Genomic DNA, 55,577 nt, shown 5'->3' with positions numbered 1-55,577 from the left:
GACGATGCCGCCGAGGCGTCGTCCGAGCAGGCGCTGATCAGCGGCGCCAGCGCCAGCGAGCCCGCGCCGTAGGCCAGCATGCGCAGGAATTCGCGCCGTTTGGGCGTCCACGCCGCCAGGTCCTGCGCCTGCGGTGGCATCGCGACCGCCGCTCTCTGCGTTTGCTTCAGCTCGTCCATGGTGTTCTCCCGTTGTGTCCCACGATCGGCGCATCGGCGCGTTGGCGACGCTGCATGCCTGGCGCCCCTTCCCGAAAAAAGTCTACGCAAACAACGGCGGCGACAGCAGCACGACTTTCCCCTACGCAGTAATACAGAGAGCGCATTGCGCGCTGCCATGATGGTGCGCAACGCCGCCCTGCCCCGGTGCCACCGCACCAGGCATGGACATGCCGCACGCACATGGGGCAAGCAGAAATCAGCGCTCAGCAGTCCGCGGCCAGCGCCGCGTCGGCCAGCTGGATCGCGTGCAGGTCGGAGAAGTGCACCGCGTACTTGACCAGCTCGGCGCGGCCGCCGACCCGGAGCTTGCGGCGCAGGTGCAGCCGGTGGGTTTCGACGGTGCGCACCGAGGTGCCGAGCCGCTCGGCGATCTCCTTGTTGGAGCGGCCCTCGGCCAGCAGTTTCAGCACCGTGGCTTCCTTCGGCGTCAGCGCGCGGCGTGAAGACGGCAACGGCTCGTCGGTTTGCAGGAAGGCCTGCAGTTCGGCGTTGAGGTAGGTACCGCCGGCCGCGACGGTGCGGATCGCGGTCACCAGCTCGTGCGCGGGCGCTTCCTTGAGGACGTAGGCGGCGACGCCGAGCGCAAAGGCGCGGCGCACGTATTCCGGGTCCTTGTGCATCGACAGCGCGATCACGCGCACGTCGGGGAAGCGTTCGGCAAAGCGTGCGGCAAGCTGCAGGCCGTTGGCATCGGGCATGTGGATGTCCGAGACCACCAGCTCCGGCGCATGCTGTTCGGCCAGCATGATGGCTTCTTCCACGCTCGCCGCCTGCCCCACCACGGTCATTTCCCCGGTGGCCTCCAGGCGCAGGCGCACGCCGTCCAGCACGAAGGGATGGTCGTCGACCAGCAGCACACGCAGGTTCGGGGTCATGCAGCGGGTCTCCTTGCGGGGGGATGATGGCCCAGGCGCCGTCCGGGCCGGGCCTTTGCCTGCGTTTCAGGCTCTGGCGGCGACAGGCGCAGCCGGGCTTCGACGCGGGTGCCGCCGGAGCCGGTATGCACGGTGAAGCGGCTGCCTTCCAGGCTTTCGATGCGTTCGCGCATATTGCGCAGGCCGATGCCGCCCTTGCCGTCGGCGCGGACCTTGTTCAGGTCGAAGCCATGGCCGTTGTCCTCGATCACCAGCGCGACGTGCTGGCCGCCGCCGGCCAGCGTGACCTGGACCCAGCCGGCCTGCGCGTGCGTGAGGGCGTTGTTCAATGCCTCCTGCGCAACGCGGAACAGCGCGGTGCGCTGCGCCTGCGACAGCGCCGGGATCGCGCCCCGCTCGGTGAAGCGCAGTTCGACGGCGCGCTGCGGGCGCAATTGCTCGACCAGCATGCGCAGCGCGGCGGCCAGGCCCAGGTCGGTCAGCAGGGCCGGATGCAGGCCGTGCGAGACCCGGCGGATCTCGACCAGGGCCTCCTGCAGGCGGCCCAGCCCCTGCGCCAGCAGCGCCTGCGGCGCGTGGCGGCGCGCCGGCGGCAGGTCCTGCGCCGGGCCTTTGTCCGGCTTGTGTTCTGTGTCCTGTTCCAGATGAACCTGGGCCGTCTCGAGCAGATACTTGGACGACACCAGCACCTGCACCACGCCGTCATGCAGCTCGCGCGCCACGCGGGCGCGTTCCTCTTCCTGCGAACTCACCACGCGCCGCGCCAGGCGCCGCAGCTTCTCGCCGGAGATGCGGGAATTGCGCAGGTTCCACGCCAGGCCGGCAAGGCTGATCAGCATCACCGAGCCGATCGCGAACGCCGTCAGCCGTATCTGCGTATCGCGCAGCGTGCGCGCGGCGTTGGCATCGAAGGCGGCCAGCTCGCGCTCGATGTCGTCCATGTACAGGCCGGCGCCGATGATCCAGCCCCAATGGTCGGCGGTCTTCACATACGACATCTTCGGCGCCTCGGCCCGCGACGACGGTTTGATCCAGTTGTATCGGACAATGCCGCCGCCGGCGTGGGCCTGGTTGATCAGCATCCTGGCCTGCTCGCTGCCGGTATCGGCCGGGTCGCAGAAATCCACGCCGTCGATGCCCATGCTGCCCGGGTTCAGCAGCACGTTGCCGAAGCGGTCGTAGACGAAGAAGTAGCCGTCATTGCCGAAATGCATGCGCGACAGCGCGGCAAGCCCCTGCTGCTGCAGTGCGGCTTCGTCGCCGTTGCCCTGCGCGATGCGGGCCAGCGTGGCGTGGCCGAGTTCGACGTAGTGGCGCAGCTCTTTTTCCTTGCTGGCCACGTAGACCGCCTGGACCTGTTTGCGGTCCTGCCGGGAATGGCTGACCATCTGGTACGAAACCGCCCAGGTCACCAACAGGAAGACCACCAGCATAAACGCCGCCGACAGGGCGACCGTCCTCATGCGGATCGTCATGCTTTGCACGCGCGGGGGCAAATGGATCATCGGGGGCCCAGGGGGAGCCGGTCATACTCGGGCTGGCAGGCCGACTGCGACGCTGCCGACGAAACACCGGGCGGCGTTGGCGTGAATGCCGGCGCCGCCACGACACATCGATTCCTCCAGGTTCTGTTTATCGAAACCGCTCCGAGCGCGCGTTCTGGTGCCGCGCTTTGCCAGATGGTTTCCCGACCCCTGATGCAACCGGCGAACGGGACGGGCTCGGTCGATATGCATGAGGAAACCTATGACGTTTTGTGGCAAAAAGCAAGCAACGTGCCGGAGCGTCCCGCACAGTTTGCAAGCGGAATCAAACGTCGATTGGGGCGATTACCGATAACAATGCAGACATGGATCGCAGGCGCGCCAGTCAATGCACCGGAAATATGCGCTGGCGTACAAAGCCGCGGCCGGAAAGCTGCCAAAGTCCATCTTGCGGATGTTTGCGCCCGCACGATTTTCCTTTGCTTCGCACAGAGACTCATGCCTGGGAAACGCTTGCCATCGCACCACATTGCCATGCGCCGGGCCGCGACCCTGACGCTGGCTGCCTGCGCCGTCGTGCTGGGCATGGCGGGCTGCGAGCGCGAGGCGGATCGCCGCACCGCAGCGCCGGTGCCGTCGGGCACTGCATCGGTGGCGGCGGCGACCAAGCCGGTGCCTACGCAATTGCCCACCGAACAGCCGGCACCGGCACCAGCGCCGGCAGCGCCGCCGCGCCCGTGGTTCAACGACATCGTCGATGCCGAAGGCAAGCTCGTGCGCGAAGCCTATCTGGCCATTGCCTCGGACTACAGCAGCGACGAGGCCATCGCCTATCGTTACGGCCCGGCCAATACCAAGCCGGTGGCGACGGCGCCAACCCACTGGCAGCCGGGCGACAAGACCTTCTATCCGCACGGCAACCCCTGCTACCAGAAGGAATTTCCCAAGGCCGAGCTGGATCACAACCTGAAGGTCATTTATCAGCTGGGCGAACTGGATTGCGCCCGCAACGATTACGGCAGCAACATGGGCGACGTGATCTATCGCGCCGATGCGGCGTCGGACCCTGGCGTCACGTCGCTGCTGACGCTGGCGCTGAGTGCCGGGACGGTTGCGCAGAAGCCGCAGCTGCCGTGGGTGTACGGGCATGTCGCGACCGACCCGCAGCTGAACAACCATATTGCGGCCAACGGCGGCGAATTGCCCAGGCGCCCGATCGCGATGGGCCGCTGCAGCGAACACGACTGCGCCCAGGCGTTGATTGCCTTCCAGAACGGCCTGATTGCTTCGGTCGGCAGCAATACCGCGTCGCACTCGGCGGCGGTGAAACTGCCCGCCGGCAAGGTGCCCACGGCGATTGCGATCACCACCAATTCGGAGTTCGCGCTGGTGACGGTATGGGATACCGTCAGCTTCAAGGGCCAGGTGGCGGTGCTGGCGCTGGGCAGCCTGGCCGACGGCAGCAAGGTGGGCGGACCCTATGATCCCAGCGCGGGCTCGTGGCCAGGCCTTTACCCCGGCCTGCGCAATATCTCCAACTTTGTCTTTATCAAGCTGCTGGGCTTTATCGACCTGCCCGGCATGGTGGCGCCCACCGACATTTCGGCGGTGACGGATTTCGGCGTGATGCAGGACAACAGCACGCAAGGCTGGCTGATCGACCCGGTGGGCCGCCGCGGCGCCAGCCGGACCATGACCGACGTGAACCCGGCCACCAGCAGCGTCAACCAGAAGAGCTTCACGCGCACCGGCATCAATGGCAAGCTGGTGTCGCGCGCGGGGGTGGCCGCGGTGATCTCGAAGTCCGAGAAAAAGGTGATCTTCCTGGACCTGAAGCCGCTGTTCGACAAGGTCAACCGGGCCTACTTCGAAAGCAGCCACGCGTCGCTGCAATCGACCCTGGCCAACACCGGCCTGGGCGATTCGCAGTGGCCGCCGGTATTCGCCGTCGACAACTACGCGCCGACCATCGTCAAGTCCGTCAGGCTGCCGCAGAAGCCCACCGCGGTCAGGATCTCGATCCTGCCGATCCCGGGCCGCGCCTGGGTGGCGACGGAAGAAGGCAAGATCCGCGCGTTCTCGGTGGCGGGGCTGCAGTCCGGCCGCAACCCGGACCCCAGGCTGATCGAGGAGATGCTGAGCGTGCAGGTCGGCAAGAACCCCACCAGCATGAAGCACCATGTCAACGTGGGACTGGGCAATTCCAACACAAAGCTATGGGTGGTATCGCGTGGCGCGCAGAAGGTCCAGCTGGTCGACATGGTGGGCCTGACCGTCGAGAAGACGCTGCAGGACTCGCGCATCGTCGACCCCATCACGGTGGACGAGACCCAGCAGAACCCGCTGCTGACCAGCGTGATCACGATTACCGACTACACCGGCAGGCAGGTGATGAACTACCGCTACGCGCCGATCGGCCTGCAAGGCGGGAATTCGCCGCTGCATATCGGCGTCGGCAAGTCGGGCAATGCGCCTTTCGAGTTCGGCGGCGCCTATGACGTGCCCGGCAAGCCGTTCGATTTCACCCAGAGCAATGTGCCGTGAGCACGCTGCGCCGTGCTGCCGCGCAGGTCGTGACCGTGGTCACGGCGCGCTGACCAGCACCGCGTTGGCCGGGTCCGGCGGCGCGGTGCCCTCCATCACCACCAGTTGCGACGGTGACGGCGCCTGCGGCGACAGCGCCGGCACTACCTCGCGCAACGGCCCGATCGCGGTGCCGTTGGCCATGCCAGCCGCGTTGGTCCTGAAGCTGGCCACCGGCGCCTTCTCCCCGCCCACATAGACGCTGTATTGCGTTTCCGGCTTCAGCTTGAACAGCGAGACCTCGAGTGCGTCGACCACGCCCAGGTTGCGCGCCACGACAAAGCCCTTGGCCTCGCCGCGCACCGGCCTGAGCGCAACGTTGACCGGCTCGCTGTTCGCTCTCGGCACCAGGTTGCCGGTGCCGGCGCCGGCGGGCACCGCATTGCTGACATAGACCAGCGCCTGCGGCGCCTGCCCCACCGGCACGCGCGCGATGACGCGGTTGTCGGCGGTATCGATCACGTCGACCGCATCGCCGTTTTCCAGGCCGACATAGATGCGCGAGCCATCGTCGGCGGCCCAGATCCCATGCGGCAGCGCGCCGACCGGAATGGTCGCGGCCAGCGTGGGCGTGTCGCCGGTGGTGAAGACCTTGACCACGTTCTCGCCGCCGACCGTGACGTAGGCGAGCGTGCCGCGCGCGGTGCGGGCAAAGGCCAGGTGGTTGGTGATGAAGCCGGTATCGAATACGCCCTTCACGGCCAGCGTCGCGGTATCGATGCGCGTGACCTTGCCCACGTCCTTGTGCGTCATCCAGACTTCCCTGAAGTCGGGCGTGAATTGCAGGAAGGGCGAGAACGGGCTGGCCACGTCGAGCCGCTTCACCACCTTGTGGGCCCGGACGTCGATCACGTCGACCACCGGGTTGAAGCTGGATACGACGAAAGCGAGCTTGCCCGCCGGGTGGAACAGCACCATGCCCGGCCCCGCGGTGGTCGGGATGCGCCGGGTCTCGCGGAACGTGGCGGGGTCGATGACCGAGATGTAGTCCTCGCCACGCACCACCACCCAGACCTCCTTCCCGTCCGCGGTAAAGAAGCCTTCATGCGGCGAGCGGCCGATATAGGCAATGCCCTTGACCCGGTTGGTGGCGGTATCGATGAACGCGACCGAGTTGGAACCGTTGGAGACCGCGATCAGCGTGCGGTGGTCCGGCGAGAACCCCAGGCCGTGTACGTTAAGTTCGCCCTTGTACAGCGGCGACAGCACGTCGGGCCGTGCATTGCCAAGCCGGATCTGGCCCAGCAGTTTGTTGCCGGCGGGATCGATCACCGACACGGTGTTGCTGTTCTGGTCCGCGGTGTAGACGCGGTCCTGCGGTTGCGGGGCGGCGCCGGCCAGCGGCGCGCCGAGGGCAATGGCCAGTGCGGCAAGTGTTGTCTTCTTCATGGCGGTAGCGGGGGGTGCGATAGGGATGAGGAGCGGACCAGGCACGGGCCGGTCAGCGCGGCGGCGTGGCTTGCGACTGCCCGGCCTGGTGGCGCTGCAGCCACGCCTGCATCAGGCGGATCTCGTTCTGCTGCTCGGTGATGATGCCCTGCGCCAGGTTGCGCAACGCCGGGTCCTTGCCATACAGCAGCAGCGCCTTGGCCATGTCGATCGCGCCCTGGTGGTGCGGGATCATCATGGCAACGAAGTCGTGGTCCGGGACGCCGTTGGTGGGGGCTTGCGTCATGCCGTGATGCATCACGCCCATGGCGTCATCGATCAGGCCCGCGTAGGGTTTCGCCGTGCTGGCGACAAAGGCCGGCGGTGCCGCCGCGTGGCCGGTGTGCTGGGGATGGCTTTGCGCCGGCGCCGCAAGGCTTGCGGCCGACAGGCACAGCGCTGCCATGGCGCGTGCTGCCGTGCAGGCGCCATGGCGTGGGGAACTCCGTTGCATCGCAGGGTCTCCGGTTGGCCCGGCCTGGCATGTGCCCGGCCCGGGAGGGTTACCTGCGTATACACGCGAGGCGCCGGGACTATTCCGTCACGGAAGAAAAAAATCTGGCCGCGGCCCGCCAGCGCCGTTGTTACGGCTTGCCGTCCCCCGCCGCCTGCCCGTCCAGGTACTTCAGCACCTGGAACGCCGCCTTTACCCGCTCGGCGACCGGGTAGTTCTTGTTCGCCAGCATCACGATGCCGATGCGCTGCGAGGGCACGTACGCGACATAGGCGCCGAAGCCATTGGTCGAGCCGGTCTTGTTGACCAGCATGCCGCTGCGCGCTGCCTGCGGCGGCTCCAGGCGCGTCACCGGGTTGGCCTCGAACACGACCTGCGGCGAGCTGCCGGCCAGCACGCTGTCGCGCGGCGCCGGCCAGTCGTACATTTCCCACGCCAGCCCTTGCACCATGTCGCCGACCTTGAAGTAGCCAGTGCGGGTGGTGGCCAGCGCGCGCCGCATCGTCTCGTCCTGCCCGGTGCTGTCGATGTTGGCCATGACGAAGCGCATCATGTCCGCCGACGTGGTCTTCACGCCGTAGGCCTCGGCATCGAGCACGCCGGGCGTCACGCGCACCGGCTTGCCGTCCCTGGCGTAGCCATAGGCATAGTCCGCCATGCGCGCCTTCGGCACCGTGATGTAGGTGCTGCGCAGGCCCAGCGCGGGGAACAGGGTCTGCTCCATCAGCACGTCGAACGGCTGGCCCATGCTGCGCGCGGCCAGGTAGCCGAACAGGCCGATGCTGGGATTCGAATATTGCCGGTGGGTGCCGGCGGCATGGCCGGGACGCCAGTTGCGGAAATAATCGACCATCGTGCCGGTATCGGTGACGGTCGCGGGAAACTGCAGCGGCAGCCCGCCGGCGGCATAGGTGCCGAGGTCAAGCAGGCTGGTCGCACCCACGCTGCTGCCGGCGAGCGCAGGCAGGTACTTCGCCGCTGGGTCGGCCAACGACAGCTTGCCGCGGGCCTGCGCGTAAGCGGCCAGCGTCGCGGTGAAGGTCTTGCTGACCGATCCGATCTCGAACAGCGTGTCGGCGTCGACCTTGCGCCCGCTGGCCCTGGCGGCGACACCGTAGTGGAAGGCGTACTGCTTGCCGCCGGCGGTGACGGCCACGGCCATGCCCGGCACGCCGTGTGCCTGCATCACCGGCTGGATCGCGGAATCGACGACACGTTCGAGCGCAGCGGCATCGACGGCAGCATGAGCGCTGGCGCAGCAAAGCAGCACCGCGGCGGCGGCGATGCCTTGCATCGCCCTTTCAAGAGGTTGGTTCATATCTGGCAGCAGGAGCGTGGTGTACCGGCGCAGCCGGTGCCGGGAATATACGAGACTTTACCGGCTTCCCCCGCCCCGGCCGGCGGAAAGCGGCGCACGACGCCCGCCCCGCATCGGTCCCGCAGTCATCGTTCTGTCATCCACCCCGGCCAGAATGCGCAGGTCATTCAAGTCAGGGGAGCCGACATGACGCATGCCATTGAAGTCCGCGGGCTGAGCAAATCGTTCCGTGCGGACCGCAAGGCGCTTGACGATGTCACGCTGCAGGTTGCGCCGGGCGAAATGGTCGCCCTGCTGGGCGCGTCCGGGTCCGGCAAGTCTACGCTGCTGCGCCACGTGGCCGGCTTCGTCGCCGGCGATGCCGGAGAGATCGTGGTCAACGGCCGCCACGTGCAGCGCAACGGCCGGCTCGCGGCCAACGTGCGCCAGGTGCGGCGCGAGATCGGTTTCGTGTTCCAGCAGTTCAACCTGGTGGGGCGCCTGCCGGTCATCACCAATGTGCTGGTCGGCATGCTAGCGCGCGTGCCCAAATGGCGCGGCCTGCTGCGCGTGTTCAGGGCCGATGAAATCCGCAGCGGACTCGATGCGCTTGCGCAGGTTGGTATAGACGACTATGCCTTTCAGCGCGCCTCGACGCTGTCGGGCGGGCAGCAGCAGCGCGCCGCGATTGCGCGCACGCTGGTGCAGAACGCCCGCGTGATCCTGGCCGACGAACCGATCGCCTCGCTCGATCCGGAATCCTCACGCCGCGTGATGGCGCTGCTCAGGCAGATCAACCGCACGCGCAAGGTGGCGGTGGTGGTGTCGCTGCACCAGGTCGATGTGGCGATGCGCTACTGCCCGCGGGTGGTGGCGCTGCGCCACGGCAAGGTGGTCTATGACGGCCCCTCGGCGGCGCTGACGCCGGCCATGCTGCGCGACCTTTACGGCACCGAAGCCGACGAACTGCTGCGCGATGCCGCGCCGGAAGACGACGCGTCGATCGCACCGATGCCGGCGCCGGCGCTGGTCACGATGCACCTGGCTGCCGCCTGAACGGCTGCCCGCCGCCCCGCTACCCCAACCGCATTCACCGGAGTTGCCCATGCTTCGCAGAACCTTTATCGCCTTCGCGGCCGCCGCCGCGGTCGCACTGCCCGCCCTGCCCGCTATTGCCCAGGAGGGCAAGACCCTGAACATCGGCTTTATCTCGACCGAATCGTCGTCGAACCTGAAGACCGCCTGGCAGCCACTGATCGAAGACCTGAGCAAGACCCTGGGCGTGCCGGTCAAGCCGTTCTTTGCCTCCGACTACGCCGGCATCATCGAGGGCATGCGTTTCAACAAGGTGCAGGTCGCGTGGTTCGGCAACAAGTCGGCGATGGAGGCGGTCGACCGCGCCAGCGGCGAGGTCTTTGCGTCGGTGATCGACAAGGACGGCAACCCGGGCTACTGGTCGGTGCTGGTGGTCAACAAGGACAGCGACCTGAAGAGCGTCGACGATGTCATCCGACGCGGCAAGGACCTGACCTACGGCGCCGGCGACCCCAACTCCACCTCCGGCACCGCGGTGCCGGGCTTCTACCTGTGGAGCGCCAACAAGGTCGATCCGAAGACGCTGTTCAAGGCCGTGCGCATCGGCAACCATGAAACCAACCTGCTGTCGGTGCTGAACAAGCAGGTCGACGTGGCCGTCAACAACACCGAGAACATGGAGCGCTACCGCATCAACACCGGCAAGAACGCCTATGACCAGGTGCGCGTGCTGTGGAAGTCGCCGCTGATCCCGGCCGACCCGATGGTCTACCGCAAGGACCTGGCCCCTGAGCTGAAGAAGAAGATCCAGGCCTTCTTCGTCAACTACGGCAAGGGCGCCGACGCGGCGCGCGAGAAGCAGGTGCTGGCCGCGCTGACGTACCAGGGCTTCCGCGCGTCGAGCGATGCGCAGCTGGTGCCGATCCGCCAGATCGAGCTGGCGCGCGAGAAGGCCAAGATCGAATCGGACACCACGCTGGCCGCTGCCGACAAGGAAAAGCGCCTGTCCGACGTGACCCGCCGCCTGGCGGAACTGGACAAGGCCGCCGGCAACGCCACCAGCACGCAGTAAGCCGCCCGCTGCCTGCACCCTGATCGCCCTGTCTCACCGAGGCCGGCGGCCCCGCGCCGCCCGCCTCGCACCAATTCCCTTCCCCCGTTGCATCCGGACCGCTCCATGACCGCCACCGCCACGCCCGGCCTGCCTCCCACGCCCCGAAGCCAGGTGCGCCCGCCGCGCACCTCCCTTGCCGTGCCGCTGACCTGGGCGGTGCTGCTGGCCATGCTGGCCCTGTCCTGGCAAGGCGCCGACATGCGCCCGCTGGACCTGCTGCGCGATTCCGACAATATGGCCAGGTTCGCGGCCGACTTCTTCCCGCCGGATTTCCGCGACTGGCGCCACTACCTGGACGAGATGCTGGTCACCGTGCAGATCGCGCTGTGGGGCACGGCGCTGGCGGTGGTGATGGCGGTACCGCTGGGGCTGCTGTGCTCGGCCAACATCGTGCCGGCGTGGGTCTACCAGCCCGCGCGCCGCATCATGGACGCGTGCCGCGCGATCAATGAAATGGTGTTCGCCATGCTGTTTATCGTCGCCGTCGGGCTGGGCCCGTTCGCCGGCGTGCTGGCGATCTGGATCCATACCACCGGCGTGCTGGCCAAGCTGTTCGCCGAAGCGGTCGAAGCCATCGACCCGCGCCCGGTGGAAGGCGTGCGCGCCACCGGCGCAGGCCCGGTCGCGGAGATCGTCTATGGCGTGATTCCGCAGGTGCTGCCGCTGTGGCTGTCGTTCGCGCTGTACCGGTTCGAGTCCAACGTGCGCTCGGCGTCGGTGGTAGGCATCGTCGGCGCCGGCGGCATCGGCACCGTGCTGTGGGAAATCATCCGCAGCTTCCAGTACGGGCAGACCTGTGCCGTGATGATCATCATCATCCTGTTCGTCTCGGCCATCGACATCCTGTCGGCGCAGATCCGCAAGGTGCTGGTCTGACCATCAGCTTCAGCGTCGGTCCCTGAAATCAGGCGCGCCGGGCCTCTGCAGTGGCCGGGCCAGGCCCGGCGCCGACCAGTTGTGCCAGTGCCGCCACCGCGCTCTCCAGCGCGCCGCTGTTGTCGATCTCGACCAGCCGGCATCCGGCCGGCACATCGAACGCCTGCCGCGCGCGGGCCAGCCGTTTCGCGATCGCGTCTTCCGCTTCGCGTCCGCGCTGGCGCAGGCGCGCGGCCAGCACTTCCGGCTGCACCCGCACGTGCACCGCGCACAGCCTGGGGTAGCGTGCCACCGCCTGCGGCAGGTACTCGCGCGAGCCGTTGACGATCACCGTCAGGCCGCGCGCCAGCCACTGCTCGATCTCGATGCCGATGCCGTAGTGCAGCCCGTGGCTGTGCCAGTGCAGCGCCAGGCAGCCCAGCGCGCGGCGGCGGTGGAATTCGTCGGGCGTCAGCGCCACCGAAGCCTCGTTGGCGTCGGCGGCGCGGGTGATGTAGCGATGCGCGATGACGATGCGGTGATCCGCCCGCAGGCGCTCGCGCAGCGCGCGCAGCAATGCGTCCTTGCCGCTGCCGGACGGGCCCATCAGGTAGAACAGGCCATGTCCGTCGGCCACGGTTGCCACGCTCATGCGCCCAGGTACGCCGCGCCGGCGCCATCGGTGGTACTGCCGTCGAAGCCGTAGTGCCGGGCGACGACAAAGTCCTCGCCCGGCGCCGGCTGCACGAACACGCTGATGCGGTCGACCTGCAACGGCGCCTGCAGCAGCTTGCCGCTGGCCGCTTCCAGCTGCGCCATCGCGGCGCGCTGGCTGGCGGCATCGAGCATGCCGGTCAGCGTGATATGAAAGACGAAGGTGCCGAACACATACGGATAGCCCCAGGCGTCGAGCATGCGGCGCTCTTCATCGCTCAGCTGGTCCGGCGCACGCCTGGCCAGCTCCTGCGCCGCGGGCGGCGCGCGCAAGGGATCGAAGGCCAGCACGCAGGCATCGGCCAGCGCCTGCATCGGCGCCGAGCCGCCATCGGCCAGCCCCCACGCGACGAAACCGCGCAGCGCGCGCAGCGCCAGCGGTGCGTCGAACGGCGCCTGCCGGCGCGCCAGCTCTCGGGCGGTGGCGTCGACGATCGCACCGCTGGCGCCGTCGGCAAGCCGGAACGGGGGCTTCAGCGTGGCGTGCAGGCCGTAGTGGGCCGGCGCCCTGACCCAGTCCGCCGGCGCGGCGGGCGTGTCGCCGGCCGGGGGCAGCGTGGCGCCGGTGTCGGCGTCGCGGCCCAGCCACTGGCTGCCGAAGGCGCGCAGCGGGCCGGATGGCGACAGGTAGATGGCGTAGCGGTACGCGGCTCGAGTCATGCGGCAAGGTTACCAGCGGCGTCCTGCGCGCGCAGGCGCAGACTGCCCCGGTTTGGTGGGGTTGACCGCAGACGGTAACGCAGGCAGATGACAGCCGGATGTCTAGACCAATCGCGCACGCCCGCGTCAGTCATCGTCGGTCACCGTCAGCTGCACCCAGTCGCCGGCGAAGCGCACCACGCTGTACTGCACCGGGTTGCCGTCGATATCGACGTTGAGCGCCTCGACCTGCAGCACCGGGCGCGTCTTGGGCTGGTTCAGCATCCGCGCCACCGGCGCGCTGGGCATCGCCGCGGTAATGCGCGACCACTTGCGCGTGTAGTCGGCAATGCCGAAATGCGCCAGCGCGCGCGAGACCGACTGTTTGGCGCGCAGCACCTCGTCGATGCCGGGAAAGCGCTTGACGTCGAAGTAGTGCTCGGCCACGTCGATGGTGCGTTCGTCGGCCTTGCCGATCATCTGCGCATGGAGCAGCTCGGCGGTGCGCGCCAGCCCCAGCTGCCTGGCCACCTCCGGCGCGCGCACCACCTGGCTGGCGACGATCTCGGTGTGGCCGCGCACGCCCTGCGCCGCCAGGTTTTGCGAAAAGCGCGTGCGGCGTCCGATGGCGTAGTCGATTGCGTGCTCTTGCACGAAGGTGCCGCGGCCCTGCTCGATCCGCACCAGCCCGCTCAGTTCCAGCTCGCCCATGGCGCGGCGGATGGTATGGCGGTTCACGGCGAAGCGGTTGGCCAGCTCGGGTTCCGGCGGCAGTTGTTCGCCGGGCAGGTACAGCTTCTTGCGGATGTCTTCCGCCAGTGCCTCGCCGATCTGGCGCCACACCGCGACGCCCGAGCCCCGTTCCACTTCTCGATCCGACATCTTGCGCTGTCCTCTTGTCATCAAGCGTTGACCCATGCCGTACGATTGTGCCTCAGTCATGCCGCGCTGGCAGCGTGCCCGAGCAATCCCCTGCCCCGTCATGAAAGCTTCATTTGCCTGTGGTCTAGTGGCTGCGTGTTCCGGCAACGACATCTAAACGTATAGACGTATAGGGGTGATGATGCAAAGCGAAACGGCACGGCCTGACGTGCCCGCAGCCCATGCGGCCCGCGCCGCGCGGCTGCGGATCCTGGCGATGGCGCCAACCGAAGCACTCGACGGCGCCTACCAGCGGCTTGCGCAGGCGCAGCCCCTGCCGGCCTACCGGCTGCTGCGCCAGCCGGAATCCGGCATGGCCATGGTGCGGGGCCGCGCGGGCGGCACGGGCGCCCAGTTCAACCTTGGCGAGATCACCGTGACGCGCTGCGCGGTCGTGCTGGAAGATGGCGCCGCCGACGCGCCCGCGGGTGTTGCCTATGTCCAGGGACGCAGCACGCGCCATGCCGAGCAGGCCGCCGTGCTGGACGCGCTGTTGCAGCGACCGGCCTGGCACCAGCGCGTGCAGGACCTGGTGCTCGCGCCGCTGGCCGACGCGCACGCCAGCCGCACCGCGCACGCCGCGGCCACGGCCGCGCAGACCCGCGTCGAATTCTTCACCATGGTCCGCGGAGAAGACTGACATGCACACCGCCCAACCGATGCTGTCCACGCCCGCCGCCGCGCTGCTGCCCGGCTTCAGCGACCCGGTCGACGACGCCCAGCAGGTGTTCCGCGCCGCGCTGGACGCGTTTGCCCACCCGGGCCGGCTGCAGACGCTGCCGGCGCGCAGCGGCTTGCCCGAGGGCCTGTCGCCGGCGCTGGCCGCGCTGCTGCTGACGCTGGCCGATGCCGATACGCCGGTCTGGCTGCCCGCCGGCGTGCCGGACGCGGCGCGGGCGTTCCTGCGCTTCCACTGCGGCTGCCGGCTCACGGATGCAGCCGGCGCCGCGGCCTTCGTCTGCGTGCCCGCCGGCCATGCCATGCCGGCGCTGGCGGACTGCGCGCAGGGCGACCCGGCCTTCCCCGACCGCTCGGCCACGCTGCTGGTGGAAGTGGCCTCGCTCGCCGACGGCGACACGCTGACGCTGCGCGGCCCCGGCATCGAGCACGCGCAAGCGCTGCGTGTCACCGGCCTGCCGGCGGGTTTTCGCGCGGCCTGGCGCGCCAACAACGCCGGCTTCCCGCTCGGCGTGGACCTGCTGCTGTGCAGCGGCGACCGGTTCTGCGCGCTGACACGCACCACCATCGTGGAGGACTGACATGTACGTAGCCGTCAAGGGGGGCGAACGCGCCATCCTCAATTCGTACCGGATGCTCGACGCCTATCGCCGCGGCGACACCGCGGTGCCGGAGCTGACGCTGGCGCAGATCCGCGAGCAGATGCCGCTGGCGGTGGCGCGCGTGATGGCCGAGGGCTCGCTGTACGACCCCCACCTGGCGGCGCTGGCGCTCAAGCAGGCCGCCGGCGACCAGATCGAGGCCGTCTTCCTGCTGCGCGCGTATCGCACCACGCTGGCGCGCTTCGGCCATACACAGCCGCTCGATACCGGCGCGATGCGGCTGCAGCGCCGGATCTCGTCGACCTTCAAGGACGTGCCGGGCGGCCAGGTGCTGGGGCCCACCTACGACTACACGCAGCGGCTGCTCGATTTCTCGCTCGAGAGCGGGCGCGAGCCGCAGGCGCTGCCCGCTGCGCAGGAACACGTCGCCGCCAGCATGCCGCGCGTGACCAGCCTGCTGGAAGCGGACGAACTGGTCGAAGCCGACCACGTTCCCCCAGGCGACCCCGCGCCGCCCGACCTGACGCGCGAGCCGCTGACCTTTCCTGCCGGGCGCGCGGCGCGCCTGCAGAACCTGGCGCGCGCCGACGAGGGCTTCCTGCTGTCGATGGGCTATTCCACCCAGCGCGGCTACGGCAACTCGCACCCGTTCGCGGCGGAGATCCGCTACGGCACCGCCGAGGTGGAACTGTTCGTCGAAGAGCTCGGCTTCGCCGTCACCATCGGCGCGATCGAGCTGACCGAATGCCAGATGGTGAGCCAGTTCGCCGGCAATGCCGGCGAGGCGCCGCGCTTTACGCGCGGCTATGGGCTGGTGTTCGGCTACAACGAGCGCAAGGCCATGTCGATGGCGCTGGCCGACCGCGCCATGCGTGCCGGCGAGCTCGGCGAGGCCGCCGACGCGCCGGCCAACGATATCGAGTTCGTGCTGTACCACAGCGACAACGTCGAGGCCTCGGGTTTCGTGCAGCACCTGAAGCTGCCGCATTACGTGGACTTCCAGGCCAACCTCGAGTTGCTGCGCCGGCTGCGCGCCGAGGGCGCTGCCCCGCCCGCGGGAACACCGCCGCTGCAAACCGAGCCGCAATCCCAGCCGCAAGAGGAGACGCTGGCATGACCGCCGCCGACACCACGCTGGCCGCCGGCATCGCCCGCGACGCGCACTACAACTTCGGCTACCTCGACGAATCGACCAAGCGCATGCTGCGCCGCGCGCTGCTGAAGGCGGTGGCGATCCCGGGCTACCAGGTCCCGTTCGGCAGCCGCGAGATGCCGCTCCCATACGGCTGGGGCACGGGCGGCATCCAGGTGACCGCCGCGATCATCGGCAAGGACGACGTGCTCAAGGTGATCGACCAGGGCTCGGACGACACCACCAACGCCATCAATATCCGCCGCTTCTTCGCCCGCGTCACCGGCGTGCCGACCACCGAGCGCACCGCCGAGGCCAGCATCATCCAGACCCGCCACCGGATTCCGGAAACCCCGCTGCGCGCGGGCCAGACCGTGGTGTTCCAGGTGCCGATTCCCGAGCCGCTGCGCTGGCTGGAGCCGAGCGAAGGCGAGACCCGCACCATGCATGCGCTGGCGGAATACGGCGCGATGCACGTCAAGCTGTACGAGGACATTGCCCTTCACGGCCACATCGCCACCACCTACGACTATCCCGTGATCGTCAACCAGCGCTACATGATGCGGCCGTCGCCGATCCCCAAGTTCGACAACCCCAAGCTGGACCGCAGCCCGGCGCTGATGCTGTTCGGCGCCGGACGGGAAAAGCGCGTCTATGCGGTGCCGCCGTACACCGCCGTCAAGAGCCTGGACTTTGCCGACCATCCGTTCACCGTGGAGTCGTGGTCCAACTGCTGCGCGCAGTGCGGGGCCACCGACAGCTACCTGGACGAGATCATCACCGACGACGCCGGCACGCGCCGCTTCGTGTGCTCGGATACCGAGTACTGCGCCGGCCGCCAGGCGGCGCAGGCCGTCGGCACCGCTGCCGGAGGTGCGCAATGACAGCCGCGCCGCTGCTGTCGGTGCGCAGCCTGACGCGCACCTGGGATGGCCTGCATGGCTGCCATGACGTCAGCTTCGACCTGTACCCGGGCGAAGTGCTGTGCGTGGTGGGCGAGTCGGGCTCCGGCAAGAGCACGCTGCTGCAGGCGCTGTCGATGCAGGCGCCGGCGCAGCGCGGCAGCGTCAGCTACGCCATGCGCGAATCCGGCCTGACCGACCTGGCCACCTTGTCCAGTGCGCGCCTGCGCCTGCTGGCGCGCACCGACTGGGGCTTCGTGCGCCAGCACGCGCGCGACGGCCTGCGCATGCAGGTCAGCGCCGGCGCCAATATCGCCGAACGGCTGATGGCCGTGGGCGAACGCCACTACGGCCACCTGCGCGAGGTCGCCGGCAACTGGCTGGAGAAGATGGAGATCGACCTGGCGCGGCTGGACGACGTGCCCGGCACGTTTTCCGGCGGCATGCAGCAGCGGCTGCAGATCGCGCGCAACCTGGTCACGCACCCGCGCCTGGTGTTCATGGACGAGCCCACCGCGTCGCTCGACGTGTCGGTGCAGGCGCGGCTGCTGGACCTGCTGCGCCAACTGGTGGCAGACCTGGGCCTGGCCGCGGTGCTGGTCACGCATGACCTGGCGGTGGCCCGGCTGCTGGCGCACCGCACGCTGGTGATGCAGGGCGGGCGCGTGGTCGAGCAGGGCCTGACCGACCAGATCCTCGACGATCCCCAGCACCCGTACACGCAGTTGCTGGTGTCTTCCATTTTGCAGGGCTGACCACGATGCACGCAGAACACCCACAGAAGCTGGTCGAGGTGCGCGGCCTCGGCAAGATGTTTACCTTGCACAACCAGGGCGGCATCCGCCTGCCGGTCTTGCGCGCGATCGATTTCGATGCGGCGCGCGGCGAATGCCTGGTGCTGTCCGGGCCGTCCGGCACCGGCAAGAGCACGCTGCTGCGCTGCCTGTACGGCAATTACCTGGCCACCGAAGGCAGCATCCGGCTGCGCGATACCAGCGCAGACGCCGCGCCGTGGGTCGAGCTGCGCGACGCCACCGAACAGCGCGTGCTGCAGCTGCGCCGCGACGTGATCGGCTATGTCAGCCAGTTCCTGCGCGCGATCCCGCGCGTGGGCGCACTCGACGTGGTGGCCGATCCGCTGCGGCAGCGCGGCGCCAGCCACGACCAGGCCCGCGCCCGCGCCGCCGAACTGCTGGCGCGGCTGAACCTGCCGCGCCGGCTGTGGGACCTGCCGCCGGCCACGTTTTCGGGCGGCGAGCAGCAGCGCGTCAATATCGCGCGCGGCCTGATCGGCGGCCATCCGGTGCTGCTGCTGGACGAGCCCACTGCATCGCTGGACCCCGACAACCGCGCCGTGGTGGTCGCGCTGATCCGCGAAGCGCTGGCCGAAGGCCGCGCGCTGATCGGCATTTTCCACGACGAAGCCGTGCGCGACGCCGTGGCCACGCGCCTGCTGCCGCTGCGCCCCGCCAGCGCCAGCGCCCTCGCCTGAACCGAACCGCCCAGAACGGAGCCAGAGATGCCCGCGACCTACCTGACCCACGCCACCCTGGTGCTGCCGGACCGCGTGCTGCACGACAGCGCGCTGCTGCTCGACGATGGCCGCATCGCCGCGATCGAGCCGGCGCCCGGGGCCGTGCCCGCGCATGCCGCCGTGGTCGACCTGCATGGCCACACCGTGATGCCGGGCCTGGTCGACGTGCATTGCGACGCCATCGAGAAAGAGGTGGAACCACGCGCCAGCGTGCTGTTCCCGCTGGACTTCGCCGTGGCGCAGGTCGACCGCCGCAACGCCGCGGCCGGCATCACCACGCCCTATCACGCGCTGTCGTTCGCCGGCAACCAGTTCGGCGTGCGCAACGTCGACACCGCGGCCACGGTGGCGCGCACGGTGGCCGCCTACCGGCAGCACAGCCTGGTCGACAACCGCATCCATTGCCGCTACGAGGTCACCGACGCCAGCGCCGTGCCGGTGCTGGAAGCGCTGATGGCCGAAGGCGTGGTCGACCTGCTCTCGGTGATGGACCACTCGCCCGGCCAGGGCCAGTTCAAGACCCTGGACGCCTACCTGGCCTACATGATGGGCAACCACGGCATGAGCCGCGACGCGGCCGCCGATGCCGCCCGCCAGAAGGCCGCCGCGCTGGAGGGCGCGCACGAGCGCGTCAACCGGCTCGTCTCCGCCGCGCACGCGCTGGGCATCCCCACCGCCAGCCACGACGACGATTCGCCGCAGCGCATCGCCGCGATGCACGCGCTGGGCGTGCGCATGAGCGAGTTCCCGATCAACCTGGAAACCGCGCAGGCCGCTTGCGCCCGCGCGCTGCCCACCATCCTGGGCGCGCCCAACGTGCTGCGCGGCAAGAGCCAGAGCGGCTCGATGCGCGCCATCGACGCGATCCGCGCGGGCGCCGGCACCATCCTGTGCTCGGACTACCAGCCCTCCACGCTGATTGCCGCCGCGTATGCCGCCGGACGCCAGGCCGGGCTGCCGCTGGACCAGGCGCTGGCGCTGGTCACCGCCCACCCCGCCGATGCCTGCCAACTGGCCGACCGCGGTCGCCTGGCGCCGGGGCTGCGCGCCGATGTGATCGCGGTGTCCGAGGTGGCGGGCCAGCCGATGGTCACGCACACGTGGTCGGGCGGGCGGCTGGTGTTCGCGGCTGGGTATCCGTCGCTGCGGCCCGCGGGGTGTGCGGCCATGCCGCGCACGGCGGCGCTGCGCGAGGTGGCGTGAGGTAGCGTGCCGGCGCCGGCCCGTGATGCGCTTGCCTCGTATTGTCACTACCCTTGCCGTGACCTGATGCGGCGGTCCCCTCAATCCTCCCATCCCGCCGCCTGGATGGCGCCGACGATAGCGCGCGCTGTCTTCACCAGCGCCGGCGCGAAGTCCTGGTGCAGCAAACCGCTGCGGCGGCCAACGTGAATGTCAGACGCGAGACCGTCGCGGACGGCAACCCGGTGCGACGCGCCAGTTCCTGGTGGGCCAGCCAGCGGTCCGTGGGGCGGAAGGATCGAAGCAATGCAAGCCCGCGTGCGAGTGCGGTAATGAAGCGTGGGTCCGCGGCGGGATCCATGGCGGTCACTGGATCGATTCGTCTGCGTCCCATGGTTCGTTCCAGACAATGATCTGTATGCGAATACCAGTGGTACTCGAGAAAGCGCAGGCCGTGCCCCGGGCTCCGTGCGGCGGCGCGTCCAGCGCCGCCGCGTCTCGCAAGATCAGGGGGCGAGCGGATGTCCGACCACCATTCCGTTGTCCGGTGCGATCCGGATCCATGTGCCTGCCAGCGGTTGTTCCTGCTCTCCCGGCTTGCTGTAGTCACACACCCCGTCGGCAAACACCGCGCGCAACGCCGCAAAATCGGCCTCTTGCTGAGAGCCGGTCCACGACGCATTGCGTTGTGCATAGCCCGCGTAGTCGCTGGCCGTCACGGCCTTGCGCTGGCATTGCATCGGCCGGGCATGGAGCGGCTCACCTGCCTCGAAGCGGGGATACGACGACGCCGGGAACATCGAATTGCAGCGCGACGGTGTATCGCTCACCTCGACGATTCCCGCCGGCGAATTGCTGCCGTTGCCGTTACGGAACACGGTGCTGAAGCCGCCGAACCGCTGCGGCTCCGCGATGAAGTCGTCCGCCGCGCCGGCTGTGGTGGCGCCGAAACATCCGTCGACGATGTCCGCCGGCTTGTTCCTTACAACCTTTGCCGCGCGCGATTCCGTGGTGGCGTCGCCGACCACCGCTGTGAGCCATCGGTCCATGCCGAAGAACGCTTTCTGCATGGCTGGCAGGGACCGCCCCGTATGAGCGGCGCGCGGCGCCTGAACGGGCATCGTATGGTGGGCGTTCGGATCGTGCGCGAAAGCGCTCACATTGGCCGTGCCAGTCCACATGACATGGTTGTCGAACTGGCCGGTGGCGGCGGCGATGCGGGCCCGGACAATGAAGTGGAAGAACTTCAGATGCATGTCGCCGCCGCCCGTAAACTCGTTATTGAGCCCATCGAGGTTCAGGATCGCGGTGCTGCGAAGCCCGGCGCCACCGTACATGATCATTCCCGTCTGATGGGCTCGCTTGAGCGCGTCCGAATCCGCGCGCATGCGTTCGGTGCGCAGATTGCCGTCAATGTCCTGTCCACCGATCTTTCGGTTGAGGTCAATGAACTGGGCCATGGTGATCAGGCCGTTGTTGAGCGCGTTGAGCCCGTACTGGACGCCGACATTGGCTGTGAACGAGCGCGCGAAACCAGTCGTGGGATCCACGCCAAGAATATTCTTGTTGTGATCGTTCACGTTCGGCCGCAGGCCGGCAGGGTTGGCTGGCAGCAGGCTGACCGGGGGCGCCGGGAGCACGCCCATGGGGGCGCTGGTCACCACATTGGCCGGGCTGTACTTCTCGGCATTGCCAATGACCGCATTGAACACGGAGCTGTTTCCGGTGCCCCCCATCACGTTATCTCGATCGCCCTGGTTCGCCGGCCTGAGCACCGAGTCGGTCCGCGCGGCCCAGAAACTGGCTTGCTGGCGAACGCTGTGGTAGGTCCCGTAGCCGGAGGCAGCCGCGATCTCCGCGTTGGTCCAGTTCAGGAGCGTCGGATCCGCAGACCTCGACGCGGCCGTGGCATTGTCGTAGGTGGGGTCATAAGGCGTGTTGGGAACCGGGGAGTAGGTACCGTTCTGCGTTGTTCCGCCCTTCGTATGATTGAGCTGGAAGTTGTAGAACAGACGTCCCTCCATGCTCTGGGGTCCCCCGTTATCCGGAAAGCCCGCCAGCATCACGATGCCGTCAAGCAGTCCTGGATAGGTGTCGGCGATCATGCTCTGCTGCATGGCCGATCCGGAGGAACCCCAACCCATCGTGTACAGCACCGGTCCGTTGGCCTCGATGAATCGCTCCTTGACCATCATCATGGTCTCCGCGGAGATGATGTGATTGCAGTTCTGTCCGAAATAATTCAGCGTGGAATTGGCGACCGCAAAACCCTTGCTGAGCGGCAAGTCGTTCAAGGCGTTGAAGTCGCCGGCAGTACCGTTGGCGGAGTTGCTCGAGCCGCCCACCGGCCCCATCGACCTGCCCTGCACATACCAGCCGCCGCCGCAACTCTGCCCGAAGGGATAGACCAGTCGTCCGTTGAAGTCGCCGGGCGGATTCACCGCGCTGGGATCCGGATTCTTCACGGGATCTCCCAGCACCGCGATCTGGTAGATGCCTCGATTGATGACGCCGGTTTCGAGCCGGACGATATAGGGCACCGACCGGCCATCGAGCAGCGTCGTGGTCTCCACATTGGCGGGTGGATTCGCCGGGTCATACCGCTGCCACACCGCGGTTCCGGACTTCGTCGCATCGTGATACACCCAGTCGACCCGGGTCGGGGCCGCACAGTCTGGATCGGTATTCGGTCCGGCGGTGAGCATCGGGCCGCCCGGATAGACGGCGAACGTGTCGGTCTGGCAATGGAAACTGCCTTCCCGAGGCGCGTAGAGAATCGGCCCCTGGACCGGATAGGCGGTCAGCGTCAAGGATCCGCGCATCTTCGCTTCGGCCGCCGCATCGACGACCTCGATCTTGTTCTCACCCGGCCTCAGCCCTGACACGAGCCCCAGCATCGACTTCCTTGCAGCATTGGGTTTGAAGCTGCCCGTAACATCGGCACCGTTCAGCTTGATCTTCGCGTCGGAGATCGTGCTGCCATTGGCCTGGGTCAGTTCGATCAGCGTGTCGTCGCCACTGACCATGCCCTCGGGCGATGACAGGCTCTTCACCGTGACCGCCGGCTTCAGGGGTTCGTCCCGGTCTTCTCCACATCCGGAAACCAACAGCACCAACGCCCCCAACGCGAGGACGCGAAATGGCACGGCATACAGCGTTCCGTGCCGGCCTTTCCGTCCGGCGGATCGGTTGTCCTCCTTGTGCGAGGCGTTTTGCGAAAACATGGTGGTCTCCTTATTTTTATGAGGAAGCCGACAACAGCACGAAGATACTCCGCCAGTTGGAATATCGGACGAACAAGCCGGTTTATCGACTGCCCCAGTTTAGAAGCCATGCCTAAGTTTTCAATGCGGGGGCTCTCCAGGCGATGCTGGTATTGATAAACGGCATATATTCCATGCGACGGAGTAATGCCGCGCGTTCGGCGGACCGTCGATCGCGATTATTTCGTCCTGACGGCGCCCGCGATCATGGTGTACCTTGCTCGAGTAAATGGCACGCTGGAGCTGGTGCACCGCGCGGCAAATACAGCTTGCGCTCCGACAGATTGCGCAGCCATGGGCATAGATCAACGCGAGCAATTTGGACGCCGCCATCCCAACGCTCGTGTATCCGTGCGTATTGATCGCGAGCCGGAGCAGCCGGCCTGGCGTTCGTTGAGCACCATGGGCTGGTTATAGGCGATTCCGTGCTGGTCCAGCACGTGCGTATAGATTCCGACGGCAGGAGTGCGACGCCGAGGTCGACCTTGCGCGCGACTGGCGACGGCTACGTCACGCAGAACGCGCCGCGCCTGTTCAAGTTCACAACCTCGGTGGAACTCTGATGCAGTTTCCTGTGCTGATCCAACGCGGTGCCGCCAGGCCGTCGGTGTCCGTGCTGCTTTCGCTCGCCGCCATCGCCACGCCGCTTGCCGCGGAGCCGACCCTGGCCGTCGGCCAGCCCGCGCGCGGCGTCTGGCAACCCGGCGCACCGCTGCGCTACACCCTGTCGCTGCAGGCCGGCGACGTGGTGCGTGGCGTGCTCGTTCTGGTGGGGACCCGGCGGCGCGCCGGACCAGCCGCCACGGCAGCCGGAATGGCTGATCCGGGAATACGCCGCCAGCCCGCGGCTGCCGCTGCGCTTCTACCTGGAATCCGGGCGCTTTGAAGAGGGCCGCGGCGCCGTCAATATCCTGACCACGACGCGGCATATGCGCGATGTGCTGGTCGCCAAAGGTTATCCGGTGGTGCATGCCGAGCATGCCAGCGGGCACGATTACCTGCAGTGGCGCGGCACGCTGGCGTGCGGGCCGATCGCGCTGCTGGGCCGGCCGGAACGCATCGACGCCGAGGTGGCAAGCGCCTGCCCGGCGCTGCGCCCGGACGCGTCGTTGGCCGGCGTCACGCCGCGGGATTGAACCCCAGCGCCGCGCTGACCGCGCGCGCCTCGCGCCGCACGGCGCTGCCGATCGGCCCGTCGATGGCGGGGTCGAAGCCGCCGGTGGCGCCCAGCGCGGTCAGCACCGCGCACACGCGCCCGGTGTAGTCGCGCACCGGCGCGGCCACCGCGCTGATGCCGGTCAGGTTGGTGTCGCGCACCCAGGCGCAGTCATCGGCCTGCACGGCGCGGCGCAACGCGCCGATAGGGTCGCTGGGATCGAGCTGCGCCAGCCGCGCCGGGCTGGCGGCCGCCAGCTCTTCCCCGGCCTGCGCGTGGACGCCTTTCTCATCGAGCAGCCCCAGGAACACGCGTCCGGTGGCTGACCACAGCAGCGGCATCACCGAGCCCGCGCGCACGTTCACCGTCACCGGCAGGCCCGGCTCCTCGAAGCGCATGATGGTCGGGCCCTTGTTGCCCATCACGGCGACAAAGCAGGTCACCTCCAGCGCTTCGCGCAGACGCACCAGCGACGCTTCGGCCAGCCGGATCGGGTCGGCCTGGCGCATCGCGGCCATGCCGATCTGCAGGGCCTCGAAGCCAAGGTGGTATTGCTGCGTGCCCGGTTCCTGCGCCACCAGGCCTTCTTCCACCAGGCTGACCAGGTACCGATGCACCTTGGCCGGGCTTTCGTCGATGTGCGCGGCCAGCGTGGTCAGGCTGGCGCGGCCGCCCAGCCGGGCCAGGCCTTTCAGAACGGCCATGCCGGTGACGGCCGACTGCACGCGCTGGCGTCGTTCGCGCGTGCGGGTGGTGGCGGCTTCAGCGGCAGGTTCGGGAGCGTTGGATCGTGGCATGGCGGGAAGATGGGACGCAGCGGTGCGGGGGCTTCACGGCGACAGCGGAAGATGCCACGCCGTGACGCAGGGCCGCTTCAAGGTTAACCCGCATTCAATCATTACGCAATGCGTATATGATTTACGCAAACCAGAAAACACCGGTGCCAAGACCCGGTCCATCCATCAGGAGACAAAAACCCATGCCCCGCCCCCGCTTCGCTCTTTCCGTGCGCCTGGCCATCGGCGCGCTGGCCCTTCCGCTGCTGGCCGCCGCCCCGGCCCACGCCGCCGATCCGTATCCCGCCAAGCCGATCCGCTGGATCGTCCCGTATGCCGCCGGCGGCGGCTCGGATTTCCTCGCGCGCACCATTGGCCAGGGGCTGTCGGCCAAGGTGGGGCAACCGGTGGTAGTGGACAACAAGCCCGGCGGCAATACCGCCATCGGCGCGGCCGAAACCGCGCGCGCGCCGGCCGACGGCTATACCGTGCTGTCGGCCGACAACGGCACGCTGGTCTTCAATCCCGTGCTGTACAAGTCGCTGTCCTACCATCCCGGCAAGGACCTGGCCCCGGTGACGCTGCTGGGCCGCTTCCCGATGATCCTGGTGGTGGGTGCCGCCAGCCCGGCCAAGAGCGCCAAGGACTTCATCGCGCAGGCCAAGGCCACGCAGGGCGGCATCAACTACGGCTCGGCCGGCGCGGGCAGCCCGCACCACCTGGCGATGGAACTGCTGAAGGTGGAGGCCGGCCTGCCGATGACGCACGCGCCGTACCGCGGTGCCGCCCCGGCGCTGTCCGACGTCGCCGCCGGCCAGGTCGCGGCGATGATGGTCGACTACGCCGCCGGCGCCGGCTTTATCAAGGGCGGCAAGGTGCGCCCGCTGGCCGTGGCCAATGCCACCCGGCTGCCGCAGTTGCCTGACGTGCCGACCTTTGCCGAGCTGGGCTACCCGCGTGTGGAAGCCGCCGCGCTGGTGGGCATGGTGGTGCCGGCCGGCACGCCGCCGGAGGTGATCAACACGCTGAACAAGGATGTGGTCGCGGCGATCCGCGAGCCGGCGGTCAACAAGCGGCTGGTGGACTTTGGCGTCGAGCCCGTGGGCAATACGCCGGCGCAGTTCAGCGAGCTGCTGCGCAGCGAGTCCGGCCGCTGGACCAAGCTGATCCGCGACCTGAAGATCACGCTGGACAACTGAGTCCGGCCGCGGCACCGCCTGGCCGTCCGGCGCGCCCGGGCGGCACTGTTTTTCTGCCGGGCACCAGATGTTCCGCCAGGCACCGATGTTTGCCAGGAGTACCCAGCATGACCACCCCCTCCCCCGGCACCGCGCGCGGCGGCTGCCCGATCGACCACAGCACGCTCACCGCACCCAACGGCTGCCCGGTCAGCCACAACGCGGCGCAGTTCGACCCCTTCGGCGACGGCTACCAGCAGGACCCGCCCGAATACGTGCGCTGGTCGCGCGAGCAGGAACCGGTGTTCTACAGCCCGCAGCTGGGCTATTGGGTGGTCACGCGCTACGACGACATCAAGGCGATCTTCCGCGACAACCTCACCTTCAGCCCGTCGATCGCGCTGGAGAAGATCACCCCCACCGGCGACGAAGCCAACGCCGTGCTGGCGTCATACGGCTACGCCATGAACCGCACGCTGGTCAACGAGGACGAGCCCGCGCACATGCCGCGCCGGCGCGCGCTGATGGCGCCGTTCACGCCCGCCGAACTGGCGCACCACGAGCCGCTGGTGCGGCGCCTTGCGCGCGAGTATGTCGACCGCTTTATCGACGATGGCCGCGCCGACCTGGTCGACCAGATGCTGTGGGAAGTGCCGCTGACCGTCGCGCTGCATTTCCTGGGCGTGCCCGAAGAGGACATGGACCTGCTGCGCCAGTACTCGATTGCCCATACCGTCAACACCTGGGGCCGGCCGAAGCCGGAGGAACAGGTCGCGGTGGCGCACGCCGTCGGCAACTTCTGGCAGCTGGCCGGCCGCATCCTCGACAAGATGCGCGAAGACCCGTCCGGCCCCGGCTGGATGCAGTACGGCCTGCGCAAGCAGCAGGAGCTGCCCGACGTGGTGACCGACTCCTACCTGCATTCGATGATGATGGCCGGCATCGTCGCCGCGCACGAGACCACCGCCAACGCCTCGGCCAACGCGATCAAGCTGTTGCTGCAGCATCCGGACGCCTGGCGCGAGCTGTGCGAGGATCCCGCGCTGATCCCCAACGCGGTCGAAGAATGCCTGCGCCACAACGGCTCGGTGGCGGCGTGGCGCCGGCTGGTCACGCGCGACACCGAGGTCGGCGGCATCCGGCTGCCGGCGGGCAGCAAGCTGCTGATCGTGACGTCCTCGGCCAACCATGACGAGCGCCATTTCGCCGATGCCGACCTGTTCGACATCCGCCGCGACAACGCCAGCGAGCAACTGACCTTCGGCTACGGCTCGCACCAGTGCATGGGCAAGAACCTGGCGCGCATGGAGATGCAGATCTTCCTGGAAGAGCTGACGCGCCGGCTGCCGCATATGCGGCTGGCCGAGCAGACCTTCACCTATGTGCCCAACACCTCGTTCCGCGGGCCCGAGCACCTGCTGGTGGAATGGGATCCGGCGCAGAACCCCGAGCGCCAAGACCCGGCGCTGCTGGCGGTGCGCCAGCCGGTGCGCATCGGCGAGCCGTCGGCGCACACCATCGCCCGCACCGTGGTGGTCGAGCGCGCCACGCCCGCCGCCGACGGCGTACTGCGGCTGCGGCTGGTAGCGCCCGACGGCAAGCCGCTGCCGCGCTGGGCCCCGGGCTCGCATATCGACGTGGAATGCGGCGACACCGGGCTGTCGCGCCAGTATTCGCTGTGCGGCGATCCGGACGATGGGGCGGCGCTCGAGATCGCGGTGCTGCGCGACCCGGCCAGCCGCGGCGGCTCCGCCTGGGTCCATGGCAGCGTCAGGGCCGGCGACCGCCTGCGCATCCGCGGGCCGCGCAACCATTTCCGCTTCGATGAACAGTGCGGGCGGGCCATCTTCATCGCCGGCGGCATCGGCGTCACGCCGGTCAGTGCGATGGCGCGGCGCGCGCGGGCGCTGGGCATCGACTACACCTTCCATTACTGCGGGCGTTCGCGCCAGGCCATGGCGCTGCTGGACGAGCTGCAGGCGCTGCACGGCGCGCGGCTGCAGGTCCACGCCAGCGACGAGGGCCAGCGCGCCGACTTCGGCAAGCTGCTGGGGCAGCCCGACCCGCGCACGCAGATCTATGCCTGCGGCCCGCAGCGCCTGCTGGATGCGCTGGCCGAATGCTGCGCGGCGTGGCCGGCGGACGCGCTGCGCGTGGAGCATTTCGTCTCGCGGCTGGGCGCGCTGGATGCGTCGAAGGAACAGCCCTTCACCGTCGAGCTGAAGGATTCCGGCCTGGTGCTGGAAGTGCCGGCGGGGCAGACCCTGCTGGGCGCGCTGCGCGCCGCCAATATCGACGTGCAGAGCGACTGCGAGGAAGGCCTGTGCGGTTCGTGCGAGGTGCGCGTGCTGGCGGGGCAGGTCGACCACCGCGACGTGGTGCTGACGCGCGCCGAGCGCGACGCCAGCCATCGCATGATGGCGTGCTGCTCGCGCGCCTGCGGCGGCGGCCGGCTGGTGCTGGAGCTCTGAGCGCGCCAGCCTCAGGCGGTGGCGTTGAAGGCGTCGTGATAGCTGACCGTGCCGGCCGGACAGGCTCCGCCGAACGCCAGCGCCTGGAAATACTGCGGGGGCACGCCCGGCAGCACCAGCCCGGGCTGCGCGGCAAAGCCGAAGCGCCCGTAATAGGCCGGCTCGCCCAGCACCACGCAGCCGGCCGCGCCCTGGCGGCGCAGCGCGTCCAGCGCCGCGCGCACCAGTTGCGCGCCGATGCCCTGCCCCTGCCGCGGCGGCACCACCGAGACCGGCCCCAGCCCGTACCATCCGGCGGCACCGGACGACACCGTCACCGGCGAGACCGCGACGTGGCCGACCAGCGCCTCGCCGTCCTGCGCCACCAGCGACACCGTCAGCTGGCCGGCCCGGCGCAGCGCGTTGACGATAAACGCCTCGGTCTGGCTGGCGTGCGGCGCGGCCAGGAAGGCGGCAGTGGTCAGCCGGGCGATGGCGTCGGCGTCGGTCGGGACCTCGGGGCGGATTTGCATGGGTATGGCGATTCGATGCGGCAAGCGCGGTCAACGGTGGGGGAAGCCGCGATTCTACGCCCCCCGGCATGCCGGGGGCCGGCACCGCAAGCACCCCGTTGCGCCGTAGGACAAAGCCTGACAACGGCCGCAAGGACACAGGGCTAAAGTAGCAGCGCAACCGCCGCCCCCGTTTTGTCTGCCTCATGCCCCCTGACCCCGCCGCCGTCCACGCCTGCCCCACCCACCCTTTCCGTCGCTGGCGCAGCACTGCGGCGCGCCTGACCCTGTCATTGCTGGCCACGGCACTTGCCGTTCCCGCCACGCAGGCAGCGACCATGGCCGCGCCGCCGCCCTTATCGGAACTCGCCACGCTGCTGCTGGGCACGGTGCGCGGCAAGCCGACCGGCATGCACGGGGTCACGCGCCTGACCACCGGCGACGCCGACCGGCAACTGCGCCTGGCCTGCCAGGAGCTGATGCGCGCGGGCCCGGTCGATCTCGACGACACCACGCGCTTCGACGGCTGCGTGGCGCGGCCCGGCAAGATCGTCGAGTTCCACCTGAAGGTCTCCGGCATCGATGCCAGCCGCGACGATACCCGTGACTTCATGGCCGCGGCCAAGCCGATTCTCGAGCGCGGCATCTGCCGCAACCCGGATGTGCCGGTACTGGGCAAGCTGGGCGTCAGATTGCGCTATCACTATGCGGCCGGGCAGAAGCAACTGGTGCTGCTCGACATCCCGCCTGACCAGTGCCGCGGCAAGTGAGGAAATCATTGCGCCGGCGGCCTCAGCCGTGCCCGTCCCCCAGCACCTCTTCGCAGACCGCCAGCCACGCGCGGGCCGCGTGCGACAGGTAGCGCCCCGGCGACCAGATATGGGCCATGGTCCAGTCCACCGCCGGTTCGGTGAGACGGGCCATGGCCAGCGTGTCTTGCGCCTGCAGCCGCTCGGCCAGCGGCTGCGGCAGGAAGGTGGTGCCCAGCCCCGCCGCTGCCATCGACGCCAGGAAGTCCCAGTGCCCGCTGCGCGCCACTACCTTCGGCTCGATGCGGGCTTCCAGGAAGGCCTGCCGCAGCTTGCGCGTCAGCGAGAAATCGTCGGTCAGCATCACCAGCGGCTCGTCGCGCAGCGCCGCCAGCGACACGGTGCGCCCGCGCGCCCAGGCCGCCTTGCGCGGCCCCACCACCCAGATCGGATGGCGGCCGAACTGGCGCGTTTCCAGCGCCAGGCCGCTGTCTCCCGGCAGCACGGTGGCGCCGACTTCCAGCTCGCCGCTGGCCACCAGCTGTTCCACCACCTGCCCGCCGTGCTCGTCGAGCGTCAGTGACAGGTTGGGATAGCGCTGCCGGAACGCGCTGACCGCCGGCGAGAAGAACAGGTTGACCATCGGCGGGATGCCGACCGTCAGCTGCCCCCGGCCCAGCGAGGACAGGTCGGAGACCTCCAGCGTCAGCCGGTGCACCACGCCCAGTGCCTCCTGGCCGCGCTCGTACACCACGCGGCCGACGTCGGTCAGGCGCACGGTCTTGCCTTCGCGGATCAGCAGCGGCTGGCCGACTTCATCCTCGAGCTGGCGAACCATCTTGCTGATGGTCGACTGGGTCACGAACAGCGACGACGCGGCCTGGGTAAAGCTGCGCAGCCGGGCGGTCTCGACGAAATAGCGCAGCGCGCGGATATCGATGGGCATGGTGGCGTGGAAGGCGCCTGCGCCGGCAATGCGGGCAGTCTCGCACTTCCATGAAAAATGCGAATGGAAAGGCCAATATTAAATCATGAATGGAATGCAGAGGGTGCGGCTACACTTCGCTTCCACATGTCGCCCCTGCCCGAGCGCGCCCCCGATGAAGCGCGCAGCGGCAGGCGGCGTGCGCCCCCAAACTTCCCGTCAAGACCCTGCCCCATGGCTAGCTGGCCGAATGCACGACAGTGGCTGTTCTCGCTGAAGGCATTCGCCGCCGCGATGCTCGCGCTCTACATCGCGCTGGCGCTGGGCCTGGCGCGGCCGTACTGGGCCATGGCGACGGTTTACTTCGTCTCGCATCCGCTGACCGGCGCAACCCGCTCCAAGGCGGCGTACCGTGTCGCCGGCACGGTGCTGGGCGCCACCGCAGCGGTGGCGACGGTGCCGCAGCTGGTCAACATGCCGATCGTGCTGATGGCCGCGATCGCGCTGTGGATCAGCGTGCTGGTGTACCTGTCGTTGCTGCAGCGCTCGCCGCGCAGCTACGTGTGCCTGCTGGCAGCCTACACGCTGCCGATCGTGGCGCTGCCGGCGGTCAGCCAGCCGGCGCAGATCTTCGATATCGCCGTGGCACGGATCGAGGAGATCGTGATCGGCATTGTCTGCGCCGGGCTGGTGGGCTCGGTGGTGTTCCCGGCCAAGGTCGCCCCGGCGCTGCGCGCGCGTGCCGATACCTGGCTGGCCGACGCCGCGGCGTGGGCCACGGACATCCTCGGCGGCAGCCCGCGCGCCGGGCACAGCCGCCACCGGCTGGCCGCCGACATCCTGCAGCTGGACCAGCTGATCAGCCAGCTCGCCTACGACACCGAGGGCAGCCATACGCTGCGCCACGCGCGCGCGCTGCGCCGGCGCATGACCATGCTGATGCCGCTGCTGTCGTCGCTGGACAGCGTGCTGCAGGCGCTGCGCTGCCATGCCGGCGGCATCCCTGCGGACCTGCGCGCGGCGCTGGCGGCAACCGCCGCGTGGCTCGCCGGCGCTGCCGCCACGGCGCCTCCGGCTGCGCCCGACGGCTGGCGAAGCGATCGCGGCGCGAGCGGCTGGCAGGACCGCCTTGCCGCCACGGCGGCCGACCAGCTGCAGCGCCTGTGCGCGCTGTACGGCGAATGCCGCGCCCTGCAGCATGGCATCGGCGACCATCGCGCCGGCACGGCGCTGGCCCGCACCGAACCCGGGCCGGAAGCTGCCGGCCAGCACCATCACCATGACCACGGCATGCTGCTGTTCGGCGCGGTGTCCAGCGGGCTGGCGGTGTTCTGCGCGGGATTGCTGTGGATCTTCTCGGGCTGGGAGGACGGCGCCGGCGCGGTGGTGGTGGCATCGATCGCGTGCTGCTTCTTTGCCGCCATCGACGAGCCGCGCCGCATGGCCGGCGCCTTCGTGCGCTGGAGCACGATCTGCCTGCTGATCTCGTCCGCCTACCTGTTCCTGGTGGTGCCGCATGCGCATACGTTTGAAGCGCTGGCGGCGATGCTGGCGCTGGCCTATCTCGGCATCGGCCTGCTGGTGGCGCGGCCGGGGTTCCAGCTGATTGCGATGCTGCTGTCGGTCAACACCGCCGCGTTCGCCAACGTGCAGGCCGTGTTCGACGCGGATTTCCTCGCCCTGTTCAATACCTGCCTGGCCAGCGCCGCGGCCATGGTGTTCGCGCCGCTGTGGTCGGTGGCGGCACGCCCGTTCGGTGCCCGCGCCGCGGCGCGCCGGCTGGTACGCGCGAGCTGGCACGACCTCGCGCAGGCCGCCACGCTGCGCGCCAGCGATGGCGATGCGCGGCTGGGCGCGCGCATGCTGGACCGGCTGGGCCAACTGGTGCCGCGCCTGGGCGCGGCCGGCGACCCGTTGTCCGCGGACGGCTTCCATGCGCTGCAGGTGGGCTATTGCGCGCTGGTACTGCACAAGGCGCTGCCGGAACTGCCAGCGCCGGCGCGCAAGCCGGTGCGCCGCGTGCTGGCCGCGGTGGCGCGGCATTTCCGCGCGCAACGGCGCGCGGGCCGGCGCGTACCGGTGCCCGCAGGCCTGGCCACCGCAGTGGGCGAAGCCATGGCCGCGGTTGCCGCCAGCGGCCGCGCCGGCCAGCGCGGCACGCTGGGCGCGCTGGTGGTGCTGCAGGTCACGCTGCTGCCCGGCCTGGCCATGACCCCGTCCCGCTGATCCACGCCCTCTTCGCTCGATCCCATGCTCAGTGAAATCGACCTCTACGGCGTGTTCGTTCCCGGCGTGCTGGTGCTGGCGGTGCTGGCCTTTGCCGCGGCCACGGCAATCCGCATGGTGCTGGCCGCGCTGGGTTGCTACCGGCATATCTGGCACCGCTCGCTGTTCAACCTTTCCCTCTATGTGATCGTCCTGGGCGCCGTGGCCGCCGTTTTTGCCGCGGTGCCCGGACTGCCGTCATGACCTTCCGACTCCGCCCCCTGCTTCCCGTGCTGCCGACGCTGCTGGCCGCCATCGCCGCGCTGCTGGTGCTGCGCCACCTGTGGGACTACTACACCGCCGCGCCCTGGACCCGCGACGGCCACGTGCGCGCCGACATCGTGCAGGTGGCGCCCGACGTTTCGGGACTGGTCACGCGCGTGCCGGCGCGCGACAACCAGTACGTCCAGGCAGGCGACGTCCTGTTCGAGATCGACCGCGACCGCTACGCGCTGGCCCTGGAGCAGGCGCTGGCGGTGCTTGCGACCCAGCGTGCCGCGCTGGCGCAGGCGCGGCGCGAGGCCGCGCGCAACCGCAACCTGGACGGGCTGGTCGCCGCCGAAGTCGCGGAGCAAGGCCGCGCGCGCGTGGAGCAAGGCCAGGCCACGCTGGCGCAGGCCGAAGCCGCGGTGCGGCTGGCGCGGCTGAACCTGCAGCGCACCAGCGTGCGCAGCCCCGTGGCGGGCTACCTCAACGACCGGCTGCCGCGGCTGGGCGACTACGTATCCACCGGGCGACCGGTGCTGTCGATGGTCGATGCCGGCTCCTTCCACGTGGAAGGCTATTTCGAGGAAACCAAGCTGCACCGCATCCGCATCGGCAGCCCCGTCGACGTGCATATCATGGGCGAGCCCCGGCACCTGCGCGGCCATGTGCAGAGCATCGCTGCGGGCATCGAGGACCGCGACCGCAGCGCGGGCTCCAACCTGCTGCCCAACGTCAACCCGACGTTCAACTGGGTGCGGCTGGCGCAGCGCGTGCCGGTGCGCATCGTGCTGGAAGACGTGCCTGCCGAGGTGCGCCTGGTCTCGGGCCGCACCGCCACCGTGGCCGTGCGCGAACCGGCGCGCGACCCCGGCGTTGCGCGCCGCGCGGGGCCGCGATCGTGACGCCGCGCCGTGCCTGGGCGGCGTGCCTGTGCGCTTTCCTGAGTGCCTGCACGACCGTGGGACCGGAGTATCGCGTGCCCGATCAGGCGGCGGTACGCGAGGCCGCGGCCAACGGGCCGTTGCAAGGCGCACAGGGACCGGACGTTGCGATCGCACCCGTGCCCGACGACTGGTGGCGCCTTTATGACGACGAACGGCTCGACCGGCTCGTCACCAAGGCGCTGGCGGCAAACCCTGACATCCGCGCCGCCGGCGCCAACCTGCGCCGCGCGCAGGCGCTGCTGCACGAAGTCGAAGCCGAAAACCTGCCACAGGGAAGCATTGGCGCCGGCGTGTCGCGCGCGCAGCTGTCAGGCGAGAGCTACCTGCAGCAGGCCCAGCCGCCGGTGTTCAACCTGGGCGACGTGGGCCTGGGCGCGTCTTACCTGATCGACTTCTTCGGCAAGCTGGCGCGCGCCGACGAGGCCGCGCTGGCCGGCGCGCAGGCCAGCGCGGCGGCGCTGGACATGGTGCGCGTCGCCGTCGCCGCGCAAACCGTGCGCGCCTACGTGCAAGGCTGCGCCGCGACGCACCAACTGCACGCCGCCACGCAGCAGCTGGCGGTGCAGCAGCGCACGCTGGACGCCAGCCGCCGCCTGCTCGCCGCGGGCCGCGCCGAGCCCGCCGAGGCGGCGCGCGAACACGCCCGCACCGAAGCGCTGCGCGCCGCGCTGCCCCCGCTGCAAGCGGCACGCAGCGCCGCGCGCTACCGGCTGGCGCTGTGGCTGGGCCAGGCGCCGGCGGCACTGCCGGAGGCCGAGGTGGCATGCGCAGCGGAACCCACGCTGCGCGCGCCGCTGCCGGTCGGCGACGGCGCCGCGCTGCTGCGCCGCCGGCCCGACGTCCGCCAGGCCGAGCGCGAGCTGGCCGCCGCCACCGCGCGCATCGGCGTGGCCACGGCAGACCTGTATCCGTCGATCCGCATCGGCGCCAGCGCCGGACTGACCGGCGTGCTGAGCCACCTTGGCAGCGGGCCCACGGCGCGCTGGAGCCTGGGGCCGCTGCTGAGCTGGAGCTGGCCCACCAACGGCGTGCGGCATCGCATCCACGGCCTGGAAGCCGCCGCCGATGCCGCGCTGGCGCGCTTTGACGGCGTCGTGCTGCGCGCACTGCAGGAAACCGAGACCGCGCTGTCGGCCTACACGCGTGAACTGGAACGCCACGCGGCACTGCACGCCGCGAGCGAGCACGCCGCGCAGGCCGCGCGGCTGCAGCGCCGGCTATGGCTGGCGGGGCGCGTGTCCTGTCTGGCGCATCTGGATGCCGAGCGCGACCTCGCTGCGGCACAGGCTGCGCTGGCGGCCTCCGCTGGCCAGGTTGCCGCGCGGCAGGTCGACTTGTTCCTCGCGCTCGGCGGCGGCTGGCAGACGGCGCGCAAGCTGGCGGCGGTCCCGGCATCGGGCAATGAACATCTCGACTGAGCTGGGAGACCGGATTCGGTCCGGCGGCGACACCACGCTGCGCGCTACTGATACGCGCGCTCCGGTGCTAGATTGAGAAGGCGTGCCGCCGCCCCGGCGCCGGTGCGCCTGACAAGCCACCCCACCAGAATCGCGAGGAGCCGCGCATGTCCCTTCCCCATCTTGCATCCGGACAGATCGCCAGCGTGCTGCCATTGGGCGCACGGCTGGACCAGACGGCCACGCAGGCCCTGTTCAAGGAAGGTCCGCTTGAAGTGATGCGGCTGGTGCTGAAAGCCGGCAAGCATGTGCCCCCTCACGCCGTGGACGGGCCCATGACCGTGCAGTGCCTGGAGGGCGAGGTCCGCGTGCGCGTGGACGGCACCGAACGCCAGCTGCACCAGGGCGACCTGCTTTACCTGGGACCTTGCGTGCGCTACGACGTGACCGCGGTGTCGGATGCCTCGGTGCTGGTGACGATGGTGTTGCCGGGCAGCCTGTGAGCCTTCCCTAAGCCTCGATCGGCTGCCAGCGCGCGCTGGCAGCCACGAAGGCGTCGATCAGCGCCGCGACCGGCGCGCGGCGCAGCGCCGATTCGCGCACCAGCACGCCCACCTCGCGATAAAGCGGCCCGCCCGGCAGCGGCACCTGCACCACGCCAGCCGCCTCGCGCAGCGGCACCAGCTCGGCCGGAATGATGGCGCAGCCCAGTCCCGCCGCCACCATCTGCAGGATCACCGCCGGCTCGTCCAGCTCCATCCCCTCCCTGACCCACAGCCGTTGCCGCTTCAGGTAGCGGTCGACCAGCTGGCCGCCGGTGCTGTGGCGGTTGTAGCGGATAAACGGCAGCGCCTCCAGCAGCGCGCGCAATTCCGCCGGCGCGCCGGCCGGCCCGATGCCGACAAACCGTTCGCGCACCAGCGGCACCCACTTCAGGTCCGGCGGCAAACCCAGGCGCGGCCGGATCAGCACGGCCACGTCGAGTTCGCGCGCATCGACCTGCGTCAGCAGCTGGGTCGACATGCCGGGCACCACGTTGACGTGCGAATCCGGAAAGCGCTGGCGAAAGTGCCGCATCGCCCCGGCCAGCAAGGTGGCCTGCACCGTGGACACCGCGCCCAGCTCGACCGGTGCGGCATCGGCGTGCGGACCGGCGCGGTCCTTCATCGCGGCGTAGAGCTCGACAAAGCGGCGCGCCTCCGGCACCAACCGGCGCCCGGCTTCGCTGAGCGCGACCGACTTGCCGGTGCGCTCGAAGAGCTGGCAGTCCAGGTCTTCCTCAAGCCGCCGGATCTGCGTGCTGACCGCCGACTGCGTCAACGCCAGCCGCGCCGCCGCGGCGGAAAACGATCCGGTCTCGGCAGCCGTCAGGAAGGTCTGGAAGTAGCGGATCATCTATCGAATTCTTTGATGCTCAGGGCAAAAATGATTCGCTTCATATTACGGGTTGCGCTGACTACAATCAACGCGCAGGCCGATCCCCAGCCCCGTCAGAACCTTTCCCTCAATAAAAGCCCCATGAGCACGACTTCCACTATCCCCTTGTTCCACCTGGCGTTTCCCGTGCGCGACCTGGCCGAAGCCCGGCGTTTCTATGGCGAGTTGCTGGGCTGCCCGGAAGGCCGCAGTTCCGAGGCGTGGGTGGATTTCAACTTCTATGGCCACCAGGTGGTGGCCCACCTGGCGCCCGAGGAATGCGGCCACCGTGCCACCAGCGCCGTCGATGGCGACGATGTGCCGGTGCGCCATTTCGGCGCGATCCTGCCGATGGCCGAATGGGAGGCGCTGGCCGGGCGCCTGCGCGCCGCCGGCACGCAGTTCGTGATCGAGCCGCACGTGCGCTTCAAGGGCCAGGTGGGCGAACAGGCCACCATGTTCTTCCTGGACCCGTCGGGCAACGCGCTGGAGTTCAAGGCATTCGGCGACCTGAGCCAGGTGTTCGCGAAGTAAGGTGGCGGCGGGCGCAGAGGTCAGGCGATGCGGCGCATCGCCTCGCGGATCGGCTCGGCCGCGGTCGGGCGCACCAGCCGGGCCACTTCCTGGCCGTCGCGCAGGAAAACCAGCGTCGGCCATAGCTTGATGCGGAAGGACCGGCCCAATGGGCGTCCGCTGCCGTCTTCGATCTTCAGGTGGCGCAGGTCCGGATGCACGGCAAAGGCCTCGGCCAGCGCCTGCTGGGCGCGCTGGCAGTAGCCGCACCAGGGTGCGCCGAACTCCAGCACGGTGGCGCCGGACAGCGTATCCACTTCCGTGCGGGTGGGCTCGGTGGCGGCGTAGTGTTGGGTCATCGGCATTGTGTTTTCCTTGTTTCCGTGGCTTTGGCGCGTGACGGTCTGCCTGCCAGATTCGTTCCAGGCCAGTGCCGGGCCCGGCCATGGCCGCAGCATGCCGCCTCCGCGGCGCCACCGTGTAATTTCTACGCCGCCGGCGCGATTTCCCACCATTGCGGCAGCAAGCCGCGCACGTCGGCCGCGGCAAAGCGGTCGTCGATCAGATACAGCACGCCCCGGTCCTGCTGCGTGCGGATCACCCGCCCGGCAGCCTGTACCACCTTGCGCAACCCGGGATACAGGTAGGCATAGGCGTAGCCCTGCCCGAACGCCTGTTGCATGCGCGCGCGAAACTGCTCGTTGACGGCGTTGAACTGCGGCAGCCCCAGCGTGGCGACGAAGGCGCCGATCAGGCGCTCGCCCGGCAGGTCGACGCCCTCGGCAAAGGCGCCGCCGAGCACCGCAAAGCCGATCCCTTCGCCACCCTCCGCAAAAGCGTCCAGGAACGCCGCCTGCGCGGCCTCGTCCATGCCGCGCGCCTGGACCCAATGCGGGATGTCCGGGTGCGACGCGGCAAAGCGGGCGACGGCCTGCTGCAGGTATTCGTGGCTGCTGAAGAAGGCCAGGTAGTTGCCGCGGCGCGCGCGGAACTGGTCCGCCATCAGCGCCACGATGGCCGGCAGCGACTGCTCGCGCCGCGCATAGCGGGTAGAAATGCGCGCGGCAATCCGCACCGACAGCTGCTCGGCGCTGAACGGCGACGGCACTTGCACGCGTGCGCAATCGGCCGGCAGGCCCAGCGTGTCCAGGTAATAGCCGGCGGGATCGAGCGTCGCGGAAAACAGCGTGACCGAATGCGCAGCGGCCAGCCGCGGGCGCAGGAACGGCGCCGGGATGACATTGCGCAGGCAAAGCCTGGCGTGGTGGCCGCCACGGCTGCGTGGCGCACGCTGGATATCGAACAGCGAATGCGCATCGAGCTGCTCGGCCAGGCGGCCGAAATGGAGCGCGTCGAAGTAGAAGCGCTGCAGCGCCGGGTCGTGCGCGCCCGGATGCTCGGTCATGTAGGCCAGTGCCGCCGAACAGCATTCGTCCAGCGCACGGCGGAAGGCCGCGGGAACTTCGGGCAGGACCTCGTAGGCATCGTCGCCCTGGCGCGCGAGTGCGTTCCACTGCCGCGCCAGCCTTGCCAGCGGCCGGGACAGCGCGGCGGGCGCGCTGCGGCGCAGTTCGCGCAGCGCTTGCGGATCCAGCTCCGCCGTGTACATCGCGCGGCCGCGCTCGACCAGGTTGTGGGCCTCGTCCACCAGCACGCTGGCGCGCCAGCCGTTGGCCACGGTCAGCGCATACAGCATCGCGCTGCGGTCGAAGTAGTAGTTGTAGTCGGCCACCACCACGTCGCTCCAGCGGACCAGCTCCTGCGCCAGGTAATAAGGGCAGATGCCGTGTTCCTTAGCCAGCGTGCGCACCGCGGCCCGATCGCGCACCGGCACGGCCCGCGCCGCTTCGCGCGCGGCCGGCAAGCGGTCATAGAAGCCGCGCGCCAGCGGGCACGATTCGCCATGGCAGGCCAGCTCCGGATGCTCGCAGGCCTTGTCGCGCGCGGTCAGTTCCAGCACGCGCAGCGGCTGCGCGCCATGGCCGCGCAAGGCATGCGCGGCGTGCAGCGCCACCCCGCGCCCGGTGGAGCGGGCCGACAGGAAGAACACCTTGTCGAGCCGCTGGCCCGGCATGGCCTTGAGCACCGGGAACAGCGTCCCGACCGACTTGCCGATGCCGGTGGGCGCCTGCGCCAGCAAATGGCGTCCGGCGCGATTGGCGTTGTAGACCGCCTGCGCCAGTTCGCGCTGCCCGGGGCGGAAACCCTGGTGCGGAAATGCCAGCTGCGCCAGCGCGGCGTCGCGCGCCTGACGGTGCGCCAGTTCGGCCTGCGCCCAGTGCAGGAAACGCTCGCAGGACTGGACGAAGAACGCCTCGAGCGCCGGCGCGTCGAAATGCGCCACCACCGGGTGCTCGCGCTGGCTGACGATGTCGAAATAGACCACCGCGATCTCCAGCCCCGGCAGCCCCAGCTTGCGGCATAGCAGGCAGCCGTAAATTTTGGCTTGCGCCCAGTGCAGGTGGCGGTGGTTGTCCGGCACGGCGGCATCGCCGCGCACCGTCTTGATTTCTTCGAGCCGGTTGGCGGCGGGATCGTAGCCGTCGGCACGGCCGCGGACATGGAGCGGACCGAAATCCGCGGACAGCGCCACTTCCGCCTGATAACCCGCGCCGCGGCGGCCGGTCACGACGCCATGCCCGGCCACCCCCTCTTGCGCCGACGGCGTCGGCACGAAGCGCAGGTCCAGATCGCCCGCCTTGGCGGTGAACTCGCACAGCGCGCGCACTGCGACGACGTAGGTGGGCTGCGCCGGCGCAGCGGCCGGTGCGGGCGTGACTGGGGACGCAACTGAGGGCGTAATGGGAGGGGGCGGGATGATGGCGGACACAACCACAGGCACGCGGGAAACTGTACAAATATACAGTACCGGACCGCCCTGTCGAACGCCCTACCCTCGAACGAGCATAAAGAAAGAGCAAATGGTTATTTCCATGTGTTCCACTCGCCGCTCTATATTGTCCGGCTGACAAGACAACACGCGCCCGCCCGCCCGGCGGCGGACACCACCGGAGCCCGACCTTGACCCGCGGTATCACCCTTGGCGACACCCTTACCTGGACCGCGCGCAACCTGCCGCGCAAGACCGCGCTGGTCAGCGGCACCGGCGCCGGGCGGCGCGCGTGGACCTATGCGCAACTGGACGCCGAGGTCAATCGCCACGCGCATGCCCTGCAGTCGCTCGGCATCGGCAAGGGCGACGTGGTGGCGGCCTTCCTCTACAACACGCCGGCCTTTGTCTTTACGCTGCTGGCCGCGGCCCGCCTGGGCGCGGTCTACAACCCGGTCAACTACCGCCTGGCCGCGCAGGAGCTGGCCTATATCCTGACCGACGGCGGCGCCAGGGCGGTGCTGTTCGAACGGGAAGGCGCGGCCGTCGTGGAAAAGGCCGCCGGGCTGGCGCCCGGCACCGCGCTGCGCCTGTACGCCGATGCCGACGCGGCGCCGGCCTTCGCCACGCACCGGCTCGACACGCTGGCGGCGGGCCAGCCGGATACGCCGCCAGCGGTGACGGTCGACGAGAACGACCCGTGCATCCTGATGTACACCAGCGGCACCACGGGCAGGCCCAAGGGCGTCATGCACACCCATCGCAGCAAGCTGCAGCACAACGCGATGATGCACCAGGCCATGATGCTGTCGCGCGAGGACGTGGGCCTGTCGATTGCGCCGCTGAACCATACCGCCGAGCTGCACACCAGCTTCCTGCCGCGCCTGCAGGTCGGCGCCACCCAGGTGCTGCAGCGCCGCTTCGACGCGGGCGAAGCCTGGCAACTGGTGGAAGCCGAGGGCGTCACGCATTTCTTCGCCGCGCCGACCATGGTCGGCATGCTGCTCGACCACCCGGACGCCGAAACCCGCGACCTGTCGTCGCTGCGGCTGGTGGAGTACGGCGGCGCTTCGATGGCGCCGCACCTGATCCGCGAGTGGGACCGCAAGGTCGGCGCGGGGCTGGTTCAGGTCTACGGCACCACGGAAATGGGCCCCTGCATGTCGGTGCTCTACCCGCACGAGCAGCTCAGCCGCGCCGGCTCGGCCGGCCTGCCCGCGCTGGGGCACGAACTGGTGGTGGCAAGGCTGCGTGAGGACGGCGAACCGACCGATCCGTCGCAGCCCTGCGCGCCGGGCGAAGTCGGCGAAGTGCTGGTGCGCGGCCCGTGCATGATGCAGGGCTACCTGAACCGCCCCGACGCGAACGCCCGCGCGCTGGCGCACGGCTGGTACCACACCGGCGACCTCGGCAGCCTGGACGCCGACGGCTACCTGTGGATCCGCGACCGCATCGACTACATGATCAATTCAGGGGCCGAGAACGTCTATCCGCGCGAGGTGGAAGACGCGCTGATCGAACATCCCGGCGTGCTGGAAGTCGCGGTGCTGGGCGAGCCCGATCCCACCTGGGGCCAGGTGGTCGGCGCCTACGTGGTGGCGCGCGGCGACGCCGCGCTGAGCGCGGACCAGCTCGATGCCTTCCTGCTGCAAGGCGACCGGCTCGCGGCTTACAAGCGGCCGCGCCGCTACCATTTCCTGCAAGCGCTGCCCAAGACGACCAGCGGCAAAATACAGAAACACCTGCTGCACACGGGCGCCGCGGCCTGAGCGCCGCGACAGTTCGCCTCAGCCCAGGCGCGCATCGTATTGCCAGCGGCGAACCTTGGTATAGGCCAGCCGCCGGGCATCCGCATGCAAGGGATTGATCAGCACGTTGGGCTCTTCGGGGATCACGATGGAAGGCACCAGCAGCAAGGCGCTGGTGCCGGACTGGACCCAGTCCTCGCCGGTGTCGAGGCTCGTCTTGCCGGCGGGAATGGCATCCCAGCCGATTGGCGCGCTGCCGGCCGTCAGTTGGCGCGCCGAAGCCCACAGCTCGTCAGGGATATCGATCCTGACCAGATAGCGGTTCAGCGGCAGCCCGGCCGAGCCGAGATGGACCAGGGTTTCCAGGCAAGCCAGCGCGATGCTCGACGCCGCGTAGACCAGCGGCGTTCCCTGCCGGTTCCAGCGTCCGCCGGTGGCCCTGGCACCGGCGCCAGAGGCATCGTCCGCGGTGTAGGCTGGCGTGTCGGTCGCGATGCGCCAGGCTGCCCTCAAGCGTAGGCCCCGCTCTGCATCCTGGCGACCAGGTCGGAGACGATGCGCTGGCCTGCGACGGTATCCATCAATTCGGCGGGACGTTGCCCGCCCAGCGCCGGCGACGGCTGCTCCAGCCACTGCGCCAGCCACTGTGCCGCATTGAAGCCGCGCGGATCGCCCGAGCCTTCCACCATCGCCTGCACCTGGCCAACCAGCCGCACCATGCCCAGCACGCGCTCGCTCTGCTCGCTCGACAGGTTCTGGTGCGCGCGCGCCTTGCGGTCGACGGTGGCGCGCGGCAAGTCCAGCGTCCGGATCAGCTGTTCCTTGCTCGTGCCCATGGAATCGGCCAGCTGATTGAGGTCGGATGCGGGCACGCCTTCACGGATGGCGTGGATCACCGACATGGCGCCTTCGGTGGATAGCGTGGCCTCGTAGACCGCCATGTAGCTACTGACGCCCAGTTCGCGCGACGCCGGGCGTTCGTGCGCGAGTGGATAGTGGCCTTCGGGGGTGAGCGTGCGCGGCATGGCAGACCTCATCAAATGAGCCTTCAGTATAGCTCAATTGACTTACTGCCCACGTGCCTTGCGCTGCGCATTCCGCCGTTGGAACCCGGGGGCTACAACCCCCGGCCACGCCGTCGCCCCTTGCTTGCGGACAGCGCAATGCGGGCCGGACGGCGGCGCCGTGCCGGGGCCACGGCGCCAGCGGGATCGGACGGCGCCGTGCCGGCTTGCTCCCGATACTCCGCGAGCAGGCTTTCGCGCTGCCGCACCCGTTCTTCCAGCACCGCAAGCGCCTGGCCGAGCCGGGTCATCTCGCTGCCCTGGCGCGACGCCGTCTCCGCGGCCCGTGTCAACCGTTCCACTGCCGCCTTGCGTTCGGCCTCGAGCAATTTTTGCGCTTCCCTGGCGGCCACGCGCGCGGCATCGAGCTCCAGCGCCATGCGGCGCTCGTTGGCGGCGTTGCGCTGCGTCAGCGTTTCGCGCTCCTGGTCCCATGCCGCGCGCCGGGCGTCGAAATCTTCCTGCATGGCATGGCGCGCGGCCAGCGCCGACGCGTGTTCCGCGCGCAGCGCCTCGGCTTGCTGCTGCCAGCCGGCGGCAGCGGTTTCGGCGCGCGCCGCGCGCTCCGCGGCCTCGTCGCGCGCCCGCGTCAGTTCCGCCATGGAAGCTTCCGCGCCTTCGAGCCGCGCCTGCATGACCTGACGCTCCTGCGCCAGCGCTTCGCGCTCCTGCTGCAGCGCCGTGCTTGCCTCCGCCAGCGCCGCTTCCCGTTGCGCCAATGCGGCCTCGGCCGAGGTCCGGGCGCTCTGCAGCGCCGCCTCCCACAGGTAACGCGCGGCTTCGGTGACCGGTTCGGGGCAGCCTGGCGCCGGCGCAAAGCCTTGCGGATCCTGGATGCGCCCGCCCAGCGCGGCAAACCACGCATCCAGATGCGGGCTGACCGTGTTTGGCGAGCCTCTCCCGAGATGCAGGCGGATGCGTTCGATGGTCGGCCGCTGGCCGGCCTTCAGCAGGCTGTCGGCGGCTTGCCAGACGTCGTCGCGGGTAATGCCTCGGCTGCGGAGCGTTTCCATGGTTGAGATCCGGCGAATTCCTGAAGAATCACAAATAAGGTTCGATAATGGAGGCTTATCGGTTGTTATCCCTTATCTACGTATGATATATTACAGCATACATCATATTTAATATGATAAGAATTCGAGACGCCCACGAGGCCTTTTTCCCTCCCATCCCCGCTGATGTCGCCGATGTCGATCTACCGGCCCCGCTTCGCACGTCCCAATTGGATCCTTTGGCCGAACAGGCGGCCAACGCCCTGCGTCGCGAAGGCGAGTCCCGCAACACCGTGGCGAGCTACCGGTCCGCACTGCGCTACTGGACTGCCTGGTATGCCTTGCGCTACCGGCAGCCGGTGCAGCTCCCGCTTGCGCCTGCCGTCGTTATCCAGTTCATCGTCGACCACGCCACGCGCCAGACGCCGCAGGGCCTGGTCTGCGAGATGCCCGCGGCGATCGACCAGGCGCTGGTCGCTGATGGATACAAGGCGCGACCCGGGCCGCCCGCGCTGTCCACGCTGACCCACCGGCTCGCGGTCATTGCCAGGGCGCACCGCATGCAAGACCTGCCCAATCCGTGCGCCGATGCCAGCGTGCGCGAACTGATGGCCAGTACCCGCCGCGCCTACGCGCGTCGCGGCCACCGCCAGACGCGCAAGGCCGCGCTCACGCGCGCGCCGCTGCTGCGCCTGCTCGATACCTGCGATGGCTCGCTGACAGGGCTGCGCGATCGCGCGCTGCTGCTGTTCGCGTGGGCCAGCGGCGGGCGTCGCCGCTCGGAAGTCGCGCGCGCCACCATGGACCGCCTCACGCGCGTGGGTCCGGGAGACTTTGTCTATATGCTGGGGTGGTCGAAGACCAACCAGTCGGGCAGCGCGCGCACCGAGACCGCCAGGCCCGTCACCGGTGCCGCCGGGCAGGCGCTCGAGGCATGGCTGGCCGCCGCGGGCATCGACCACGGCCCGCTGTTTCGCCGCATCCGCCGCGGCGGGCATGTGGGAGAAGGGTTGTCGGATGCGGCGGTCAGCCGCATCGTCAAGGCGCGCTGCGCGCTGGCGGGGCTCGACGGCGACTATTCCGCGCATTCGCTGCGCTCGGGGTTCGTCACGGAAGCCGCGGCGCAGCAGGTGCCGCTGGCCGAGACCATGGCCATGACCGGGCACGCCAGCGTATCGACTGTGGTCCGTTATTTCCGTGCGGCCGACGCACGGCGCTCGCGCGCGGCCGACCTGCTGGCGCAGCCGGATGCCAGCGACGGCCGCTGAGCGACTCGCCATGTCCGCCAACCATGCGCCGGGGCCGGCGCAAATACGGGTATTTCGCTAGCCGGTGGCGCTGGCTCGGCCTGCGGGGCCTGCCTATACTGGCAGGCGCGCGGGACAGTGCCGGCACAGGCCGGACGCCGCGCGCGGAAAATCCGGCAGACAGTCACCGCGGCGCAAGACGCTGGCGGTACAGGCGCGCGACGACGCACCGCTGCGCGGACCCCGATCAAGTGGAAACGCGGAGATGGGCATGCCCAACGAACAATTCCTCGCCACGCAGGAAACGCGCCGCTCAGGGCTGAAGGCCCTGCGCGCGGCCCTGCTGCAGGTTCACAAGGAAGTCATCGGCTATGACCGGGCGCAGTATGAACGGCTGAACGGGCCGATTCCGGCCGGCCTGTTTGTCCAGCTGGTGACCGAAGACGACTACTTTCGCTGGCTCGACCCGCTGTCGCGCCTGATCATCGAGATCGACGAAGAGCTGGAAGCCCAGGAACACCACGACGACACTTGCCGTGCCGTCGGGCGCGCCGCAGAAAAACTCTTTAGCGACGGTGCCGATCCCGCGTTCCGCAAGCGCTACCAGGAAGCCCTGCAGGACGAGTCCGGCGTCATCGTCGCGCACGGGCGCCTGATGTCCGTCATCGGGCAGCTGCGCCAGCTGCCATAGGAAGATAGAGGCGCGCGCCTCCGGGCGCTTTACTTCCCTGGCTTCGATTTCCCGGGCCGGCGTGGAGTGTCGGTATCGACCGCGACCGGATCGCTGGCGGGGAAGGTATCCTTCAGCGCCTCATCCAGTTCGCGCTCGATCTGTTCGTCCCTGGATGGCTGCGGCGCGGGTGTGCGCGGCTGGGGCGGGTGCTTCTGTGCGGGCTTGCTCATGGCGATAGGGCTCCGTTGGCGACCGTGAATCGATGGTACCCCTGGCGGCACCGCATCGCCATGCGGCCGTCCACCGCTCAGCGGCCTCTGCCGCCCCCTCCTCTACCGCCACCACGCCCGCCGCCATGCCAGCCACCCCGCCCGCGGTGGCCGTTGCCGTGCCAGTGATGCCCCCCGCGTCCGCCGCCGCCGTAGATGAAGGCGAAGCTGCCATAGGCCGGCCACGGACGGTAGTACGGATAGCCGTAGGCGGGGTAAGCCGGATAGGCGGGATAGGCCGGGTAGGTCTGGTAGTACGGCGTCGACACCGTGTAGCCGGGATATGCCGGATACGGGTCGCCAGCATACGGATACGCCACGCACCCCGCCATGGCGGTCGCTAAGAGGATCACTCCGATTCCGTATTGCATGGTGCCCTCCCACCGTCAGCGTTCCGCCTGCCGCCTGCCAGGCACGGAAGTTAGACCGCGCGGCGACCGCTGCATTCCGCTAGCCGTCCTACGGTGACGCGCCGGGGCGAGCCATCGGCGCTCAGGTGCGTAGATCGCGGCAAAACAAAGGCATATTTAAGAAGTGTCCGATATTCACATGAGAAACAACGGATTACATTGGTCTTGCACCCGACCCTGGGTGCCCGATCGAGCCAGGTTGCCCCCCTTCCTGGCTCCTTACGTTGCCACGATGGTCCCCGCCATCGTGGCATTTTTTTAGGCGGCGTCTTCTGGCTGCTGCTGGCCCTTGCTACAGGCCCTTGCTACAGGCCCTTCTCGACCATATCGAGCACGCGCTGGCCCAGGACCTCCGCCTGCTCGCTGGCGCGGCCGCGCAGGGGACCGTCGATCAGCAGGATCGCCAGGCCGTGCACGGCCGACCACGCCAGGTATTCGGCGCCCGGGCGGCGCTCGGCCGGCAGCACGCCCGCCTCGACCAACTGGTCCAGCGCCGCGCCCAGCAGCTGGAACGGGTTCAGGCCGCTGTTGCCGGCCTTGGCCGGGTCGGCGTCGTCCTCGACCTGGTCCGGTACCGAGAACGCGGTGCGGAACAGGCCGGTTTCCGTCAGGGCAAAACGCAGGTAGCCCGTGCCGACCGCGCGCAGGCAGGCGCGCGCATGCGCCGCGGCACCGCGCCCCGGGCGCAGCCCGCCGATTTCGGCCTCCATGGCCATCGCCAGCGAAGACAAGGCCCAGGCGCGCACCGCCTGCAGCAGGTCTTGCCGGCTGGCGAAATGGCGGTACGCGGCATTGGGCACCACGCCGGCGCGGCGCGTCGCTTCGCGCAGCACGATGGCGTCTGGGCCGCCCTCGCGCGCCAGGTCGATGCCGGCGTCGAGCAGCGCGCGGCGCAGGTCGCCATGGCGGTAGGTCGCCCGCGCGGGCGGTGCGGAGGCTTCCCGGTTCATGCGGGCCTCCTGGAGAACGAATAACGGTTCATGATGTGCGGAGTCTTATAGTGAACAGTGTACACAATCAAACTGTCACAAGCTTGTTGCATCGAAGGATGGGGGGCGGGAAGGCCGCGGCTCAGAGGATCGGCGCGAACAGCTTGGCCACGTGCATCGCCACGCGCAGCGGTGCCGGCGTGGCGAGGAACTCGTCCAGCCCGACACGGCGGGCCTGCGCGAAATCGGCCTCGAGCATCGCCGCCACTTGCGCGGCAAAGCCCTGGTCCGCTGTCATCACCATCAGCTCGAAATTGAGCCGGAAGGAACGGTTGTCCAGGTTCGCGGTGCCGATGGCGGCGGCCTCGTCGTCGATCAGGATTACCTTCTGGTGCAGGAAGCCCGGCTGGTAGCGATAGATCTTGATGCCCGCGGCAATGGCCTGGTGGGCGTACAGCGTGGAAGCGGCATAGACCACCAGGTGGTCCGGCCGCGCCGGGATCAGGATGCGCACATCCACGCCGCGCAGCACCGCGAGCCGCAGCACGGCGAACACGGCCTCGTCGGGGACGAAATACGGCGACGTGATCCACAGCCGGTGGCGCGCCGACTGGATCGCCTCGACAAAGAACAGCGAGCAGGTTTCCTGCGCATCGGCCGGTCCCGACGGCACCACCTGGCAGGTCATGCGCCCGCCCGACTCGGGCGGCGGCATCAGCAGATGCGGCACCTCGCGCGCGGCCCAGTACCAGTCTTCGGCAAAGGCCATCTGCAGGTCCAGCACGGCACTGCCGCGCAGCGCGATATGGGTGTCGCGCCATGGGGCCAGCGGCGGACGCTGGCCCAGGTATTCGACGCCGACATTGTGGCCGCCGAGAAACGCTTCGCACCCGTCGACCACCACCAGCTTGCGGTGGTTGCGGAAATTGAGCTGGAACCGGTTGACGAAACCGCGGTGCGTCGAGAACGCCCTCGCCTCGACGCCGGCATCGAGCAGCGTGCGCACGTAGCGGCGCGACATGGCGTGGCAGCCGATGCGGTCGAACAGGAAGTACACCTTGACGCCGGCTTGCGCGCGCTCGCACATCAGCGCCTGCAGGCGCTGGCCCAGCGCGTCGTCGTGGACGATGAAGAACTGCACGATCAACACTTGCCTGGCGCGCGCCATCGCCGCGAAGATCGCCTCGAAGGTCTGCTCGCCGTCGATCAGCAGCCGCACATCGTTGTTCGCCAGGCACGGCATGCCGGTCAGGCGCGGCAGCGCGCGCATGCAGGCCTGGACCGGCGCGTGGACCACGCAGGCGCTGCGGGCCTCGCGCTCGCGCGGCGTCATGCCGTGGCGGATTTCGCGCAGCCGGTCGTCGTTGAAGCGGCGGGCATCGACATAGCCGGCAAAGGTGCTGCGCCCGAAGATCAGGTAAGGCACCAGCGTGAAGTACGGCATCATCAGCAGCGAGCCGGCCCACGCGATCGCGCCCGGCGCGGTGCGCACCGTCATGACGGCATGCAGCGCGGCCACCACGCCTACGACGTGAAAGGCCAGCACGATGATGGCGATGACACTGGGGCTCTGCAGCATCGGTGGGCTTGTGTCCGCTGACCGGGTCGCGATGCGCGCTATTTTGGCACAGCGTGGTCAGGATGTAGGCGGCCGGCCCCCCACCCGCCCCCAGCGGCCTGCCGTCGCTGCCTTCTTTTTTGGCACGCCGATGGCATCACGGTAGCAGGCGGCTGTCCGGGCAGCGTCCCCCGGCTTGTCCACAGGAACTGTGGACAACTTTCCGTAGCACCTCGCGACCTGCCGATTCTGGCAATGCACTCCGCTTCGAACGCGCGAATCACAAAAATCGACAGATATTTCAGCAATGTCTGATTGTTTAGCCGACCGCACTTTTAATACGCTTTCTGGCTGGGCAACGCGGTGCCGCCAACGCGGCGCGGCCATGGCTGTCCGACCGCGCCCAGGCGTTCGTTGCGGCGCACCTTGCCCCGCCTTCGCCCCACGTTCGACTCTTGCCTGTGGTCCGCCTTCGATGAATATTGCGCTGCTCATGGGCTTCTCGCCCGAACTCCGTACCGTGGCCGAACTTCTGGAGGGCGCCGGTTTTCGTTGCAGCGTGTTTGAGACCGGCCGGGAGCTGATCCAGCGCGTCAGCCAGGAGTCCTACGACATGCTGCTGATCGAAGACACCCTGCCTGACCTGCCAGTGCTGGATGTGGTACGCGCGGTGCGCAGCGCCCGCTCGCGCGACGTGCCCATCATCCTGCTGGCTGCCGACAACTGCGAAGACAAACTGGTCGATGCGCTCGATGCCGGCGCCGACGACTACGTTTGCCGCCCGCTCAATGCGCGCGTGCTGATGGCCCGCATCACGGCATTGCGCCGGCGCGTTACCGGCGAACGCGTGCGCCAGGGCCTGGTGGTCCAGGCCGGCCCCTACCAGCTCAACAGCATGGGGCGCTTCGCCACGCTGCACGGCGAGCGCATCGCCATGACCCCGAAGGAATTCGACCTGGCCATGATGCTGTTTTCCAACGTCGGCCGGGTGCTGGCCAGCGAGCGCATCCAGCAGGCGATCTGGCGGCACGAACTGCCACCGCTGTCGCGCGCGCTGGCGGGCCTGATCTCGCGCCTGCGCAAGACCCTGCGCATCGGCGTGGCCAACGGCATCGTCATCACGGTGGTCTACGCGCACGGCTACCGGCTCGACGTGCTGGAAGAAAGCATCGCGCCCAGGCTGCCAAAGGCGACAGCCCGCGCCAGCGTGCCCGAAGCCTCGGGCAACTGAGCCGCACTACGCCGGCAGCGTCGCCGACAGCGCCAGGAAGTCGAGCACGGCCATGCCGTCGGCGGAGCGCTTGGCCTCGCGCTTGGCCGCGGCCGCGGCGGCGCCGATCTGCTGGCTGCCCAGGCGCTGCAGGCCGGCCACGCCGTCGCCGCTGACGCACACCACGCCCACCGCCATCGACACCGGCGGAAAGAACACCGGCCGTCCGTGCCGGTCTTCGCCGTGCATGCCGCCGGCGGCGCGGTCGGGCGGCGCATACATGGCGCGCGCGGCATCGTTGAAGCGCAGGATCGCGGCGCGCATGCGCTCGGCCCAGTCGGCGCTCTGGTAAAGCACCAGGAAATCGTCGCCGCCCACGTGGCCCAGGAAGTCCCGGGCCGGGTCGCACGCCTCGGCCAGGATCGCCGCCGCGCCCTTGAGCATCTCGTCGCCTTTCCAGTAGCCGTACTTGTCGTTGAACGGCTTGAAGTGGTTCAGGTCGACATAGCAGGCATGGAATTCGCTGGCGGCCTCGATCAGGCGCTCGATATGCTGGTTCAGCGGGATGTTGCCCGGCAGGAAGGTCAGCGGGTTGGCGTAGCGCGCCGCTTCCATGCGCACCTCGGTGATCGCCCGGATCAGGTCGGCGCCGGTGCCCAGGCCGATATAGCGGCCCTGGTCGGTGATCACGAAGCCGTCGGCCAGCGAGCGCGTGTTCTCGCCCGACAGGATCTGCGCCATGTCCTCCAGGCTGGCACGCTGGTCAAAGCACGCCGGATCGCGGCTGGCCATGGCGATGCAGGCCTTCTTGCCATACAGCTCGCGGTGGAACGGCGCCGCGTAGCGGTCGATGAAAGCCTGGCGGCCGATGATGGCCAGCGGCCGCCCTTCGTCATTGACCACCGCCACGGCCTGCAGCTCGGGCTGGTCCTGGAAGGTGCGCAGCACCGCATCGTTGCTGGCCGCGGGCGACACCGTCGGCGCCGGGCGCAGCAGCCTTCCCGCGGTAATGCCCGACCAGCCGGAGCGCACCATCTGCGGAAACACGGCAATGCGGCGCGATGCCAGGGCCTGCCGCACATGCAGGGCGGCCTGCGCCGCCGGCTGCGCCACCGGCCGTCCCACGTAGTAGCCCTGGGCGCCGGTCACACCCAGGTCGCGCACCACGGCCAGCTCATCTTCGTCCTCGATGCCTTCGGCGATCACGCGCCCGCCGAACGCGCTCATCATGCGCAGCAGCGCGCGCAGGATCTCCAGCCTGCGCGAACAGGACGCGATGCCGCGCACCAGCGACTTGTCGATCTTGACGAAATGCGGCGACAGGTGGGCGAGCAAGTCGAGGTTGGCGTGACCGGTGCCGAAATCGTCCAGCGCGTATTGCATGCCGAGTTCGCGCAACACCGCCATGGCCATGCCGAAGCTGGCGGCGTCGCCGATCGGGGTCTGCTCGGTGACTTCGATCACCAGCCGCGACGGTGCAATGCCGGCTTCCAGCAGCGCCGCCATCAGGCGGCCGCGGTCGGCCAGCAGTTGGCGCAAGGTCTGCGGGCTGAAATTGAGGAAGAGCTTGCCGGGCAGGTCCAGGCTGCGCCAGGTGACCAGCGCGGTGCGCGCCGCTTCCACCTCCAGCGCGATGGTGGCCGGGACGCCTTGCGCCAGCCGGAACAACGCGTCCGGCGCTGCCCAGGCGGAGCCCACCGGTCCGCGAATCAGCGCTTCGTAGCCGAGGATGGCACCGTTGTCGGCCTGCACGATCGGCTGGAACACGGCATGCAGCGGCGGCAGACGCGCCGGCGCAGGCGCCGTTGCGCCCGGAGCAAGGCTGGCCAAGGCGGGCGCGGGGTCGTGCTGGAGCGTGGCGACGGACAGGCCATTCATAGGGAGCAAGCGGGCGGATGGGTGAAGCGATCGGGGCGCAAGCGCGGCCCACATTGCATGACATCCACATGACAGCACGATGACAGTCCATATTCCGAGGATGTCACGTCGGCGTCACGTTGATCGACGACGATCCCGTGCGCCGCAGCGACTGCCCCGTACAGAGGGCGGCGCCGGCGAATCGGGTCAAGCCCGGGCTGCGCAGGCTGATCACGCCGGCGCGCCCGTCTGGAGTCTTCTCCGTGTTGCAAGTTTTCAAGACATCCCTGCCCGGCCAGCGCCGGGCAGCTGCCCCTGCGCGCTGGCTGGCGCGACTGGGCCGCCTGCCGCTGGTGGCGCGCCTGTGCGCCGCCTTTGCCCTGGTCTACCTGTTTGGCGCCGCGGTCGGCCTGACCGGCATCGCCAACCTGGTCTCGATCAAGGCCCGCACCGACACCCTGTACCAGCACGACATGCACGGCGCCATCTCGGCGGAGCGGGCGCAATCCGCGCTGGCTGCGCTCGGGCGTGCCCAGCTGGCGCTGACCATGGCCACCAGCAGCACCGAGCGCGACGGCGCCGCCGACGAGATCGCGACGGCGCTGTCGCAGCTGGACGCTGCATTGGCCGGCGTGCAGCGGGCCGCCCCGGCCCAGGCGGCGCCACTGCTGCGCGAACGCGAGCGCGCCGGCGAGCTGGCGCAGGCCTACGTGGCGTTGCTGCGCAAGCAGCCGCTGGACCCGCTGCAGTTCGACAGCGCGGTCTCGGTCGACGGCCATTTCGTGACCGGGCAGTTGCAGCGGCTCAGCAGCCAGGTCGAGGCCGTGCGCCGCCAGCAGGAGCAACGTGCCGCCGCCACCGTCGCCAGCGTGGCCGCCAGCCAGCTGCGCGCGCAGGCCTGGATGGCGGCGCTGCTCGGCGCCAGCCTGCTCGCTGCTGCCGCGCTGGCGTGGATTGCCGCGCGCAGCCTGCGCGCCGAGCTGGGCGGCGAGCCGCGCGATGCCGCCGAGATCGCGCGCCGCATTGCCGCCGGCGACCTGACCGCCCCGATCGCGCTGCGCGCTTCGGACCGCAGCAGCATGCTGCACCATGTGGCCAGCATGCGCGACCAGCTGGCCGGCGTGCTGGCACGCATCCAGGCCAGCGCCCGCGAGATCACCGCGGCCAGCCAGCAGATCGCGGCGGGCAACCAGGCCCTGTCGGCACGCACCGAGCAGCAGGCCAGCGCCCTCGACGCAACCACCGACAGCATGCAGGCGCTGGCGGCACACGTAACCGCTGCGCATGCGCAGGCCACCGAATCGAGCGAGATGGCCAGCGCGGCCCGCGCCGCCACCGTGGATGGCGCTGCCGTGGTCCAGCGCATGCGTGCCGCGATGGATGCCCTGCATGGGCATTCGCGCCATATCGCCGAGATTGTCGGGGTGATCGAAAGCATCGCGTTCCAGACCAATATCCTGGCGCTCAACGCCGCCGTGGAAGCGGCGCGTGCGGGCCCGGCCGGCCGCGGCTTTGCCGTGGTGGCGCAGGAAGTGCGCGCGCTGGCACAGCGCAGCGCCGATGCGGCGCGCGAGATCGGCGGCATCGTCGGCAATGCCACGCATGAGATCGAGCAGGGCGCCAGCCTGAGCGGCAGCGTGGTGGCGGCGATGGACCGAATTGCCGCCACGGTGGGCCACAGCCATGCGCTGGCCGAGGGGCTGCGCACGCTCGCGGACGAGCAGGCCGACAGCGTGCACGCCGCCGGGCAGGCCGCGGCGCAGCTGCGCCAGACCGCACAGCAGAACGCTGCGCTGGTCGACGAACTGGCCGGCCAGGCGGCGCGGCTCGACCAGCAGGCCGCCGCGCTGGCCGGGGACGTTGCACGCTTTCGCTTCCGGCAGCCCTGACCGGCACTCGCGCGCAAGATGTGTCGGGTCGAAACATTTGTCATGACGACGTAACCGGCATTTACGTCTTGCGCGACGAAGTTACAGATATGTTGCAACTGAACCAGCCCTGGTAACGTGACAGCCCGGTTGCGGCGAGTAACCTTGCTTCACACCAACTGAACTGGCACCCGCACAGGAAACCATGGCTGAACGACTCATCATGCTGGACGTACCCGGCGTCCTGTACTCCGACCGCTCCCGCGCCCGCCTCGGCGGCATTCCGGATTCGGGCACGCCGCGCGATGTCAGGTTCTTCGACCCGGTCGCGCTGGGTTTCGTGCGCAGGCTGTTCGGCGTGGCCGGCGCCCGTGTGGTGGTGTCCGATGCCTGGCGCCGCGGTACGCCGGCGGCCATCCTGCAGCAACTGGACCTGCAGGTCGAAGCCATGACGCCGCCGGCCGCAGGGGGTCACGGCGCGGAGATCGAAGCCTTCTTCGCCCAGGGCGCCCGCCCGGTCCATTACGTGATCCTGTCCTGCGCTGCGGCCGAGTCGATGCCCGAGGCGCTGCGCGAGCACCTGGTCACGGTCGACCCGGCCGTGGGCCTGACCCTGGAGAATTTCCAGCAGGCACTCGATATCCTGGGTGTCGCCTGCCCGTCGACGGTGATGCCAGCGCCCAAGCTGGATGCCGGCCTCAAGGCCAAGCTGGCGCAGCTGCAGCAACTGGCACGGGACAACCCGGCCCGCTTCGGCGGCGCGCTGGCCCCGGCGCGCGAAGTGACGGCCGTCCACGCCTGAGCTGCCGCGGTCGCGTTGTCCCCAACGGGGCGCCCACGGGCGCCCCGTTTTGCATCCGGCGATCCTGAAGCCGCGCTACCCGGCGGCCATGCTGCGGCAGCGATCCCGTATCATGCTCGCTGTCGCCGGCCCCATGCCGGAGCTTTGTGCCAGGACCCGCCATGCCTCACCTCGTCATCGAACTGACTGAAAACACGCGCCTGAACTGCTCGCAGGAAGAGCTGCTGGACGAAGCCAATGCCGCGCTGCTGGCTTCCGGGCAGTTCCAGGAAGCGGATATCAAGTCGCGCTGCATCACGCTGTCGACCTACCGCCAGGGCATCGATGCCGTCGAGCGCGCCTTTGTCCATGCGCGCCTGTCGATCCTGGACGGGCGCGATACCGCCGTGCGCCAGGCACTGGCGCAGGCAGTATGCGATGTGGTGGCCGAAGCCGTGCGCTCGGGCGGCGGCACCGGCCAGAACGTGCAGGTATCGGTGGAGGTGTGCGAGATGGTGCGCGCAACCTACGCCAAGCAAGTGGTGGCGTGAATCGTGCGCGCGCCGGCGGCCGCCCAATAAAAAACCCGCGGCCGTTGCGGCCGCGGGCGGAAGCTTCTGGAAGACTCCGGAAGCTCTGTCATGGGGAGCGCCCCCGCACCCATGACGTAGTGGATTCTAGGTGGGGGACATGGCCACCGACTTGACCTGGATTAAACGCTGCCGGATTGCTGGCGGCGG

52 protein-coding genes and 2 pseudogenes (1 of these 54 running past the window's edge) are annotated in these 55,577 nt (G+C 69.2%); 28 read left to right on the top strand and 26 right to left on the bottom strand.

Annotation, left to right across the window (positions count from 1 at the left end; all coding sequences use genetic code 11):
• The 3 genes from CBM2594_RS20570 to CBM2594_RS20560 all read right to left on the bottom strand — a co-directional run.
• Positions 1-179 carry the 5' end (the start) of an aminotransferase class V-fold PLP-dependent enzyme gene (locus CBM2594_RS20570; protein ID WP_116358633.1) on the bottom strand. Its footprint begins 1,270 nt before the window's first position, so only the first 179 of its 1,449 coding nucleotides appear in the window; it begins with the start codon at positions 177-179; its stop codon lies beyond the left edge, outside the window.
• Positions 180-424: 245 nt separating this feature from the next.
• Entirely contained in the window at positions 425-1,096 is a 672-nt protein-coding gene (locus CBM2594_RS20565; RefSeq protein WP_116358632.1) for a response regulator, read from the bottom strand.
• On the bottom strand, positions 1,093-2,559 hold the full coding sequence (locus tag CBM2594_RS20560; protein ID WP_232346692.1) for a cache domain-containing protein: 1,467 nt from the start codon (positions 2,557-2,559) through the stop codon (positions 1,093-1,095). Before CBM2594_RS20560 ends, CBM2594_RS20565 begins: the two co-directional genes overlap by 4 nt.
• 519 nt (positions 2,560-3,078) lie before the next feature.
• Between CBM2594_RS20560 and CBM2594_RS20555 the strand changes: the two genes are divergently transcribed.
• The gene (locus CBM2594_RS20555; protein WP_116358630.1) at positions 3,079-5,124 is read left to right on the top strand and encodes a hypothetical protein; all 2,046 of its coding nucleotides are present in this window, start codon (positions 3,079-3,081) and stop codon (positions 5,122-5,124) included.
• Positions 5,125-5,163: 39 nt separating this feature from the next.
• Here CBM2594_RS20555 and CBM2594_RS20550 read toward each other — a convergent pair whose 3' ends face one another.
• The 3 genes from CBM2594_RS20550 to ampC all read right to left on the bottom strand — a co-directional run bounded on the left by CBM2594_RS20550 (position 5,164) and on the right by ampC (position 8,339).
• Positions 5,164-6,552 carry a YncE family protein gene (locus tag CBM2594_RS20550; RefSeq protein ID WP_116358629.1) on the bottom strand — a complete coding sequence of 463 codons (1,389 nt, stop codon included), beginning with the start codon at positions 6,550-6,552 and terminating at the stop codon, positions 5,164-5,166.
• Between the two features lie 52 nt (positions 6,553-6,604).
• Complete coding sequence (gene copM / locus CBM2594_RS20545) at positions 6,605-7,045, bottom strand: CopM family metallochaperone (RefSeq protein ID WP_116358628.1); 441 nt, start codon at positions 7,043-7,045, stop codon at positions 6,605-6,607.
• 130 nt (positions 7,046-7,175) lie between these two features.
• Positions 7,176-8,339: a class C beta-lactamase gene (gene ampC, locus CBM2594_RS20540; protein WP_232346691.1), complete on the bottom strand. Its 1,164-nt coding sequence runs from the start codon at positions 8,337-8,339 to the stop codon at positions 7,176-7,178.
• Positions 8,340-8,549: 210 nt separating this feature from the next.
• On the opposite strand from ampC, the gene phnC reads away from it, so the two are divergent.
• The 3 genes from phnC (at position 8,550) to phnE (ending at position 11,367) form a co-directional block, all read left to right on the top strand.
• Positions 8,550-9,398, top strand: coding sequence for a phosphonate ABC transporter ATP-binding protein (gene phnC, locus CBM2594_RS20535; RefSeq protein ID WP_116358626.1), 849 nt, complete (start codon positions 8,550-8,552; stop codon positions 9,396-9,398).
• Positions 9,399-9,447: 49 nt separating this feature from the next.
• Positions 9,448-10,449, top strand: coding sequence for a phosphonate ABC transporter substrate-binding protein (gene phnD, locus CBM2594_RS20530; RefSeq protein ID WP_116358625.1), 1,002 nt, complete (start codon positions 9,448-9,450; stop codon positions 10,447-10,449).
• 105 nt (positions 10,450-10,554) lie between these two features.
• On the top strand, positions 10,555-11,367 hold the full coding sequence (gene phnE, locus CBM2594_RS20525) for a phosphonate ABC transporter, permease protein PhnE (RefSeq protein WP_116358624.1): 813 nt from the start codon (positions 10,555-10,557) through the stop codon (positions 11,365-11,367).
• 28 nt (positions 11,368-11,395) lie between these two features.
• Here the strand turns inward: phnE and phnN are convergent, their stop codons facing one another.
• The 3 genes from phnN to phnF form a co-directional block, all read right to left on the bottom strand.
• On the bottom strand, positions 11,396-11,998 hold the full coding sequence (phnN, locus tag CBM2594_RS20520) for a phosphonate metabolism protein/1,5-bisphosphokinase (PRPP-forming) PhnN (RefSeq protein ID WP_116358623.1): 603 nt from the start codon (positions 11,996-11,998) through the stop codon (positions 11,396-11,398).
• Positions 11,995-12,720 (bottom strand): DUF1045 domain-containing protein, encoded by a 726-nt coding sequence (locus CBM2594_RS20515; RefSeq protein WP_116358622.1) that lies wholly within the window; start codon positions 12,718-12,720, stop codon positions 11,995-11,997. The genes phnN and CBM2594_RS20515 overlap by 4 nt, the downstream gene beginning before the upstream one ends.
• A 126-nt stretch (positions 12,721-12,846) precedes the next feature.
• Positions 12,847-13,581 carry a phosphonate metabolism transcriptional regulator PhnF gene (gene phnF, locus CBM2594_RS20510; RefSeq protein WP_116358621.1) on the bottom strand — a complete coding sequence of 245 codons (735 nt, stop codon included), beginning with the start codon at positions 13,579-13,581 and terminating at the stop codon, positions 12,847-12,849.
• Between the two features lie 178 nt (positions 13,582-13,759).
• Between phnF and phnG the strand changes: the two genes are divergently transcribed.
• Genes phnG through CBM2594_RS20475 form a run of 7 tightly spaced genes read left to right on the top strand, consistent with a single transcriptional unit; the run spans position 13,760 to position 19,671 of the window.
• Positions 13,760-14,260, top strand: a complete 501-nt coding sequence (gene phnG, locus CBM2594_RS20505; protein ID WP_116358620.1) for a phosphonate C-P lyase system protein PhnG — start codon at positions 13,760-13,762, stop codon at positions 14,258-14,260.
• 1 nt (position 14,261) lies between these two features.
• A complete protein-coding gene (phnH, locus tag CBM2594_RS20500; protein WP_116358619.1) occupies positions 14,262-14,879 on the top strand; it encodes a phosphonate C-P lyase system protein PhnH in 618 nt (205 codons plus the stop codon).
• Position 14,880: 1 nt separating this feature from the next.
• The gene (locus tag CBM2594_RS20495; RefSeq protein ID WP_116358618.1) at positions 14,881-16,017 is read left to right on the top strand and encodes a carbon-phosphorus lyase complex subunit PhnI; all 1,137 of its coding nucleotides are present in this window, start codon (positions 14,881-14,883) and stop codon (positions 16,015-16,017) included.
• Positions 16,014-16,916: an alpha-D-ribose 1-methylphosphonate 5-phosphate C-P-lyase PhnJ gene (locus CBM2594_RS20490; RefSeq protein WP_116358617.1), complete on the top strand. Its 903-nt coding sequence runs from the start codon at positions 16,014-16,016 to the stop codon at positions 16,914-16,916. Before CBM2594_RS20495 ends, CBM2594_RS20490 begins: the two co-directional genes overlap by 4 nt.
• Positions 16,913-17,689: a phosphonate C-P lyase system protein PhnK gene (gene phnK, locus CBM2594_RS20485; protein ID WP_116358616.1), complete on the top strand. Its 777-nt coding sequence runs from the start codon at positions 16,913-16,915 to the stop codon at positions 17,687-17,689. Before CBM2594_RS20490 ends, phnK begins: the two co-directional genes overlap by 4 nt.
• A 5-nt stretch (positions 17,690-17,694) precedes the next feature.
• On the top strand, positions 17,695-18,426 hold the full coding sequence (phnL, locus tag CBM2594_RS20480; protein WP_116358615.1) for a phosphonate C-P lyase system protein PhnL: 732 nt from the start codon (positions 17,695-17,697) through the stop codon (positions 18,424-18,426).
• Between the two features lie 27 nt (positions 18,427-18,453).
• Positions 18,454-19,671, top strand: coding sequence for an alpha-D-ribose 1-methylphosphonate 5-triphosphate diphosphatase (locus CBM2594_RS20475; protein WP_116358614.1), 1,218 nt, complete (start codon positions 18,454-18,456; stop codon positions 19,669-19,671).
• Positions 19,672-19,846: 175 nt separating this feature from the next.
• On the opposite strand, the pseudogene CBM2594_RS20470 reads toward CBM2594_RS20475, so the two are convergent.
• From CBM2594_RS20470 to CBM2594_RS26890, 3 genes and pseudogenes are all read right to left on the bottom strand, one after another.
• Positions 19,847-20,044 (bottom strand): annotated as a pseudogene (locus CBM2594_RS20470) (helix-turn-helix domain-containing protein); the annotation flags it as partial.
• Positions 20,045-20,156: 112 nt separating this feature from the next.
• The gene (locus CBM2594_RS20465) at positions 20,157-22,874 is read right to left on the bottom strand and encodes a DUF6351 family protein (RefSeq protein WP_147310439.1); all 2,718 of its coding nucleotides are present in this window, start codon (positions 22,872-22,874) and stop codon (positions 20,157-20,159) included.
• A 277-nt stretch (positions 22,875-23,151) separates the two neighbouring features.
• Positions 23,152-23,392: pseudogene (locus CBM2594_RS26890) on the bottom strand (Tn3 family transposase); the annotation flags it as partial.
• 273 nt (positions 23,393-23,665) lie between these two features.
• On the opposite strand from CBM2594_RS26890, the gene CBM2594_RS20460 reads away from it, so the two are divergent.
• Positions 23,666-24,049: a hypothetical protein gene (locus CBM2594_RS20460; RefSeq protein WP_116358611.1), complete on the top strand. Its 384-nt coding sequence runs from the start codon at positions 23,666-23,668 to the stop codon at positions 24,047-24,049.
• On the opposite strand, the gene CBM2594_RS20455 is transcribed toward CBM2594_RS20460, so the two are convergent.
• Positions 24,033-24,866: an IclR family transcriptional regulator gene (locus CBM2594_RS20455; RefSeq protein WP_116358610.1), complete on the bottom strand. Its 834-nt coding sequence runs from the start codon at positions 24,864-24,866 to the stop codon at positions 24,033-24,035. The genes CBM2594_RS20460 and CBM2594_RS20455 overlap by 17 nt on opposite strands.
• 182 nt (positions 24,867-25,048) lie before the next feature.
• Between CBM2594_RS20455 and CBM2594_RS20450 the strand changes: the two genes are divergently transcribed.
• On the top strand, positions 25,049-26,044 hold the full coding sequence (locus tag CBM2594_RS20450) for a Bug family tripartite tricarboxylate transporter substrate binding protein (RefSeq protein WP_116358609.1): 996 nt from the start codon (positions 25,049-25,051) through the stop codon (positions 26,042-26,044).
• A gap of 107 nt (positions 26,045-26,151) precedes the next feature.
• Positions 26,152-28,494, top strand: coding sequence for a cytochrome P450/oxidoreductase (locus CBM2594_RS20445; protein ID WP_116358608.1), 2,343 nt, complete (start codon positions 26,152-26,154; stop codon positions 28,492-28,494).
• Positions 28,495-28,505: 11 nt separating this feature from the next.
• Here CBM2594_RS20445 and CBM2594_RS20440 read toward each other — a convergent pair whose 3' ends face one another.
• Positions 28,506-29,012, bottom strand: coding sequence for a GNAT family N-acetyltransferase (locus CBM2594_RS20440; RefSeq protein ID WP_116359705.1), 507 nt, complete (start codon positions 29,010-29,012; stop codon positions 28,506-28,508).
• 179 nt (positions 29,013-29,191) lie between these two features.
• On the opposite strand from CBM2594_RS20440, the gene CBM2594_RS20435 reads away from it, so the two are divergent.
• A complete protein-coding gene (locus CBM2594_RS20435) occupies positions 29,192-29,755 on the top strand; it encodes a hypothetical protein (RefSeq protein WP_116358607.1) in 564 nt (187 codons plus the stop codon).
• Between the two features lie 22 nt (positions 29,756-29,777).
• Here the strand turns inward: CBM2594_RS20435 and CBM2594_RS20430 are convergent, their stop codons facing one another.
• Positions 29,778-30,680: a LysR family transcriptional regulator gene (locus CBM2594_RS20430; RefSeq protein WP_116358606.1), complete on the bottom strand. Its 903-nt coding sequence runs from the start codon at positions 30,678-30,680 to the stop codon at positions 29,778-29,780.
• Positions 30,681-30,893: 213 nt separating this feature from the next.
• Between CBM2594_RS20430 and CBM2594_RS20425 the strand changes: the two genes are divergently transcribed.
• The 5 genes from CBM2594_RS20425 (at position 30,894) to CBM2594_RS20405 (ending at position 35,975) form a co-directional block, all read left to right on the top strand.
• Positions 30,894-32,885 carry an FUSC family protein gene (locus CBM2594_RS20425; protein ID WP_116358605.1) on the top strand — a complete coding sequence of 664 codons (1,992 nt, stop codon included), beginning with the start codon at positions 30,894-30,896 and terminating at the stop codon, positions 32,883-32,885.
• 24 nt (positions 32,886-32,909) lie between these two features.
• Entirely contained in the window at positions 32,910-33,128 is a 219-nt protein-coding gene (locus CBM2594_RS20420) for a DUF1656 domain-containing protein (RefSeq protein WP_116358604.1), read from the top strand.
• A complete protein-coding gene (locus CBM2594_RS20415) occupies positions 33,125-34,033 on the top strand; it encodes an efflux RND transporter periplasmic adaptor subunit (protein ID WP_116358603.1) in 909 nt (302 codons plus the stop codon). The genes CBM2594_RS20420 and CBM2594_RS20415 overlap by 4 nt, the downstream gene beginning before the upstream one ends.
• The gene (locus CBM2594_RS20410; protein ID WP_116358602.1) at positions 34,030-35,493 is read left to right on the top strand and encodes an efflux transporter outer membrane subunit; all 1,464 of its coding nucleotides are present in this window, start codon (positions 34,030-34,032) and stop codon (positions 35,491-35,493) included. The genes CBM2594_RS20415 and CBM2594_RS20410 overlap by 4 nt, the downstream gene beginning before the upstream one ends.
• Before the next feature lie 146 nt (positions 35,494-35,639).
• Positions 35,640-35,975: a cupin domain-containing protein gene (locus CBM2594_RS20405; RefSeq protein WP_116358601.1), complete on the top strand. Its 336-nt coding sequence runs from the start codon at positions 35,640-35,642 to the stop codon at positions 35,973-35,975.
• A gap of 7 nt (positions 35,976-35,982) precedes the next feature.
• Here CBM2594_RS20405 and CBM2594_RS20400 read toward each other — a convergent pair whose 3' ends face one another.
• The gene (locus CBM2594_RS20400) at positions 35,983-36,867 is read right to left on the bottom strand and encodes a LysR family transcriptional regulator (RefSeq protein ID WP_116358600.1); all 885 of its coding nucleotides are present in this window, start codon (positions 36,865-36,867) and stop codon (positions 35,983-35,985) included.
• 123 nt (positions 36,868-36,990) lie between these two features.
• On the opposite strand from CBM2594_RS20400, the gene CBM2594_RS20395 reads away from it, so the two are divergent.
• Positions 36,991-37,422, top strand: coding sequence for a VOC family protein (locus tag CBM2594_RS20395; protein ID WP_116358599.1), 432 nt, complete (start codon positions 36,991-36,993; stop codon positions 37,420-37,422).
• Positions 37,423-37,442: 20 nt separating this feature from the next.
• On the opposite strand, the gene CBM2594_RS20390 is transcribed toward CBM2594_RS20395, so the two are convergent.
• A complete protein-coding gene (locus CBM2594_RS20390) occupies positions 37,443-37,766 on the bottom strand; it encodes a thioredoxin family protein (RefSeq protein ID WP_116358598.1) in 324 nt (107 codons plus the stop codon).
• A 122-nt stretch (positions 37,767-37,888) separates the two neighbouring features.
• Positions 37,889-40,129 (bottom strand): helicase C-terminal domain-containing protein, encoded by a 2,241-nt coding sequence (locus tag CBM2594_RS20385; RefSeq protein ID WP_198048222.1) that lies wholly within the window; start codon positions 40,127-40,129, stop codon positions 37,889-37,891.
• Positions 40,130-40,422: 293 nt separating this feature from the next.
• On the opposite strand from CBM2594_RS20385, the gene CBM2594_RS20380 reads away from it, so the two are divergent.
• The gene (locus tag CBM2594_RS20380; RefSeq protein WP_116358597.1) at positions 40,423-42,000 is read left to right on the top strand and encodes a fatty acid--CoA ligase; all 1,578 of its coding nucleotides are present in this window, start codon (positions 40,423-40,425) and stop codon (positions 41,998-42,000) included.
• Positions 42,001-42,018: 18 nt separating this feature from the next.
• Here CBM2594_RS20380 and CBM2594_RS20375 read toward each other — a convergent pair whose 3' ends face one another.
• The 3 genes from CBM2594_RS20375 to CBM2594_RS20365 form a co-directional block, all read right to left on the bottom strand.
• Positions 42,019-42,492 carry an RES family NAD+ phosphorylase gene (locus CBM2594_RS20375; RefSeq protein WP_116358596.1) on the bottom strand — a complete coding sequence of 158 codons (474 nt, stop codon included), beginning with the start codon at positions 42,490-42,492 and terminating at the stop codon, positions 42,019-42,021.
• Positions 42,489-43,004: a type II RES/Xre toxin-antitoxin system antitoxin gene (parS, locus tag CBM2594_RS20370; protein WP_116358595.1), complete on the bottom strand. Its 516-nt coding sequence runs from the start codon at positions 43,002-43,004 to the stop codon at positions 42,489-42,491. Before parS ends, CBM2594_RS20375 begins: the two co-directional genes overlap by 4 nt.
• 92 nt (positions 43,005-43,096) lie before the next feature.
• Positions 43,097-44,056 carry a DNA-binding protein gene (locus tag CBM2594_RS20365; RefSeq protein ID WP_116358594.1) on the bottom strand — a complete coding sequence of 320 codons (960 nt, stop codon included), beginning with the start codon at positions 44,054-44,056 and terminating at the stop codon, positions 43,097-43,099.
• 113 nt (positions 44,057-44,169) lie between these two features.
• On the opposite strand from CBM2594_RS20365, the gene CBM2594_RS20360 reads away from it, so the two are divergent.
• Both CBM2594_RS20360 and CBM2594_RS20355 read left to right on the top strand, forming a co-directional pair.
• Entirely contained in the window at positions 44,170-45,303 is a 1,134-nt protein-coding gene (locus CBM2594_RS20360; RefSeq protein ID WP_116358593.1) for a site-specific integrase, read from the top strand.
• 244 nt (positions 45,304-45,547) lie between these two features.
• Entirely contained in the window at positions 45,548-45,973 is a 426-nt protein-coding gene (locus CBM2594_RS20355) for a hypothetical protein (protein WP_116358592.1), read from the top strand.
• Between the two features lie 29 nt (positions 45,974-46,002).
• On the opposite strand, the gene CBM2594_RS20350 is transcribed toward CBM2594_RS20355, so the two are convergent.
• The 4 genes from CBM2594_RS20350 to cls all read right to left on the bottom strand — a co-directional run bounded on the left by CBM2594_RS20350 (position 46,003) and on the right by cls (position 49,142).
• A complete protein-coding gene (locus CBM2594_RS20350) occupies positions 46,003-46,185 on the bottom strand; it encodes a hypothetical protein (RefSeq protein ID WP_116358591.1) in 183 nt (60 codons plus the stop codon).
• A gap of 77 nt (positions 46,186-46,262) precedes the next feature.
• Positions 46,263-46,595, bottom strand: a complete 333-nt coding sequence (locus CBM2594_RS20345; RefSeq protein WP_116358590.1) for a hypothetical protein — start codon at positions 46,593-46,595, stop codon at positions 46,263-46,265.
• 344 nt (positions 46,596-46,939) lie between these two features.
• Complete coding sequence (locus tag CBM2594_RS20340; protein WP_116358589.1) at positions 46,940-47,584, bottom strand: TetR/AcrR family transcriptional regulator; 645 nt, start codon at positions 47,582-47,584, stop codon at positions 46,940-46,942.
• 121 nt (positions 47,585-47,705) lie between these two features.
• The gene (cls, locus tag CBM2594_RS20335) at positions 47,706-49,142 is read right to left on the bottom strand and encodes a cardiolipin synthase (protein ID WP_116358588.1); all 1,437 of its coding nucleotides are present in this window, start codon (positions 49,140-49,142) and stop codon (positions 47,706-47,708) included.
• 454 nt (positions 49,143-49,596) lie between these two features.
• On the opposite strand from cls, the gene CBM2594_RS20330 reads away from it, so the two are divergent.
• Positions 49,597-50,352: a response regulator transcription factor gene (locus CBM2594_RS20330; protein WP_116358587.1), complete on the top strand. Its 756-nt coding sequence runs from the start codon at positions 49,597-49,599 to the stop codon at positions 50,350-50,352.
• Between the two features lie 6 nt (positions 50,353-50,358).
• Here the strand turns inward: CBM2594_RS20330 and CBM2594_RS20325 are convergent, their stop codons facing one another.
• The gene (locus CBM2594_RS20325; RefSeq protein WP_116358586.1) at positions 50,359-52,209 is read right to left on the bottom strand and encodes an EAL domain-containing protein; all 1,851 of its coding nucleotides are present in this window, start codon (positions 52,207-52,209) and stop codon (positions 50,359-50,361) included.
• 242 nt (positions 52,210-52,451) lie between these two features.
• On the opposite strand from CBM2594_RS20325, the gene CBM2594_RS20320 reads away from it, so the two are divergent.
• From CBM2594_RS20320 to CBM2594_RS20310, 3 genes are all read left to right on the top strand, one after another.
• Complete coding sequence (locus CBM2594_RS20320) at positions 52,452-54,077, top strand: methyl-accepting chemotaxis protein (protein WP_116359703.1); 1,626 nt, start codon at positions 52,452-52,454, stop codon at positions 54,075-54,077.
• Positions 54,078-54,261: 184 nt separating this feature from the next.
• A complete protein-coding gene (locus CBM2594_RS20315) occupies positions 54,262-54,858 on the top strand; it encodes an HAD domain-containing protein (RefSeq protein ID WP_116358585.1) in 597 nt (198 codons plus the stop codon).
• A gap of 161 nt (positions 54,859-55,019) precedes the next feature.
• Complete coding sequence (locus tag CBM2594_RS20310; RefSeq protein ID WP_116358584.1) at positions 55,020-55,388, top strand: 5-carboxymethyl-2-hydroxymuconate Delta-isomerase; 369 nt, start codon at positions 55,020-55,022, stop codon at positions 55,386-55,388.
• The last annotated feature ends 189 nt before the right edge of the window (positions 55,389-55,577 follow it).

This window comes from Cupriavidus taiwanensis (genome assembly GCF_900249755.1).
GTDB lineage: Bacteria > Pseudomonadota > Gammaproteobacteria > Burkholderiales > Burkholderiaceae > Cupriavidus > Cupriavidus taiwanensis_D.
The sequence above is the reverse complement of the archived record's forward strand: the minus strand, read 5'-3'. Positions and strand labels throughout refer to the sequence as shown.

Bases quoted from the DNA above. Each gene is read 5' to 3' on its own strand.
- CBM2594_RS20565 (WP_116358632.1), bottom strand. From the start codon at position 1,096: ATGACCCCGAACCTGCGTGTGCTGCTGGTCGACGACCATCCCTTCGTG.
- CBM2594_RS20560 (WP_232346692.1), bottom strand. From the start codon at position 2,559: ATGAGGACGGTCGCCCTGTCGGCGGCGTTTATGCTGGTGGTCTTCCTG.
- CBM2594_RS20555 (WP_116358630.1), top strand. From the start codon at position 3,079: ATGCCTGGGAAACGCTTGCCATCGCACCACATTGCCATGCGCCGGGCC.
- CBM2594_RS20550 (WP_116358629.1), bottom strand. From the start codon at position 6,552: ATGAAGAAGACAACACTTGCCGCACTGGCCATTGCCCTCGGCGCGCCG.
- copM (WP_116358628.1), bottom strand. From the start codon at position 7,045: ATGCAACGGAGTTCCCCACGCCATGGCGCCTGCACGGCAGCACGCGCC.
- ampC (WP_232346691.1), bottom strand. From the start codon at position 8,339: ATGCAAGGCATCGCCGCCGCCGCGGTGCTGCTTTGCTGCGCCAGCGCT.
- phnC (WP_116358626.1), top strand. From the start codon at position 8,550: ATGACGCATGCCATTGAAGTCCGCGGGCTGAGCAAATCGTTCCGTGCG.
- phnD (WP_116358625.1), top strand. From the start codon at position 9,448: ATGCTTCGCAGAACCTTTATCGCCTTCGCGGCCGCCGCCGCGGTCGCA.
- phnE (WP_116358624.1), top strand. From the start codon at position 10,555: ATGACCGCCACCGCCACGCCCGGCCTGCCTCCCACGCCCCGAAGCCAG.
- phnN (WP_116358623.1), bottom strand. From the start codon at position 11,998: ATGAGCGTGGCAACCGTGGCCGACGGACATGGCCTGTTCTACCTGATG.
- CBM2594_RS20515 (WP_116358622.1), bottom strand. From the start codon at position 12,720: ATGACTCGAGCCGCGTACCGCTACGCCATCTACCTGTCGCCATCCGGC.
- phnF (WP_116358621.1), bottom strand. From the start codon at position 13,581: ATGTCGGATCGAGAAGTGGAACGGGGCTCGGGCGTCGCGGTGTGGCGC.
- phnG (WP_116358620.1), top strand. From the start codon at position 13,760: ATGATGCAAAGCGAAACGGCACGGCCTGACGTGCCCGCAGCCCATGCG.
- phnH (WP_116358619.1), top strand. From the start codon at position 14,262: ATGCACACCGCCCAACCGATGCTGTCCACGCCCGCCGCCGCGCTGCTG.
- CBM2594_RS20495 (WP_116358618.1), top strand. From the start codon at position 14,881: ATGTACGTAGCCGTCAAGGGGGGCGAACGCGCCATCCTCAATTCGTAC.
- CBM2594_RS20490 (WP_116358617.1), top strand. From the start codon at position 16,014: ATGACCGCCGCCGACACCACGCTGGCCGCCGGCATCGCCCGCGACGCG.
- phnK (WP_116358616.1), top strand. From the start codon at position 16,913: ATGACAGCCGCGCCGCTGCTGTCGGTGCGCAGCCTGACGCGCACCTGG.
- phnL (WP_116358615.1), top strand. From the start codon at position 17,695: ATGCACGCAGAACACCCACAGAAGCTGGTCGAGGTGCGCGGCCTCGGC.
- CBM2594_RS20475 (WP_116358614.1), top strand. From the start codon at position 18,454: ATGCCCGCGACCTACCTGACCCACGCCACCCTGGTGCTGCCGGACCGC.
- CBM2594_RS20465 (WP_147310439.1), bottom strand. From the start codon at position 22,874: ATGTTTTCGCAAAACGCCTCGCACAAGGAGGACAACCGATCCGCCGGA.
- CBM2594_RS20455 (WP_116358610.1), bottom strand. From the start codon at position 24,866: ATGCCACGATCCAACGCTCCCGAACCTGCCGCTGAAGCCGCCACCACC.
- CBM2594_RS20450 (WP_116358609.1), top strand. From the start codon at position 25,049: ATGCCCCGCCCCCGCTTCGCTCTTTCCGTGCGCCTGGCCATCGGCGCG.
- CBM2594_RS20445 (WP_116358608.1), top strand. From the start codon at position 26,152: ATGACCACCCCCTCCCCCGGCACCGCGCGCGGCGGCTGCCCGATCGAC.
- CBM2594_RS20435 (WP_116358607.1), top strand. From the start codon at position 29,192: ATGCCCCCTGACCCCGCCGCCGTCCACGCCTGCCCCACCCACCCTTTC.
- CBM2594_RS20430 (WP_116358606.1), bottom strand. From the start codon at position 30,680: ATGCCCATCGATATCCGCGCGCTGCGCTATTTCGTCGAGACCGCCCGG.
- CBM2594_RS20425 (WP_116358605.1), top strand. From the start codon at position 30,894: ATGGCTAGCTGGCCGAATGCACGACAGTGGCTGTTCTCGCTGAAGGCA.
- CBM2594_RS20420 (WP_116358604.1), top strand. From the start codon at position 32,910: ATGCTCAGTGAAATCGACCTCTACGGCGTGTTCGTTCCCGGCGTGCTG.
- CBM2594_RS20415 (WP_116358603.1), top strand. From the start codon at position 33,125: ATGACCTTCCGACTCCGCCCCCTGCTTCCCGTGCTGCCGACGCTGCTG.
- CBM2594_RS20405 (WP_116358601.1), top strand. From the start codon at position 35,640: ATGTCCCTTCCCCATCTTGCATCCGGACAGATCGCCAGCGTGCTGCCA.
- CBM2594_RS20400 (WP_116358600.1), bottom strand. From the start codon at position 36,867: ATGATCCGCTACTTCCAGACCTTCCTGACGGCTGCCGAGACCGGATCG.
- CBM2594_RS20395 (WP_116358599.1), top strand. From the start codon at position 36,991: ATGAGCACGACTTCCACTATCCCCTTGTTCCACCTGGCGTTTCCCGTG.
- CBM2594_RS20390 (WP_116358598.1), bottom strand. From the start codon at position 37,766: ATGCCGATGACCCAACACTACGCCGCCACCGAGCCCACCCGCACGGAA.
- parS (WP_116358595.1), bottom strand. From the start codon at position 43,004: ATGCCGCGCACGCTCACCCCCGAAGGCCACTATCCACTCGCGCACGAA.
- CBM2594_RS20365 (WP_116358594.1), bottom strand. From the start codon at position 44,056: ATGGAAACGCTCCGCAGCCGAGGCATTACCCGCGACGACGTCTGGCAA.
- CBM2594_RS20360 (WP_116358593.1), top strand. From the start codon at position 44,170: ATGATAAGAATTCGAGACGCCCACGAGGCCTTTTTCCCTCCCATCCCC.
- CBM2594_RS20355 (WP_116358592.1), top strand. From the start codon at position 45,548: ATGGGCATGCCCAACGAACAATTCCTCGCCACGCAGGAAACGCGCCGC.
- CBM2594_RS20350 (WP_116358591.1), bottom strand. From the start codon at position 46,185: ATGAGCAAGCCCGCACAGAAGCACCCGCCCCAGCCGCGCACACCCGCG.
- CBM2594_RS20345 (WP_116358590.1), bottom strand. From the start codon at position 46,595: ATGCAATACGGAATCGGAGTGATCCTCTTAGCGACCGCCATGGCGGGG.
- CBM2594_RS20340 (WP_116358589.1), bottom strand. From the start codon at position 47,584: ATGAACCGGGAAGCCTCCGCACCGCCCGCGCGGGCGACCTACCGCCAT.
- cls (WP_116358588.1), bottom strand. From the start codon at position 49,142: ATGCTGCAGAGCCCCAGTGTCATCGCCATCATCGTGCTGGCCTTTCAC.
- CBM2594_RS20330 (WP_116358587.1), top strand. From the start codon at position 49,597: ATGAATATTGCGCTGCTCATGGGCTTCTCGCCCGAACTCCGTACCGTG.
- CBM2594_RS20325 (WP_116358586.1), bottom strand. From the start codon at position 52,209: ATGAATGGCCTGTCCGTCGCCACGCTCCAGCACGACCCCGCGCCCGCC.
- CBM2594_RS20315 (WP_116358585.1), top strand. From the start codon at position 54,262: ATGGCTGAACGACTCATCATGCTGGACGTACCCGGCGTCCTGTACTCC.
- CBM2594_RS20310 (WP_116358584.1), top strand. From the start codon at position 55,020: ATGCCTCACCTCGTCATCGAACTGACTGAAAACACGCGCCTGAACTGC.